Below are 57,671 nucleotides of genomic sequence, written 5' to 3'. Positions count from 1 at the left end.
AGGCCGAGCGCCCAGCCCGCGCCGATGCCGTGGCCCTGCAGGGCGGCGATGACCGGGAGATTGCAGGCGAGCGGCAGCGCGTAGATCCGGCGGTCGGTAAACCGGCTGCCGCCGCTCTGCAGATCGCGCAGCCCCTCCGCCGTGCCGCCGCAGGCGAAGAAGGTCTCGTGCCCGGTCAGGACGACGACCCTCGCCGCCGCCAATTGCGCGATCGTCGCGAAGGCTTCCTCCAGGCCGTCCATCAGGGCCGGGGTGAACATGTTGCGCCCGTCCCGCTCCAGCATGCGCAGGAGAAGCACGCCGTCGTCGAAGAGGTCGAGTTCGACGACTGGCGAGGCAAGCGGAATTTTGCGCGAGGCGAAACCCGGCGCGGCCTCTCGGGCCAGGTCCGCCACCGGCATTTCGGCTGAAAACGGCATGGCGGCCGCGACGGGCGTCAGCGGCAGGCGCGTCCACATGTGGCGCTTCAGCAGAACGAGCGGCAGGCGCGGCGCCCGCGCGATCTGGCGGGCCAGCGTCAGCGCGGTCTGGTCCTGCGTCCCCTCTGGCGCGAGGACGATGCCCCATTCGCGCAGCGCGTCGCCGTCACGGCCGGTGCGGTCAGTCGCCTGGAGACGACCGACCGTTCCCAGCCGAAGCGCGTAGAGCCTGTGAACCAGTTCCGTCTCGGCGGCAGGGATGTCGTCGAGACCGCTGCGCTCGCCAAGGACCAGGAAATCGGCGACGAGCGCCATCTGCGCCGAAGCACCGGAGGGACGGCCCTGAAAGGCCGCGACGACGGGCACGGCGCAGGTGACGAGGCTCTCGGCATTCCAGGTCGGCGCCTTCTGCCCCTGCCCCTCTAGCCTGCCTGCGAGGATCACGGCGCGGACAGCCAGGTCGTCGCCCGCGGCGATAAGTTCCTCGGTCAGCCTTGCCGCCAGCGCCGGCCCCCAGCCGCCGCTCAGAGTAAGGACGCGAACGCCCTCCCTGTCGGCCGAGCGTTCCACAGTGCCGGCGGGCGACTGAGGCACGCGCGGCGTCACGGGCGCGAGGGCCACCCTGGCGGAGCAGACAACGCCGGACGCCGAGACCGAGGCCGCCATGGCTTCCGGCCGCCCGAGCCGGACCCGCGCCGCCGGCGCAGGCGCGGGATCATCACCTCCTGGCCGAGGCAGGGAAGAGGCCGTTGGTGTTGCCTCGGCAAATGGCATCGATGCGAGCCGACGCTCCGGCTCCAAGGCAGCGACAGGGCCGATCGGTCCCACCCAATAGCTCTTTCCCCCAAACGGATAGGTCGGCAGCGGCACGCGGCGGCGGGCCGCGGAAAACAGCGTGTGGACATCCAGCGTCCTGCCTTCGACGAAACGCCGGCCGAGAAGCTCGAGATCGGCGACGCGCGTGCTTTCATCGGGCTCGCTGGTTCGCAGGCTCCCGACGCGGTTTCCGCCGGCGCGTTCGGGCCCGCTTGTTTCTCTAGCCACCGCGGACGACCCATTGTCCAGCCAGGCACTCAGGCCGCCGATCAGGGCGTCAAAACTGTCGGCGACCAGCGCCAGCCGATGCTGAAAATGCCGCCGGCCGGCGAGGAGCGTGAAGGCGACGTCCTCCGGCAGCAGGCCGGGTTGCGCCTGGAGATGCTGCCGGAGACGGGCGGCCTGCGCCCGCAACTGCTCCGTCGTGCGGGCCGACAGGACGAACAGCTGATGCCGCTGCGGCTCGGGCGCCGAGGGCGCCTGCCTCGCCTCCTCGACCACGAGATGGGCATTGGTGCCGCCGAAGCCGAAGGAGCTGATCGCCGCCCGGCGCTGGCCGTCCGCCCGGACGGGCCAGGCGACCGGCGCCTCGTTCACCTGGAAGCGGCTCGCGGCGAAATCGATCGCGGGATTGCCGCCGGCAAAATGCAGCGTCGGCGGAATGCTGGCGTGCTTCAGGCTCCACAACACCTTGGCGAGCCCGGCGAACCCCGCCGCCGTCGTGGCGTGGCCGATGTTCGACTTGACCGAGCCGAGCCATGTCGGCTCGCGGCGGAGACCGGCGTCGGAAAAAGCCCGAGCGAGGGCCGCGTGCTCGATCGGATCGCCGAGCACGGTGCCCGTGCCGTGCGCCTCGACGAGATCGATCGTCGCCGGGTCGATGCCGAATTTGGCGTAGAGCTCGCGGATCAGCCGCTCCTGCGAGGCGGCGCTCGGCGCGGTGATGCCGTTCGTCGTGCCGTCCTGGTTGGTGCCGGAGCCGATGACGACGCCGAGCACCGTGTCGCCATCGGCGAGCGCCTCGGACAGCGGCCGCAGCAGCATGGCGCCGACCGCCTCGCCGGGAACGATGCCGTCGGCCCCGGCGCCGAAGGCGGCGCATCGCCCGGAGGGCGAGAGCATGCGCGCGGCATTGGCGGAGCGGAAGAACCGCGGCGAGCTCTGGATGAAGACCCCACCGGCCAGCGCCATCTCGCTGTCGCCGTTCCAGAGGCTCTGGCACGCCATGTGGAGGGCGACGAGCGAGCTGGAACAGGCCGTGTCGATGGCGACGGCGGGACCCTTGAGGTCGAGCCAATAGGATATCCGCGCGGGAATGAGCGAGGTGGTGTTGCCCCAGAAGGCCTGGCCGGGCGGCTGCTCGGCGAACAGGTCCTGATAGTCGCCATGCGCGCAGCCGACGAAGACGCCGCACCGCCTTCCCACCATGTCCGCGCCGGCATGGCCGGCATTCTCCAGCGTCTTCCAGGCCTCCTCCAGGAACAGCCGCTGCTGCGGGTCCATATAGGTCGCTTCCAGCCCGGAAATGCCGAAGAAGACCGGGTCGAACCGGTCGACGCCCTCGATGAAGCTGCCGTGGCGGCCGAAACTGCCGGGCTCGGCGTCGCGGTAGAGGGGCTCGAGGTCGAACCGCGTCGCCGGCTCCACCAGATCGTCGCCGGCAACGAGGTGCGCCCACAGCGCGTCGATCGTGTCCGAGCCGGCAAAGCGGCCGCTGGCGCCGACGATGGCGATCGGCTCGCGGCCGGCGGCATCGGCCAAGCGGGCCTGCGGCGTGCCATGAATCTGGGTCGGCGCGGACGCCGTCTGCGCGACCGCCGTCTCCGGCACCCTCGGTGACGCACGGTCGGCAAGGGCCGGATACTGCCCCAGCAGGAAGGTCTCCAGCCTCGCGGCGCTGGCGAAATCGAACAAGCTGGCCTGATCCAGCCGGATATCGAGAGCCTTGCGCAGGCGGTGGACGAATTCGGCACCGAGGATCGAATCGAGGCCGTAGTCGGCGAAGCTGCGGTCGCGGTCGATGCTGGAAGGCGCGACGTTCAGCGTCTGCCCGAGGGTCGCGAGCAAGGTCTCGCGCAAGGACGTCGCGGCCTGGCCATGGCGGTCTTCCAGGTCCTCCGCGACGCCGCTGCCCGGCAGCGCGTGCAGGCTGCTCGCCGGTGCGACCGTGGCAGCCGCCGAGTCGACGCCCCCGCGCTGAACGCCGGTCGCCCGCGCGGCGATCACCTGCTGGCCCAGCGCCTGCTCCTCGGGCGAGGATCCGGTGAGCCAGGCAAAGCCGGTTTCCTCCAGCACCTTTCGCCACATGGACGCCGTCAGCGACGGCGTGCCGGCGATCCGCCGCTCCGGATCCGTGAACCGCCACCAGCCGTCCAGCAGCCCGAAGGTCACATGGGTGAAGAGCGTCGGCATCGCGGTTTCGTTCAGGAGCAGGACGCCGCCCGGCGCCAGCGTCTCGTGCACCCGTGCCAGCGTGCGAGCGATATCCGCCGTCGCGTGCAGCACGTTGGCGGCGATGACGAGGTCGCAGGAGCCGGCCGCGATGCTCTGCCCAGCCAGCGGCCGCTCGACGTCGAACAGTGCCGTCGTCAGGCCGGGGATGCGGTCGGCATAATGGCGTTCGGCGTGGATGAGGAAGGCCCGCGACACGTCGGTGTAGGCATATGCGCCGATCCGCTCCCTATGCGGCCGCAGGGCCTCGAAGACCGGCTCGCTCGTGCCGCCGGTGCCCGCGCCGATTTCCAGGATGCGCAGTTTTCGACCGTCGTCCGGGAAGGCGGCGACGACGCCCGCCGCCGCCGCGGCGAGGGTGCGGCTGAAGCGGGCCGCGACGGCATTTTCCTTGTAAACGGCCTCGACGAGCGTCTGGCGGCCTTCGGGGAACAGGATTTCCGTCGCCGGCCGCCGGCCGGTGAGAATATCGGGCAGCGCCTGCAGCGCCGCTTCAGCGAGGTCCGCCTGCGCCCTGCCCGTGCCGGTCTGCCGGAAGGCATCCCAGAGGGCCCAGGCTTCCGCCGCGGGGGCCGTTCCCGTCCGCGCCCGGAGATGCAGGCGCGCCGCCTCGGCCCAGGGCCGGTATGCGGCAAGGATGTCCGTTGGCGGGATGGCCGCGAGGATCGGCCCGAGAACGCCGGTGATCGCGTGTTCCAGAGCCTCGATCTCCGCCGACAGCACGGCATCGCCTCGGCCGGTCGTCACGATCCGTTCGAACGCATCCTCCGCCCTTTCCGGTGACGTGGACGTTTTCGCCTCGGGTCGGGCCGGCAGCCAATAGCGCTGGGCCTCGAAGGGGTAGGTCGGCAGGGAGACGATGCGCGCCCGATCTCCCCGGCGCAGATCCTCCCAGGGGATCGCGACCCCTTCCACCCAGAGCCGCGCCACGGACTCGATGCGTCCGTCTTTCCAGGCTCCGGCGACGATCGCGTCGACCACTGCGTCATCGCCGAGCGCGGCAAGGACATTGCGCGATGCCGGCCCTTCATTGGAGAGGACGGAAGGATCGGCAGCACTCCCCGACAGCCAGGACGCCAGTCGCTCGGCAAGCTGCCGGGTGCTGCCGGCAAGGATCATCAACCGGCTTTCCATCGCCTCGCGGCCAACCTGCAGCGTGTAGGCGATGTCGGCAAGCCGTGGCGCGTCCGATGCGACGGACGGCGCCTCCGCCTTCGCGCCGATGAGCGTCGCCAGCCGTTCGACCGTGCCAGCAAGGTCGAGATCCGACCGGTCGAGCGCCACGCCGAAGCGGGTCTTTGCCCATTGCGTCAGCGCCGACAGATGCGCGGCCTCCAGCCCGAGCGCGGCGAGGTCTTCCGCCGGATCGATGTCCCGCGGCTCGACGTTGAGCCATGACGCGAGCGCCGCCGACAGCGCCGGGAGGATCGCGCCCGTTTCGGGCATGCCCGCGGGAAGCGCGCCGGCCTTGCCGACGAAGGCCAGAAGGCGTTCCGCGGCGGCCCGTAGGCGTTCGGGATTGCGCGCGGAAAGCAAGACCGCCTGAAGTCCCGATGCCGGCGGGGCCGCGATCACCGCCGCCGGCTCCACCCATTCCTGCAGGACGGCATGGGCATTGGCGCCGCCGGCCCCGAAGGACGAGACACCGGCGATCCGCGGCTTCTCGGATGTCCAGGTTGCAGCCTGGCGCTGCAGGACGAAGGGCGACCGCGATAGGTCGATGTTCGGATTGGTCTGATCCGCATGCAGCGTTGGCACCAGGACCCGGTTCTTCAGCTGCAGCACGATCTTGGTCAGCCCCGCGATCCCCGCTGCCGCCTCGAGATGGCCGATCCCGGACTTCACCGATCCCAGCGCACAGGAGCCTGCCGCCGCTCCGTCCGCCGCGAAAGCCTGGACGAGGCCGTCGATCTCGATGGGATCGCCGAGGTCCGTCCCCGTGCCATGCGCCTCGACGGTGCCGACGTCCGCCGCGCTCACGCCGGCACGGTCGAGCGCCGCCCGCACCACGTCGCGCTGAGCCGAAGGGTTCGGAACCGTGTAGCCGTTGGTGCGCCCGCCATGGTTCACGACGCTGCCGAGAATGAGCGCGTGGATCCGGTCGCCATCGGCGATCGCCCGCGACAGGGGCTTCAGGAGGAGGCAGCCGACGCCCTCGCCCGGCACGAAACCGTCGGCACCGGCGCCAAAGCTGCGGCAGCGGCCGGAGGGGCTGAGCATCCGCGCGGCGCTCAGCTCCCCATAGGTCGACGGGTGCAGATAGAGGTTCACGCCGCCGGCGATCGCCATGCCGCAGCTTCCGGCCCTCAGATGCTCGCAGGCCTCGTGGATCGCGGTCAGCGACGACGAGCACATGGTGTCGATCGGCAGGCTCGGGCCGGACAGGTCGAGGAGATGCGACACCCGGTTGGCCATGCCGGCAAAAGAGGTGGACGGCCGGACGGTGGCGCCGCCTTCCGTGCGGAAAGGCCCATGCAGGGCAAAGCCGGTCTTGGTCACCCCGACGAAAACGCCGACGCGCGCCCCGTCCTCCCCGCCGCAGACCGACTTCAGCCGGGCGGGCGTGTAGCCGGCATCCTCGCAGGCCTGCCAGGCGCTCGTCAGGAACAGACGCTCCTGCGGATCCATCGCCGCCGCATCGCGCGGCGAGATTTTGAAGAAGAGCGGATCGAAATCGGCAAAGTTTTCGAGGAAGGCGCCCCAGCGGGAATAGCTCTTGCCCGCGGCGATGGCTTCGTCCGGATCCGGCTCGAAGAAGCCGTCGCGCGGCCAGCGTTCTCCGGAAATGTCGCGGACGGCGTCGTGCCCGGCGACGAGGTTGTCCCAGAAGCGGTCGAGATCGGGCGCATCGGGATAGCTGCCGCTCATGCCGACGATGGCGATCGGCTCCTGCGGAGCGGCGGCGGGCGTCGCGCCCGCCGCGGCAGGGGCGGCGCCGGCGCCTGCCGCGCCCTGTCCAGAAGGCGTCAATTGCCGCGCCTCCCGCCCGGCGGCCGGGAGCAGCGGGTCCGCGCCGAAATCGCCCGCCACGCCGGTCCAGAGACCGCAGGCGACGGGCTGCGCGTCGACGAGATAGTCCGCCACCGCCGCCAGCGTACGGTGCCGGAAGAACAGCGTCTTCGGCAGCTGCGCGAAAATGTCCCCGAGGGCGGTGTTGAGCCGGGTGATCATCAGGGAATCGATGCCGTAGTCTTCCAGCGGCGCATCGGGGCGAATGGCCTCGCGCGAAAGGCCGCTGATCTCGGCAAACAGCACGCCGAGATTCGCGCGCGTTGCCGGCAGCAGTGCCGGGGGCACGGTGGAGGATGACGCAACGAGAGAGAACGGGGTGGGCACCGCCCGTTCGATGGAGAGCGCGACCGCCGCAGCCTCCGCCGGCGCCGGCCCGTCGCCGGCGAAGAAGCCCCTGATGCGCTGTCCGTCGCCGGCGATCACCGCGACCTGCGGCGCATCTCCGCCCAGGCAGAGATGCAGCGCCTCGAGGCCGGCCGCCGTGCCGAGGGGGCGCTGACCCATCCGGCGATGCAGCGCCTCCGCCGTGGCCGGATCGACCGTCATTCCGCCGTCCTGCCACAGCGGCCAGTCGATCGCCCGCATCCTGCTGCTGGAAGCACGGGCGAGGCCATCCAGAAACCCGTTGGCGGCGGCATAGTCGGCCTGGCCCGGATTGCCGAAAACGCCGGCCAGGGACGAGAACAGCACGAAATCGTCGAGATCGAGCCCCTGGCAGGCCGCACGCAACGCCAGCGCGCCCGTCACCTTCGGCGCCAGCACCGCCCGAAGATCCGCGTCGGTCTTGTTGGCGAGGAATCCGTCGCGGAGGGTCCCGGCGCAATGGACGACGCCATGGAGCCCGCCGTGAACCTCGACGATGTGCGCCACGAGTGCCTCGACCGCCTCGGCATCGGCCATGTCGACCTGGCGATAGGCGGTGACGGCGCCCTGCCCGCGCAGCGTCTGCAGGAAGGCGGCCCGGTCGTCGTCGAGTGGCGAAGAGCCGGCGAGCACGATTACCGCCGATTTGGCCGTGCGCGCCATGTCCTCGGCGACCAGCCGGCCGAGCCCGCCCAGGCCGCCGGTGACGAGAAAGACGCCGCCCTCGCGCCAGCGATGAACCGGCGCCGTAGCAACCTGTTCCTGCCAGACGCGGACCTGCCGCCGGCTCCCCGAGCGACGACTGTAGCCGTCGTACGGGCCCCGGGCCTCCTCCGCCAGCCATTCCGCAACCTGTTCGGCAGACGCATCCGGGGCGACTTCGAGGAGCTGCGTCCTCACCCGCGGCTCCTCCTGCGAGGCCGAGCGAAGAAGGGCCCCGAGACCGGCGAAGACGAGGCCGTCGCCCTCCGCGGGGACGGCCAGCTGGATGAGAACCGGGTCGTGCCCGGGGCGTTCGATCTCCCGGCGCAGCAAAGCGAGAAGCTGTGTGGCGGCGGCAGCATAGCGCTGCCCGATATCGGCGTCGCCGGGAGCAAGATTCTGGACGTCCGCGCCCTGCCCCGCCGCCACCGCCACACCACAGCCGACTGCGATCCGCCGGCCTGTGAAGCGTTCCCCCGGAAGGTCACGGTCCACCCAGACCGGGACGAACAACAGCCTGTCCACCTTGGTGCCGGTCGCTCGCGCTCCGGGTATCCAGAAGCGCGTGGCGGCGAAGGGATGCGGCGGCAGCGGCGGGCGGCCGGCCTGCTCCGGTCGGTCATGGCTTTCGAGCACCACATGCGCATTGGCGCCGCCGAAACCGAAGCTGCTGACCCCGGCGCGGCGCGGTCCCGCACTGCCGCCGCCCGGCGCATGGGCCGGCCAGGGCTCGCGCGCCGTGACCAGCCGGAAGGGGCTGCCGTCCAGCGCGATATGCGGGTTGATCGGCGAAGCGTGAAGCGTCGGCGGCAGTTCGTTCCGCCGCATGGCCATGAGGATCTTGATCACGCCGGCAAGGCCCGCCGCCGCTTCCAGATGCCCGATGGCCGATTTCACCGCGCCGAGGCCGATCGACCCGGCGCGGGCGGGCCGGCCGGCGCCGAGCGTCTCGAAGGCCCGGATAAGGGCGTTGATCTCGACGGGATCGCCGAGCGCAGTGCCGGTGCCGTGCGCCTCGATGTAGGAGACGCTGTCCGGATCGATCCCCGCCATGGCCGCGACGATCAAATCCGCCTGCGCTCTGGCATTCGGCGCCGTCAGCGCCCCCGACCGTCCGCCGTGGTTTTCCGCGCCGCCGATGATCGTGCCGAGGATCCGGTCGCCGTCGCGCTCGGCATCCCTGAGCCGCTTTACGAGCAGCGCCGCCACGCCCTCGCCGCGGGCATAGCCGTCCGCGGCCGCGCCGAACGTGCTGCAGCGGCCAGTCTGCGACAGCATGTCGACCAGAGCGGGTCCCTCGAAACCGTCCGCCGACAGGCAGAGATTGACGCCCGCGACGATGGCGGCCGAGCACTGGCGCAGGTTCAAGGCATCGCGGGCGCGCAGCAGCGCGATCAGCGAGCTCGAACAGGCGGTGTCGATGGCCTGGCTCGGGCCCGAGAGATCGAACTGGTGCGACAGCCGGTTCGCCGCCATCGCCAGCGAATTGCCGGTTGCGACATAGCCGTCGACCTCGAGGCCCTCGCCCCGCCAGAGCTTGCCGTAGTCGAGCGCGGTGATGCCGACGAAGACGCCCGTGTCGCGCGGAAGGTCGGCCGGCGCGAGGCCCGCATCCTCCAGCGCCCGCCAGGCCGTCTCCAGCAGCAGTCGCTGCTGCGGATCCATGCGCTCGGCCTCGACCGGCGAAATCCTGAAGAGCGCGGCGTCAAAGCGATCGACATCCCCGAGAAAACCGCCGCGCAGGGGAAAGCCGAGGTCGCGCGTCGCGGCCGCGGCGGCCGGGGTAAGGCGGTCGGCGGGCCAGTCGGACGTCAGGTCGCAGCCGGCCAGCAGGTTGTCGAAGAAAGTCTCGACGTCGGGACTGCCGGGAAAGCGGCCAGCCATACCGATGACGGCGATCGGCTCGCCCTGGGGCCGCCCGGCGTCGAGAGCGGCCCCCTGGGTCTCAGACAGTCGCGGCGAGGCCATTCGGGGCGAAGAGGCGCTTGCCGGCATCGCGGGAGGGACCGGCTCGGGCCGGGCAGTCAGGCCATGCCGGGCGGCGAGATGAGTCGCCAGCGCCTCGATGTGCGCGCACTCGAAGAAGATCGCCGGCGACAGCGCGATGCCGTAGGCATCGCCGATGTCGCCGGCGTAACGGGTGAGCGAGATCGAATCGAAGCCGAGATCGTGAAAACTCTCGCGCAGGCCGAGATCGCCCGCCGCGAATTTGAGGATCGCCGCGGCCATCCCGCGCAATTCCCCGCCGAGCCGCGCGAGCGATCCCTCGACCGGGGCAGTCGCTTGCGGATCGGACCGGCCCGGCGCGCGGTCCGCGACCGCACGGTTGCCGGCGGCGATACCGGAAAGGTCCGCCACGACACGGCCCGATGCGTCGAGCAATTTCACGCCGTATCGTCCGTCCGCCTCGGGCATGCACAGGATGTCGGCCACCGCGCCTTCCCCGACACGCGCGGCGGCGATCGACCAGGGCGCGGCGTCGGCGAAGCCGGAGTCGGCGAGAAGCAGCGCCTGGAAGGCTGCGCCCCATGCGGGCGCTGTGCAAAAGGTGTTCTTCTTGAAAGGGTCCTGCTGCGGCGTATCGGTCCGCAGGCGGCAGAGCGTTCCGCCACCGGGCAGGCGCCACGCCTGATCCAGGATCTCGAGATAGGGCCCGAAGCTCAGGCGGCCCGCCTTCAGCGCCGCGTCGATCTCGGCGGAAGACAGGATCGCGGTGGCGGAAGCCCGCAGGCCGGCGAGATCGAGCGCGGGGCCGAGATCTGCAGCCTGGGCGCCGGTGGCGGTGCATGTCGCCCGCACCCAGGGGCGGGCGGCCCCACCCGCATCCACCGTCTCGATGCGGACGGTGTGCCCCGTCCCGTCCGCGGCGTGGTCGACGCCGATCAGGATCTCGCTTATGCCCGACCAGTCGCCGATCGCCTCGACTTCCAGCGCCAAGACGAAGCGCTCGCCGAGGCCCGCAAGGCGCAGGGCTGCCGCGAGGATCTCCGGCACGACCGTCGGCAGCAGCGTCTGGCGGCCGTGATCGGTGAAAAAATAGTCGCGCAGCTCCTTCAGGTGGGTCGCCGTCTCGTAGCGCAAACCGTGCGCATCGGAGCGATTGATACCGATGAAGGGATGCAGCTTCGAGCGCGCCCCGATCGGGTTGACGACGGAGGGGGCGTCCGGCTCCGACTGATACCAACAGCGGATCTTCTCGAAGGGATAGGCCGGCAGAGACAGCCGGCGCACCACGCGGCCTCCGGCCAAGAGGTCCCAGTCGACCGTGGCGCCGGCACACCAGGCGGCGGCCACCGGGCCGAGATCGCGCGCCCGGCAGCCGGCTTCCAGCGCCGCGCGATCGCGCGGCGGGTCGGCGTCGAGAATGCTCGGCACATAGACCATTCCCGGCCCGGCCGCGCCGCTGGCGAGGAAGGCTTCGATGGCCGCAAGGGCGCCGTCCCGGTAGGGCGCGACGAGGGCCAGGCGGCAGGAAAGCTCGTTCCGGCCGACCTGCAGCGTATAGGCCAGGTCAGCCAGCCGCTCGTCCGGCTTTTGCCGGAGATGCGCGCAAAACCGCTGCAGCACGGCGCGCAGGCGGGCCGGATCCAGCGCCGAGAAGACGAGGAGCTCGGGGCCCTCCTCCGCCGGAAGAGAGGCAGGCGCTGAAAATTCCTCGATGACGATATGCGAGTTCATGCCGCCGGCGCCGATCGACGTCACGCCGGCCCGACGCGGCAATTCCCGGCCGGCCTCGTCCCGGCGGCGCGTCCAGTCTGCCAGTTCGCGCTGCACGTAGAAGGGCGAGGTCTCGAACGGAATGTCGGGGTTGAGCGTCTCGGCATGCAGCGAGGGCGCGATCTGCCCGTGCTTCAGCTGCGCCAGCACTTTCGCGATGCCGGCCAGGCCCGAGGCGGCGAGAAGATGGGCGACATTGCTCTTCACGGTGCCGATCGGGCAGGCCTGGACGGCATCGGTCGCCTTGCGAAACACCTGCGTCAGCGCCCGGATCTCGATGGGGTCGCCGAGCGCCGTCCCGGACCCGTGACCCTCGACATAGCCGATGATCGCCGCACTGACGCCGGCATCGTCCAGCGCCTTTTCGATGGCGACCGCCTGCTGGCCGGGGCTCGGCACGGTAAAGCCGTTGCGCGTCCCGGCATTGCTGATGCCCGAGCCGATGATGACGCCGTAGATGTGGTCGCCGTCGCGCCGCGCATCGGCGAGCCGCTTCAAGACCACAGCGCCGACGCCCTCGCCGAGGATCGTGCCTTCCGCGCCGAGGCCGTAGCCGCGGATGACGTCGGCGGACTTCGACGTGAAATGCTCCTGCGACGTCGCGATCAGTTTCTGCGGGTGCAGCAGCAGGCTGACGCCGCCGGCCAGCGCCATCTGGCAGCGCCCGGCCCTGAGCATGTGCACCGCCTCGTGCACGCAGGTCGACGAGGCCGAGCACATGGTGTCGAGGAAATAGGACGGGCCGGTGAAGCCGTAAAAATAGGACACCATGTTCGGCACGGTGCCGGTATAGCTGCCGCTGGCCAGCGCCCCGCGCATCAGCATGTTTTGAAAACCGTAGAGGTCGTATTCGTTGGTCATCGACCCGGCGATGACCGCGACGTCGCCCCCGTAGCGCCGGGCCATGGTCTGGCGCGAATAGCCGGCATCCTCGAAGGCCTCGACGCTGGCCTGCAGGAACAGCCGCACCTCCGGCGACATCAGCTCGGCCTCGGCCTGCGAGATGCGGAAGTAGCGCGGGTCGAACCTGTCGATATCCGGCAGGAAGGCGCCGGTGCCGACCACCGTCTTGCCCAGCACGTCCCGCTCGCCATGGTACAGCGCGCCGTTGTCCCAGCGCTCGGTGGGGACCGGCTCGAAGCCGTGCCGGCCCTCGGAGAGCATTTTCCAGAAGCTGTCCTGGTCGCTCGCGCCGGACACATGCAGGGACAGGCCGATGATCGCGATGTCGTGGCTGTCGTCGGGGGTTTTGCGACCGACAGCAGGATGGGCGACGTCGGACCGATCGGAAGCCGCGGGTCCCGCAGACTCGTGGTCGGAATCGCTCTCCGGCACCGCGAGCGGCGGTGAAGCAATTTGCTCGAAGGATGCGGCCGCAGCGGCGGTTCTCGGCGGAGATGTTTTCGGCGCGGTCGATCCTGGTGCAGCCGAGACAGACACAACCGGCGATGCCGCTGTCTCGCTGGCGAAGAGGCGGCGAAGCGCCGGGGCGTGCTCGCGCGCCAGATGCTCGGCGATGCTGCCGAGATCGACGTATTCGAACAGAAGCGTCTTCGACAAAGGCCCCAGGTCCTCTTCCAGGCGCTCGGTGGTCTCGATGATCGCGATCGAGTCCAGCCCGTAGTCGGACAGCGCCTGGTTCACGCGGATGCGCGCGGCATCGATCTCCAGCACCTCCGCCAGGATGGCTCGGACATGGTCAGCCGTACGCTCCACCAGCGCCTCGTCGTCGCCAGCCGGCGCAGCGGGCTCGGCAGCCGGCCCTGTTGCGGCCCCCGCGGCCGTTGCCGGCGAGCCGATGGCGCGGGGGGCCCGGAGATCGTCGAGCGCCGCCCTGATCTTTTCGACGTCGCCATGCAGGACCGTCGTCCGCGCGAATGCGTTGCCGACCAGAATGGCGTCGAGCGCCAGAAGCCCTGCGACCGTCGGCATCGGCGTCAGCCCGAGGCGGCGCTTCATCGACGCCAGGGTCCCGGCGTCGACCGCCATGCCGCCCGCGCTCCACAGGGGCCAGGCGATGGCGACCGTCTTTCCGCGGCACAGACCGGCCGCGACCTCGGCGGCACGCGCCTCGGCAAAACCATCCATGAAGGCGTTGGCGGCGGCGTAGACGGCCTGTCCGACATTGCCGAAGACGGAGGCCATGGACGAACACAGGACGAAGAAATCCAGCGGCGCGGCGCGCGTCGCGCGGTCGAGGTTCACGGTTCCCGCCACCTTCGGCGCGAAGACCCGCGCCGCGGTGCCCGCGTCCTGGGTCAGAATATAGCCGTCATCGAGGACGCCGGCGGCGTGGATGATGCCCTTCAGCGGTCCGTAGTCCCGCTGGACCGCCGCGGCAAAGCGCGCGGTCGCCGCCTCCGACGCCATGTCGCATTCGGCATAGTCGACCCTTGCCCCCTGGTCGCGAAGACGCTGGAGCGGCGCTTCGCTTTCCGGTCCCGGCGCCGCGCGTCGACCGCTGAGGATCAGGGTCCGCGCACCGCGGGAGACGAGCCAGTCGGCGAAGATCAGGCCGAGGCCGCCGAGCCCCCCGGTGATCCAGTAGACGCCTTCGGGATCGGCAGCGTAGGCGCCGTCCCCCTCCAGTCCGTCGCCCGCGATTGGCACCCAGGCCTTGCGCCTGCCGTCGGCGTCATAGCGCAGTTCCGTCGGCGAAGGACCGCCGCGCCCCTCGGTCAAAACGACCGCAGCCAGCCGTTCGAGGGACCCATCTCCGGCCAGCGAGACCAGGCGCCCGCCGATTTTGGGATTTTCGATCGCCGCGGTCTTCAGCAGGGCCGCCAGCGGTGCGGTGACGGGTGCCGGGAGCGTGTCGCGGGCGAGGACAAGGATGTCGACGGGCCGCGGCGGGCGCGATCGGATGACTTCGCCGATCAGGCCATGGACGGCGGCAAACAGCGTCTCTGCCGCGGTCGCCATGCTGACATCGGCGACATCGGGAAGCGCCTCCACCGGCCATCCGGTCCGGCGCGACAGGGCATTCGCGAGGCCCGCATCCCAGCCGGCCAGGAGAACGCGCGTCGCAGCGGCCGTGTCCGCCTCGACGATCTCGAGGGGTGCATCCCGCCAGACGCCGCCCGCAAGGACCATGGACGCCGAAAAATCCGGGCGCGGAGCGACGACGGCCGCGCTGCCGACCTCGGCTCCGACCTTGATGATCCGCAGAGTCAGATCGTGGAAAGAGACCCTGCGCGCGCCGGTCTTGTCGAACAGATCGATGTCGAGATGGCGTGTCGCGGCGTCCGGCCCCGGCCGAAGGCGCACATGCGCCCACAGGCTGGCCTCGCAGGGCCCCCACACCTCGATGCGACCGCAGGCGAACGGCACCGCGGCGCCCGGAGGCGACGTATCGCCGATGGCCACCCAGGCCTGGATCGCGGCGTCGAGGAGAACCGGGTGCAGCGGCATGGCGCCGAGCGTGGCCAGCAGTCGGCGCGGCAGCTTCAGGAGCGCCAGCGCCTCGTTCTCGCCGCGGCTGGCGGCGGCCAGGGCGCGAAAGGCGGGACCGTGATCGACGCCGCTGGCGCGCAGCCTTGCATAACAGGTCTCCGGCTCGACGGGATCGGCCATCCGGGCTTTCAGGGCCGCCAGATCGGCACCGGCAGGTGCCGGATCGTCCAGCGTCCGGATCGTGCCTTGCACATCAGGACCGGCGGACGAGCGTCCGGCTGCGGCGGGAGCGGCCTTGTCCGGCACCGCGATCGCAAAAGCCAGCGTGCCGGCCGCCTCGCGCCCCAGGCGGGTCTCGGCCAGAAGGCCCCGGCCATCGGTCGGGCGGACGGGCCGCCGCCAGACGACGTTGTCGATGGCATAGGCGCCCCCGCCGAGTTCGCCGGTCCGCATCGCCGCCGCCCGCGCCATTTCGAGCGACGCCATGCCCGGCAGGACGGCGACGCCGCCGACGCGGTGATCCGCCAGGACGAACTCGTCGCCGGAGAAGCGCGTCTCGAAGCGCGCGCCGTCGAGCCCAGACACATTGCGGTGCAGGAGGGGATGCGGGACGCCCGCCTGGTCCTTTTGGCCGAGCGACAGGTCCATCCAGTGCCGCGTCCGCTCGAACGGGTAGAGGGGGGCGTGGATCCGCCGGCTGGCGGCCGCCCGGCCCGGCGCCCAGTCGACGTCGTCGCCGGCCATCCACCGATGAGCAAGATCGGCAGCAGCCAGCGCATGACCAGACGACGGCGCTTCGTCGGACGAGGTCCCCTCGCCGGCAGTCGCGGCACAGGGGGCGGGGCCCGTGGAGGCACCATCCGCACCGGCGAGGTAGGCGCGCAGCTTGACGGCCAGGTCGCCGCGGCTCTGCGCGACGAAGGCGTGACGCGCCGGCATCGCCAGGCGGGCCGTCTGAAGGGTATGGGCGAGGTCGGCGAGGTCCACGCCCTCGCCACGCTCGACGAAGGCAAGGAGGCGCGCGGCAATGAGCGGCAGGCGATCGGCCGTCGCACCGGAAATCGGCACGACCTGCCACGCTTCCGCCGCCTCAGCCGCTTGCACGGGTTCCGGCGCGGGCGGCTCCTCGAGGAGGACGTGGCCGTTGCTGCCGCCGAAGCCGAAGGAGCTGACGCAGGCCCGGCGCGGCCGCCCCGCCTGCCGCGGCCAGTCTGTCGCCTCGCTCTGGATCCGGAACGGCGTGCCCGAGAGATCGATCAGCCGGTTGAGCCGGGTGAAGCCGACATTGGCCGGCAGGCGGCCATGCTTCATCGCGGCCAGCACCTTGGCGATGCCGGCGACACCGGCCGCGCCTTCGAGATGGCCGATATTCGTCTTCACCGAGCCGACGCCGCAGCTGGCCGCGTCGAGCGTCACGCCGTTTTCCGCGGCAAGCTCAGCGAACGCCTGCTTCAGCCCGGATATTTCGATGGGATCGCCGAGCGGCGTTCCCGGACCGTGCGCCTCGACATAGCCGACGGTGTCGGGGCTGACCCCGGCCTCGCGGTGCACCCGGGCGATCAGCTCGGCCTGCGCAGCCGGACTGGTCACCGTCAACGAATTCGTGCGGCCGCCGTGGTTGATGCCGATGCCGCGCACCACCGCATGGACAGGATCGCCGTCCGCCAGCGCCTTCGCCAGCGGCTTCAGCAGCAGCACGGCGCCGCCCTCGCCGCGGACATAGCCGTCGGCGCCGTCGTCGAAGGCTTTGCCCTGCCCGTCCTTCGACAGCATGCCCGCCTTGGAGAAGGCGACGAAGTGATTGGGCGACCAGATAAGGTTCACCCCGCCGGCCAGCGCCATCTCGCATTCGCCGTCCTGCAAGGCCCGGACGGCCTCGTAGAGCGCGGTCATCGAGGCGGCGCAGGCGGTGTCGTTGGCGATGCTCGGGCCGGTGAAATCGAAGAAGTGCGAGACGCGGTTGGCGATGATCGACAGGGCGATGCCGGTCGGCATATAGGCGTCGACCCGGGCGAGATGCTTCTCCAGGAGCTCGGCATAGTCGAAGTGGCAGACGCCCATGTAGACGCCGGTCCGGCTGCCGGCGAGATCGGCCGGGCGATAGCCGGCATCCTCGATGGCATGCCAGGCCATTTCGAGGGCAAAGCGCTGCTGCGGGTCCATCCACGCCGCCTCGCGCGGCGAGATCCCGAACAGAGCGGCGTCGAAACCGTCGGCGTCCTCGACGAAGCCGCCCCAGATGCTGCTGGTGTGATGCCCCTTGGCCGGGTCGCCCTTCAGCGCCGCGGCGTCCCAGCGATCGGCCGGGACTTCCGAGATCAGCGACCGTCCGGCGGCGAGATGATCCCAGAATCCGTCGAGGCTGTCGGCGCCGGGCAGGCGCAGGCCGAGGCCGATGATGGCAACGGGTTCGCGGGGGGCGCGCTTCGCCATCACGGGGCCCCTAACCCGCCATCGCGGCGAAGCGGCGGTTCAGGAGATCGGCGGTCTCGCCGAGCAGCGCGAGGGCGATGCCATCGACGTGCCGGGCCCGCCAGGAGGCCAGCGCCGTTCCCGCAACCCACTGGTTGAAGGCCCCCTGGGCCGGGCCGCAATGCACCTGGAAATCCACCTTGTGACCGAGATCCCCGGCCAGGGCCCAGGCCGAGCTGTCCTTGAAATAGCGCCGGAAGACGAGGGCCATGCGGTGCTTGGGCAGCCGACCGGCGCGCTCGATCTCCGATGCCGGATAGGTCGCCGCCACATCGGCGAAGACGTCGTCGAGGCTGCGCCCGAAATAGCGCTCCTCGATCTGCCGGCGCACTTTCGGCTCGATCGCGTCCAGACCGTCGTGCTGGCGGTACAGTGCGACGAGCCGTTCGGCGCGGGCGGGGAAAAACAGGCCCTTCTTCAGGACCTGGACCTTCGAGCCGAGTTCGAACATCTCGCCGGATGGGGCATAGGCGGTGTCGTGGACGTCGATCCCCTCCAGCAGGTCCTTGACCGCGTCGCTGGTCCCCGCCTCGATGGTACACTGGTTGATCGATCCGGTGACGAGGAAATCGGCGCCGAGCACCAGCACCGCGGCGGCGGCCTCCGGCGTGCCGATGCCGCCGCCGGCCCCGACGAACAGCGGCCCGAAATCGGCAAAGCGCCGCTCGGCCGCATCGCGCAGTTTTAGGATCGGCGGGATCAGCGCAAAGGGCATGCCCTGGTCGGTGTGCCCGCCGGAATCCGATTCGACCGTGATGGCATCGGCCATCGGCACGCGGCCGAGGAGATCGGCCTCCTCGACGCTGATCGAGCCGGCCTGGAGCAGGCGCTCGACCAGCACCGCCGGGGCCTTGTCCAGGAACTGCGCCGCGACGTCCGGCCGCGACACCTTGGCGATGATCCGGTTGCCGGCCCGGATGGTGCCGCCGTCGCGTCGCAGCCCCCTGGCCCGGTACCAGACGAGCGCGGGAGTGATTTGCATGAAGGCCGAGGCCTCGATGAGCCCGACGCCCTCCTCGATGAGCACGTCGGTCAGCTCGTCCTCGAGATGGGGACGGTTGACGTGGGCAATGAAGTTGACCCCGAAGGTCGCGCCAGACGGGATACTGCCGCGGATGCGGCGGATCGCGGCCTGGATCTTCGCTGTCGGCAGGCCCGCGGCACCGAAGAAGGAGAGAAGGCCGGCGCCGGCCATGCGCACCACCAGATCGGTCGAGGCGATGCCCTGGTACATGGCGCCGCTGGCATAGGGATAGCGCAGCCCGAAAGCGTCGCAGAAGGCGCGGGAGCCGAGGGTTTCGATCGAGATCCGGCCGCTTCCGTTCGCCACGAGGTCAGGACCGGCGGTGCCGTCCCCGGCGCCAGGTGCCGTTCGGGGCGCAACGGACGTAGGTTCCGCGACGTGGTCGGCGCAGCCATACCCTGCCCGCGGCTCCAGGATGGGCGGCACCGTCGGCACGATTTTCGGCAGCACGAGCGCTGCGGGAATGTCGCGCGCCAGTTCGGCCGCGTTGAGAGAGCCGGCCTCGCTCTCGGTGCGCCGGAACATCGGGCGGACCACGGGCGGTCCTTCCGGCCCGATCTCGACGGTATCGGCGAAGGCGACGCCCTTTGCGAGGAGATAGCGCAGGCTCTCGCTCCATCGGACCGGGGCCGTGATCTGTTCCACCATGCGCGCGCGGATGTCGGCATCGACATGCGGACGCGCGGTGACGTTCGAAATCACCGGCACGCGCTGGGGTGCGAAGGTCGCCGCGGCGATGTCGACCATAAACTGCCGCTGGGCCTCGGCCATGAACGGGGTGTGGAACGCGCCGCTGACGGGCAGCACCACATAGTGGCTGGCGCCCGCCGCCAGGAACATCCCCTCGGCCGCGACGATGGCGTCCCTGCGGCCGGAGACGACGACCTGTCGCGGTGTGTTGAAGTTCGCGGGATGGATGTCGGCGAGCCCTTCGCGGCGAATGAGGTCCTCGATCGCCTCCGCCTCGAGGCCGATGACGGCGGCCATGCCGCCGCCGCGCGCCTCCGCCATCAGCGCCCCGCGGCGCGCGACGAGGCTGAGGCCCGTGGCGAAATCGAGGACGCCCGCGGCAAACAGGGCGACATATTCGGAGACGCTGTGCCCCAAAAGGAAATCCGGTCGCTCGCCGGTGTCCTCAACGTGCCGCAGATGGTTCAGCGCATTGACGACATAGAGCGCCGGCTGGGTGAACTGCGTCTGGCCGAGCGTCTCCAGGGGACCGTCGCGGCAGAGAAGCGCGATGTCATAGCCGAGGATCGCGTCGGCCTGCCGGGTCAGATCGGGGAAGGCGGCGAACGACGCCTCGCCCATCCCGAGCCGCTGCGCGCCCTGTCCTGGAAACAGGAAGGCCCTCATGCCTGCTCCCCATCGGACCGGTTCCTGACCCATTCGACACGGCCGAGATCCATTTTGACGACACGATCGGCGACAGGCCAGTATTTTTCGTCGTGCGTCGTCGCGATGACGAGTTTTCCGCGCGCCCTGAGGCTCGGGAGGAAGGAATGGTAGAAATAGTCGCGAAAATGCACGTCCTGCTCGGCCGACCATTCGTCGAAGACGTAGACCGGTCGATCCTCGAGCACCGCCGCGATGAGGGCGAGGCGTTTGCGCTGGCCGGTCGACAGGTGCAGCCGGTCGAAGCGCCCGTTCCTGTAGCTGACCTTGTCGGCCAGGCCCATCTCGGCGATCAGCCGGTTGACGCGCTCGGGATCGACGTCTTCGAGGCCGTAGAGCCGATCGAACAGGTGGAAGTCGACGAAGACGGCAGAAAACAGCTCCCGATATCCGGCGACGGAAGCGCCGGACACCGGCACCCCGTCGACCCCGATCCATCCCGATTGCGCCGGGAACAGGCCGGTCATCATGCGCAAGGCGGTCGACTTGCCGCTGCCATTGCCGCCGACCAGGAAGATCACCTCGCCGCGCGACAGCGTCAAGTTGATCGGCCCGACCGCATAGGCCTTGGGATCGCTGCTGTCGTAGCTGAAGCGGAGGGCATTGAAGGAGATTTCTTCGAAATCCAGGAAGGCCATCGCGGCGTGGCGCGCCTCCTCGGGCGACACGCTGGAGGCGGCGGCGAGTTCCTCGTCGATCGCCAGGATCGACTGCAGCCCGATCTCAGCGCGCAGGAACATCGGCGACTGGACCACCGTCTTCGACAGCGTGCCCATGCAGAACAAGAGCACCGGCACGATCTGGAAGACGACGATGCTGTTGCCGGGGACGAAGCTCGGAAAGGCGAAGGCGACGACTCCGAGCATCAGGAAGGTGATCAGGTTGACCAGCAGCGTCAGCGACACCCAGTGCTCGACCGATCGCACCACCAGCCGCTCGAGAACGGTCGAGCGCCGGCGATAGGCCTTGGCGACGGCGTCGCTGCGCCGCGTGTTGAGACGCAGCTCCTTCGAACCGTCGATAATGTCGACGATCGCATCCAGCATTTCCGCCTGCATGCGCTCTACCAGCCTGAGCACCTCGACGAAGCGGCGGTTGATCAGGCGGTAGCCGACAAATCCGCCAAGCACGGTCAAAAGGAACACGACGAAGGCGGCGGGCGACAGATAGAGGAGATAGAGAAGCGCGACGGCGAGGAGCACCGCCTGCTGAACCGCGTCGACGATCAGCGGAAACGTGATGGAGAGATGGTTGGTCTCCTTGGCGACGAGATTGTAGAGCCGCCCGCGACCCAGGCGGTCGGCCACCAGAAGCTCCGTCCGGCGCAGCCTGTCGGCGATCTCCAGCCGCTTGCGGTTCAGGAGTTCCTCGATGATCGCGATCGAGCGGACCAGCGCGAACTGGTTGGCGCCATAGTAGACGCAGAAGGCGCCGACGAAGCCGCCCCAGGCCCATAGGCCCGGCCGCTGGGCCCCGGCCACGGTCGCGGCGACGTCGGTGATGATGACGATCAGGATCGCGTTGGCGAGGCCGGCCAGCAGCGTCATCAGCAGCATGATCGTGCGCTGGCGACGATCGGCGCCGTCGATGAAGGCGAGGAGCGCCATGCCTACACCGCCCCGCCCGGGATCATCATGCCGAGATCGAGCGCCACCCGGCGGTCGCACCGGTCCCAATAGCGATCGTCGTGGGTGACGGCGACGACCGTCTTGCCGCGCGCTTTGAAGTCGGGAAGCATCTCGGTGTAGAAGATCTCCCGGAAATGGGCGTCCTGGTCCGCCGCCCATTCGTCGAAGAGATAGACCTCCCGGTCCTCGAGCAGGCTGACGATCAAGGCGAGGCGCTTGCGCTGGCCGGTCGAGAGGTCGCGGGTGGTGAACCTCCCTTTGATGAAACCGACCTTGTCGGCGAGTTCCATGCGCGCGATCAGCCGCTCGACATCCTGCGGGGCGGCGTCCTCCACCCCGTAGGGCCGGTCGAAGAGGTGAAAGTCGGTGAAGATGCCGGAAAAGATCTCGCGGTATTCCTGCCGGTTCGCCTCGGTGATCTCCACCCCGTCGCACAGGATGCGCCCGCCGCCGGGCTTGTAGAGGCCGCACAGAAGCTTCAGCGCCGTCGACTTGCCGCTGCCGTTGCCGCCGGTCATGAAGACGATCTCCCCCCGCCGCAGGGACAGGTCGAGCGGACCGGCGACGAAGCTCGTCTCGCCTTCGGCGTTCGCATAGGCGAACGTCGTCTGGGCGAGATCAATGGTGGAGAAGGCCTTGAACGGCGAGCGCTCGCGCGGCAAGGGCTCGACCGCCGCCGGCGCGCCCGCATCGAGCCGGCGCTCCAGCCCGTAGATGTGCCCGAGACCGGCCTCGGCCCGGCCGACCAAGCGGACGACGGAGGTGATCGCCGCCATCGGACCGATCGCGAAGACAGAGGCCGCGACGATCTTGAAGATCGTGTCGGTATAGCCGGTGAAGAACATCGGCAGCACGAACACGACCAGGCCGACGAGCAGGAAGACGAAGGCATTGCTGAACTGCAGCAACGTCACCCAGCGTCCGCCGAGGCCGACCACCACGTCCTTCAGCTGGCCGGTGACCTCGGCGAAGTGCCGGAACAGCGCATCGTTTTTGTCCGCATTAAGGCGAATTTCCTGAAAGCCGAGGGTGAAGTGCGAGAGGTTCTCCAGCATTGCCGTCTCACGGTGATGCACCTCCGCCAGGGCCTCGCTCAGCGAGCGCTGCCAGCGGATGAAGACGAAGATCCCCAAGGCGATGAACCCGCCGACGATGACAAACGAGATGGGCGACAGGGTCGCGATGTAGACCAGGAGAAAGGCCAGCAGGAAGCCGCTCTGGACGGCACCGACCATCAGCGGCAGGGTCTGCGACAGGTGATCGGTCTCCTGCGCGACCGTGACGTAGATCTCGCTCTGGCCGAGGGTTTCGAGCGTCCGGAGATCGGCGCGCCGGATCTTGGCGACCAGGCGTCGGCGCGTGGCTTCCAGCCGCGACTGCACGAAGCGGTTGGTCTGCTGCAGGGAGGCGCGGTTGGCCAGGAGGAAGAAGACCAGCGTCAGGAGATAGACGACGAGAAGTTGCGTCCCCACGACCTGTCCGAGAAGCGCCCGCTCGGCCGCGTGGTTGATCAGCGCCACGAGCCCGGCATTGCCAAGACCCGACAGGCTGGTGACGATGAAGATGAAGCAACGGCTTTCCGGCGACCCGCCCCGGAGCAGGCGCAGGATGTTCATGTCTGACCGGCCATCGTGGCATTTCCCCCCGAGCGGGGCCTTCCGGACTGCCCCGCCGTCTTCAAAAAGGTCCCGGTCGGCAGCCTCGAAGCCGCCCTCGGAGAGGCCGACCCGTTGTCCGCGCGGAGGAAGGATGATGACGCGCGAACCGTTCGACATCCCTGCCTTGCATGCTATGCGGCGCGCCGTCTGCACGCAAGCCAGCGCACCGCCGCTCGGGCCAATAGATCAACGAAAGCTTTCATCGGCCCGGCAATCTGTCGACGACCGCGCCCTTCCCCGCGGCACGGTGGAAACCGCCTGGCGACAGGATGGCCGTCCTGCCACCTTACGGGGCGGAATCTGGCCGTCCGGGCTGTCCCTGGCGCGGGCGATTGTCTAATGTCTGCCTCGTCCGAGCGATCTTTCGACCCAGCGCGAGTTCGCCTCGGTCCAGCGACTCATTCGAGGCGACCGGAGACCATGAGCAAAGTTCGCCAGTTTATCGAAGAGCAATTTCTGATTGAATTCGACGACACGTTTCCCGAGACGTCCGATCTGTTCAAGGAGGGCGTCATGGACTCGTTCGGCTACATCCAACTCATCCGCTTTCTGGAAAAGGAATTCGCCATCAAGTTCACCGAACAGGAAATGACCGGTGGCGTCATGGTGAGCCTGGCCCAGATCGAGGCGGCCGTGGCGCTGAAAGCCGCGAACCGCCCCGCCGATCGATCTTGAACAGGCGAATTCCCGATGTGCGGCATCGCCGGTTTCTTCGACCCTTCGCGCCCCGCCGAGGCGCTCTCGGCTGACATTTTGGGCATGCTGGCACGGATCGGCCATCGCGGGCCGGACGGGTCCGGCACTCTCGTCGACGACGGCTTCGCGATGGGTACCGTCCGACTGGCGATCCTCGACCCAGCCGCCGGCATGCAGCCTTTCGGCGACCGGTCCGGACGCTACTGGCTCTCTTACAACGGCGAGATCTACAATTACCGGGAGCTTCGCGCGACCTTGCGGGGGCTGGGCTGCGTCTTTCTGACCGACTGCGACACCGAGGTCGTGCTGAACGCCTGGATCACCTGGGGACCGGACTGCCTCGCCCGCTTCAACGGCGGCTTCGCCTTTGCCCTCTACGACAGCCAGACGGGCGATCTCTTCCTCGCGCGCGACCGGTTCGGCAAGCGGCCGCTGTTTTACGCGCGGCGCGGCGACAGCTTCGTCTTCGCCTCGGAGATGAAGGCTTTCCTCGCCGTCCCCGGCTTCCATTTCGAGCAGGATCCCGGACAGCTCTCCGCCATTCTCGGCCAGACGACGCCGCTGCCGGACCAGTCCGGCTTTCGCGGGATCGAGAGCCTGCCCTTGGGGCAGTGGCTGCGTTTGCGGGACGGCAGGATGGAAACGCATACCTATGCCGACCTGCGGTTCGACGCGGGACCGGTGGTGGCGAGCGAGGCCGAGGCGCTGGCGCTGATCCGGGAGCGCGTCTCGCGCAGCGTCGAGCTGCGTCTGCGCAGCGATGTCGAGGTCGGCGTCTATCTCAGCGGCGGCGTCGATTCCGCGATCGTCGCCTTGCTAGCATCAGAGCATTCGAGCCAGAAGCTCTCGACCTTCTCCGTCGAGTTCGACGACGCCGAATTCGACGAGTCTGCCGACCAGCGGCTGGTCTCCGCCCATCTCGGCACACGGCACCACGCCCAGCGCATCGGCCATGCCGACATCGCCGGCAGCCTTCCGGACGCCGTCTACCATGCCGAGATCCCGGCCTTCCGCAGCGCCTTCGTCCCGATGTTCATCCTGTCAAAGCGCACAAGGCAGGAAGGCATCAAGGTCATCCTCAGCGGCGAAGGCGCCGACGAGGCGTTTCTCGGCTACGACCTGTTCAAGGAAACGCTTCTGCGCGGCAGCTGGCGCGACATGCCGGAGGCGACGCGGCGCGAGCGCCTGGCCCAGCTCTATCCCCATCTCAGTCACTACGGCCCGGCCGACATCACGGCGATCACCGGTCTCTACGACCAGTTCTCCAGCGAACGCCTGCCCGGCCTCTTCTCGCATGAGCTCCGCTTCCAGAACGGCCTGTTCTCGGCCCGCCTCCTGAAGGACGCCGGCACGCCCTTCGCGTCGATCGCCGCGCTCGTTGCGCAATGCGAGGCCTTTCCGCAGATGTCGCCAGTCGAGCGGGCGCAGTGGCTGGAATACCAGACGCTGCTGCCCGGCTATCTCCTCTCCACCCAAGGCGAGCGCATGAGTCTCGCACACGGTGTCGAGAACCGCTGCCCCTTCCTCGACCCGGACGTGTTCGCCCTGGCGACGTCGATCAACCTCAAATTCGACGACGGTTTTCGCGAAAAGCGCCTGCTGCGCGAGGCGTTCCGCGACCGCCTGCCGGAGGCGATCATCGACAAGCGAAAGTTTCCCTACCGCGCCCCGGATGGGGCCGCCTTCGCGGCCGTCCGGCCGGACTATCTCGATCTGGTGCTGAGCCCGGCGGAGCTCGGCAAGATTCCCTTCCTCGACGCCCGCTTCGCGCAGCGGCTGGCGACGAAGGTGCTGACGAAGCCCGCTGGCGAGATCAGCACCAAGGAGAACCAGACCTTTCTGTTCCTCCTGTCGATCTGCCTTCTTCACCGGGCGTTCGTCAGCCGCGAGGACCGCCGGGACGGTGTGTTGCCGCCGCTCGAAAAGGTGGTGGACCTTCGCGAGGCGGCTCACTCCTCCCAGGGAAATTTCATCTCGGTCACATAGCGGCGGATGCCGGCCACCACGTCCGGATCGGCGAAGACCTGCCGGTTGGCGGCGAGCGCCGCCGCCTTGTCCGCCCCGGGATCGCCGCGGCAGGTCGCCATATAGGTCTTGTAGCGGGCGATGGCCGGCTTGCCGAGATTCGTCAGGCGCGCCAAGTTCCGGACCAGTTCGATCTCGGCGTCGTCGCAGAGGATGTCGACGAGACCGCTGGCCAGCGCATCGGATGCGCCGATCTGGCGGGTCATCAGCGTCATGAAGTGCGCCCGCTGATGGCCGATCCGCCGGATGAGGAAGGGCAGGACGCAGGCCGGGAACAGGCCGAACAGGAGCTCCGACAGGCCGAAGCGCGCGCTCGGCTCGGCGATGACGATGTCGCAGGCCGCGACGAAGCCGACGCCGCCGGCATTGGCGCGTCCCCGCACCAGAGCGATGGTGACGAACGGTCCCTCCGCCAGCGCCTGCCACAGCGCATAGAGCGGCTCGGGGTCGCCGGCATCGCCTTCTGCCGCCACCACCTCGAAATCGCCGCCGGCGCAAAACACGTCGCGGCCGCCTTCGAGCACGATCACCGTCACCGGCACGCCGTCCGGCCCATTCTCCGCCGCCAAGGATCGCAGCACCGCCGTGAACTCGGCGACCAGGACCGCGTTGATCGCGTTGCCGGCGTCGGGGCGATCGAAGGCGATGCGGCAGATGGGACCCGATGTCGCGACCTTCAGCGTCTCGAAGCTCATCGCCCCTCCCCGCCGCCATCGGGAGCGCCGATCACCACAGCGGCGTTCGCGCCGCCGAAGCCGAAAGACAACTTCAGCGCGTGTCCGATCCGGTGATCGACAGCCTCCGGGCCGACCCAGTCGAAGCCGGGATCGATCGGCCTGACGAGGTTTCGGGTGGGATGCAGCCGCCCTTCTTGCATCTGCATGAGCACCGCCGCCACCTCGATCGTGCCGGCCGCGCTCAGCCCGTGGCCGAGGATCGATTTCGTCGCATTGATCCGCGCACGGGTCAGGCCGAGGGTGCGATAGGTTTCGAGCTCGGCCCAGTCGCCCGCGGGCGTTCCCGTGGCATGGCCGTTGACATAATCGATGTCCGCCGCCGTCAGCCCGGCCTCTGCCAGCGCGTTCCGCGCTGCGCGAACCTGGCCCGCGGTACAGGGCTCCGGCCCGCGCGTGCCATCCGCGACCAGCCCGCTTCCGAGCACCCGGCCGTAGATCCGGCCGCCCGGCGAAGCGTTCGCGCGGGTGAGGACGAGCGCGGCTGAGGCCTCGCCATAGATGAAGCCGTCATGGTCGGCGTCCATCGGCCGGCACGCCTCTCCCGGCCGGTCGGCAAAGCGGCTGGATCCCATCGCGCCCATCGCCCGCAAGGCCTGCAGTTCGTGGCCGGAGAGATCCTGGAGGGCGCCGAGCGCGATGCAGACGTCGACGCGGCCGGCGCGCAGGGCGTCCATGGCCTGGATGATCGCCGCCAACCCGCTCGCGGACGCCGCTCCGACGCTATAGGCAAAGCCCCGGATCGGGTAGGCCGCGGCACAGACGCCGACGATGTCGGAATCGAAGAACATGTGGCCATGCCGCGGCGGGACATGATCGAGACCGCCGGCATAGCGGGCGACGGCCAGCGCCTGTTCGCGCGAGGCAAGGTTCGTGCCGCCGACGACGAGCCCGATGCGCGCGGGATCGACGTCCTCCAGCCCGGCATCGCGCCAAGCCTCGCCGAGCACGGCGACCGCCACCCGGGCGCTGAACGTGGCGGTGCGGGCGATGCGCGGCGGCAGGATGGCGGGCGGCTCGGGCATTTCGATGCCGATGTGGACGGCCTCGCCTCCGGGACCCTCGCGCCCTTCGCGTTTCAGGACGGAGAAGATGTCCGGCGCCTCGAACAGGCGCGCGCGAAAAAGGTCCCGGCCCTGGCCGAGCCCCGAGGCCACGCCGAGCCCCGTGACCAGAATGGCGTCAGCCGCCAAGTTTGGCATGCAGAAGGTCGGCCAGCTCGCCGATGGTGCGCGGGCCGTGCAGCTGGACCATCGGGATCTTCAGCCCGAGCCGCTCCATCGAAGCGAGGATGATCTCGCTGCGCTCGATCGAGTCGACGCCGAGCTCGGCCATGGAGTGCGCGCGGGTTATCTCCCGCTGCGAGAGCTCGGGCACGGTGGCGCAGATTTCGGCGATGACGACGTCGGCGACCTGGTTGCTGTCCAACGCATCCCCCTGTCGGAGCCTATCGGCCCGCGATGGCCGGGTCACACCCAGCTATAATGGCGGTGGTAGCCGACAAGCCGATCGAGGACAAGGCGATCGCCCGCGCCCCGCGCCGACAGGGCGCTCGGGATGATGGCGTGATCGATCTCGACGTCCCGTGTTCCGAAGCGGACGGTGTCGGTGCCCGAGAGCAGCGTCTGGTACTCGGCCATCGTCAGGCGATAGCGCCGGTCCAGCGTACCGGAGACGTTCATCGACGCCAGCTGCGCGGCGCCCTCGGGGCTGACGACGCCGCTGAAGAATTCCGAACAGCAGCCGGAGCCATAGGAAAACAGGCCGAGGCGCAGGGGCGCATCGATCGCCAGCGAATCGATGGTCCCGGCGAGGGCCACGAAGACCGAAGCGCCGGCGGTGTTTCCCATCCGTTTCCCGTGCGCGAGGCTGGGGCCGAGACGCTCGGCGAAGTCGGCGGCGATCTCGGCGGGGGGCGCCTTATAGAGCCGGCGCATGAGGTGCCGATGCGCGCCCTTCACCATGCCTCCGAAAGGCGTGTGGAAGCACAGCTGGGCAAAGCTCTCGCGGAAGTCGGCCCCTTCGACGCGGCGGGCATAGTCCTCGAAGGCCCCCGTGCAGCAGTCGAGATAGGCCATCAGCGAGAGATCGGCGTCGCCCGCCTCGGTATCGGGACCGGGTCGGCAGGTGTCCATCACCTCGAAGGCGTGGTTGCCGTAGGCGCCGGGATCGATCTGCAGGAGGTGCGGCGTCTCCGAGACGATCATCGCCACGGCCCCGGCGCCCGAGGTCGGCTCGGAATAGGCCCATTCCTCGACGGCGCCGGCGTCGCCCAGCGCAAAGCGCGAAATGTCCGTCGCCACCACCAGCGCCTTGGCGCCGGGCGAGGTCTGGGACAGGATAAAATTCACCGCCATCTGCAGTCCCGCGGTGCCGGAATAGCAGGCCTGCTTGATCTCGAAGAGCCGGCAGTTGGCGGACAGCTCGAGATACCGGTGCAGATAGGTGCTGATCGACTTGCCGAAATCGATGCCGGATTCGGTGCAGGTGACGACCATCTCGATCCGGCCGCGCTCCGCCGGCGTCATCCGGTCGAGCAAGGGCTTGGCTGCATTCACCGCGAAGGTGACCGGATCCTCGTAGGGCAGCGCGACCGACTTTTCCTCGACCATCAGGTTCTCGAACCGGGGCATGTCGAGGCCGCGATGGTCGCAGAGTTCGCGCACGTCGAGACAGGCCATGCCGCCGAAGACGTTGAGGGCCTCGATGCCGACCGGCCGGCTCATGCCGCGCGCTCCACGCAAACCGGCAGGCTGCCGAGCCCGCGCGCGTTCATCCGGTCGAGACGCCATTCCGGCGTGCCGGCCAGGTCGATGCGGGCATAGCGGTCGAGGATGGCGGTGAACGCAATCTGCGCCTCGAGGCGCGCGAGCGGCGCGCCGATGCAGAAATGCGCCCCGGCGCCAAAGGTGAACTGCGCGTTCGCGGCCCGGCCGATGTCGAGCGTATCCGGGCGCTCGAAGCGGGCGGGGTCGCGGTTGATCGCGCCGACGAGGCCGATCACCGGCGCGCCCTTCGGAATGACGATGCCCTCGACCTCGAAATCCTCGAGCGCGACACGCAGGATCATGTTGCCGCCGGGCTCCATCCGCAGGAACTCCTCGATGGCCGTGCGCATCAGCAGGCGGTCGGCCCGCAGCCGCTCCATCTCGTCCGGGTGGCGCAGGAGCAGGAGCATGCCGTTGCCGATCAGCGTCACCGTCGTCTCGTGCCCGGCGACCAGCATGGAGACGAGGTTGGTCAGCGTCTCCTCCTCGTCGAGCGTCCCCGCGTCATGCGCCCGGATCGCCAGACCCATCAGGTTGTCCTCGCCGGCATGGCGGCGGGCAGCGATCTCCTCGCGCAGGAAGGCCTTGAACGCACCCAGGGCATCCAGCGCTTCCTGCTTCTGCGCCGGCAGCATCAAGACGTCGCCGATGCGGATCAGCGAGGCGCTCCAGCGCGCGATCGTCTCGTCCATGCTGGCCGGGATGTCGAACAGCTTGCACAGCACCCGCAGCGGCAGCGGCGCGGCGAAGGCCTCAATGAAATCGACCGTGCCGCTGTCCGGCATGGCATCGAGAAGGAGTTTTGTCTCGTTCTCGATCAGCGTCGCCATCGACGCCATGGCCTGGTTGCGGAAGGCCGGCTCGTAGACCTTGCGCATGCGCGCATGCTCGTCGCCGTCGCTGTTGATCATCTGCGGCTGGAAGGCGCTGAACAGCTGGAAGCCGACCGGGTCGTTCTCGCGGTATTCCGGCGAGCACCAGCCGCCGACCCAGCGGCGCGTGTCGCGCCCCATCCCTGAGGATTTCGCGACCCGGGAGAACGCCCTGTGGCCGAGGACGAAATAGAGCCCGCTGGCGGCGTCGTGGTGGACGGGGCCGCTCTCCTGCAGCCGGCGAAGCTCGGGATACGGGTTGGCGAGGAAGGCCGGGTCAGACAGGGTCGACCACCAGTCGACCACCGCCGCTCGTTCAACCGGGGCTTCGCTCATCGTCTGATCCTCGTCACGTCGGCCAAAAATCCGGCCGCTCGGCGTCGCTCCCGCGACACTAGCGCATTTTGCGGCGGCGAACGCTGGTAAGGAGAGGCACTGGCTGCATTCGAAAGGCCCGGAATTCTTTTATGACCATCAAAGCCATCAGCGATCTCCATCTGGCAAGCCAGGCCAACCGCGATGCCCTGGCCGCCCTGCCCTCCTTCGGCGACGACTGGCTGATCGTCGCCGGCGACGTCGCCGAGCGCTTCGACCACATGAAACTCGCCTTCGAGACGCTGACCCAGCGCTTCGCGAAGGTCTTCTGGGTGCCGGGGAACCATGACCTCTGGACGGTCGGGGGCGACGGGGACGGCCCGGCCCTGGTCGGCGAGGAGCGCTACCGCGCCCTCGTCGACCTCGCCCGCGCGCATGGCATCGTCACGCCCGAGGATCCCTACGAGACCTGGACCGGGGCCGGCGGCCCCTGCGTGATCGCGCCGCTTTTCCTGCTCTACGACTACAGCTTTCGCCCCGACCATGTCGGGCGCGACGAGGTCGTGGCTTGGGCGCGGGAGGAAGGGGCGGTGTGCGCCGACGAGATGTTCCTCAGCCCCGCGCCCTGGCCGAGCCGAGATGCGTGGTGCGCCGGACGCATCGAGGAGGCCGAGCGGCGCCTGTCGGCGATTCCCGCCGGCATGGAGACCATCCTCGTCAACCATTACCCTTTGCGTAAAGACCTCATCCACATCCCGCGGGCGCCCCGCTTCACGCCCTGGTGCGGCACGAAGCGGACGGAGGACTGGCACCGCCGGTTCAATGCCCGGGTGGTGGTCTCCGGCCATCTCCATGTCCGCCGCACCGACCGGCGCGACGGCACGCGATTCGAGGAGGTCTCGCTCGGCTATCCCCGGCAATGGGACCAGAGCCGGGGCATGGCGCCTTATCTCCGCGACATCCTGCCGGAAGGGCCGCCCAGTCAGATGCTCGCCAGCTGGCGAAGATAGGCGAGCGGCGCGGGGCCCGTCTGGATCTCCAGGCGTGCCGGCTCGCTGTGGCGAACGGCGAGCGCGATCAGATGCTCCGGCCCCGGCTGGTGCCGCTCGAAGCGCCATTGCGCCGGATCGTCGGCGGTGGCGTCGTCGAAATGGATGCCGAGCGTCTCGAGGTCGAAGGAGAAGGCGGCGAGCGGCTGCGACAGGCCCTTGCCGATGGCCTTCACATAGGCCTCCTTCAGCGTCCAGAAGGACAGGAAGATCTCGGCCTTGGCGGCGGCGGGGACCGCGGCGAGGACGAGGCGTTCCTTCGCCGCGAACACCCGCTCGGCCATCAGGTCGGCGTCGACGGTCCGCTCCAGCCACTCCACGTCGACACCGACATCGTTGTCGACCGTGACCGCGGCGACGGCCATGCCGCGCGTGTGCGACAGGTTGAGCCGCAGCCTCGGCAGCCCGGGCGGACAGATGACTTCCGGCTTGCCGTGCTCACCGACCGAAAACCGCCAGTCCTGCGCGGGGCGTCCGGTGTGATGGCAGAGGAGGCCGCGGGCGAGCGCGTGGGCGGCGACGTAGACCTGGCGATCGCGCTCGAAGTGAAAGCGTGCGGCCCTTTCGCGCTCCTCCGGGATCAGCAGCGCGTCGAGCAGCGGCCAGTCGTCAGCGCCGATCGCCGTCAGCGGCAACCACCAGGCCGATACCCGGTCCCGGTCGATCCCCGTCTTCCCGCGGGGGCCCGGCCCGTGCGACAAGTCGGGCGCTCCGGCCTGTCTGCCGACCAAGGTCTCCTCCATGGCATCCCTTCCCTCGTCCCTGCCCCTGGCCTTCTGCTTCGCCGGGCAAGGCGCACAGTATCATCATATGGCGGCGGACTTCATGGAGACCCAGCCGGTCTTCCGCCGCTGGATGGAGATCGGCGACAAGATTCTGCGGCTTTCCCACGGATTCTCGCCGCTTGCGCAGATCTATGCCGCCGGCCGGACCCTCAGCGATCCCTTCGATCGGCTCGAGCATAGCCATCCCGCTTTGTTCATGACGCAGTTCGCCACCGCCAAGATGCTGCAGGACATGGGCGTCCGGCCGGACCTGATCCTCGGCGTCAGCCTCGGCGAATTCGTCGCCATGAGCCTGTCGGGCATGGTCCCGTTCGAGACGGCGCTGCGGGCCGTGGCGCGCCAGCCGGCGATCTTTGCCGACACGTCACCCGCCGGTGCCCTCGTCGCCGTGCTCGGGCCGCCCGACCTGCGCGTCCAGTCCGCGATCCTGACGGACCTCACCGAAGTGGCGAGTTTCAACGCCGAGAGGCACTGCGTGCTCGCCTGCCCGGCCGTCGATACGGCCCGCGTTCTGGCCGAACTGCGGCGGCTGGACGTGGCGTTCCAGCCGCTGCCGGTTCCCTTCGCCTTCCATTCGCGCTGGATCGAACCGGCGCGGGAGCGCTACCTCGCCTCTGTCTCGGATCTGACCTTCGAGCAGCCCTTCTGGCCCGTCTGGTCGGCCTGCTTCGCGCGGCCGCTGGCGGTCGCAGACGCGGAAGCGAACTGGCGCATCGTCCGCGACCCCATCCGCCTCGGGCAGACCATCGCGGCGCTCGAGGCCGCGGGCGGCGCGCATTATCTCGACCTCAGCCCGACCGGCAGCCTCGCCGCGGTGCTGCGTCAGGCGCTCGCCGGTGATTCCCCCTCGCGCATTTCGGCCCTCCTCTCGCCCTTCGGCGGCAATCTGAAGCGCCTGGAGGAGATCCGCCGGACGCGCGGCTGACGGAAGGCCAACCTTCGTTCGCCCGCCGCCCGTCTCCAGCAGGTCGGGCGGCCACCCACCGTCCAACCGTCTTCAGCCAAGCCGGACCGGCAGATGGCGAAGGCCGCGCTGATTGGTTCGATCGTCCCACCAGACGGGATCGCCGGCGAGTTCGATGCGGGGAAAGCGATCGAACAGGGCGTTGAACGCGGTCTGAGCCTCCAGCCGCGCGAGCGCGGCGCCGATGCACACATGCGGGCCACCGCCGAAGATCAACTGGGCGTTGGGCTGCCGCGCCACGTCGAACCCGCCGGGATCCTCGAAGCGCGCGGGATCCCGGTTGATGGCGCCGACCAGACCGATCGCCAGCTCCCCGGCGGGAATGCGCGTTCCGGCGCAATCATAGTCCTGGATCGCCACCCGCAGGATGAAGTTGATGCTGGGCTCGAAGCGCAGCATTTCCTCGATCGCCGTGCGCATCAGCCCGCGGTCGGACCGCAGCGCCTCCATCTGGGCGGGATGGCGCAGGAGCGAGAGCAGGCCGTTGCCGAGGAGGTTGACCGTGGTCTCGTTGCCGGAGACGAGGCCGAGGAGATTGTTCAGCGCCTCCTCCTCGTCCAGCGTGCCGGAAGCCAGAGCCTGCCGTGTCAGGCCGATGAACCCCTCGCCGGCATCGTCCCCGCGGGACTTGAGGTGGCCGCTCAGATAGTCCTTGTAGGCGCGCAGCGCTGCGAGGGCCTCGCGCTTCTGGTCCGGTCCCATCAGGATGTCGCCGATCTTGATCAGGGCGCCGTTCCACAGCGCCAGCTGCGGGTCCATCTCGGGCGGGATCTCGAAGAGGGTGCGCGATACCCGCAGCGGCAGGTGATTGGCGAAGGCGGTCATGAAGTCGACCACCTCCCCCGTCGGCAGGCTGTCGATCAGCGCTCGGGTCTCCGCCTCGATCATCGGCCGCAGCGCCGCCATCCGCGTCGGCTGAAAAGCCTTTTCGTAGACGTCGCGCATCCGGCGATGATCCGGCGGATTGGCGTTGACCATCTGGCGCTGGAATTCGCTGAACAGCGCGTAGCTCAGCGGATCGCGCTCCTCGCTTCCCGGCCGGCTCCAGCCGCTCGTCCACAGCCGCGTGTCGCGTCCCATCGCCGGCGAGCGGGCCATGGCCTGGAACGCCGCGTGGCCGAGCACGAAATAGACGCCCGAGGCGGCATCGTGATGGACCGGGGCGAGGTCGCGGATCCGCTTCAGGTGCGGATGCGGGTCGGCGAGGTAGGCGGGATCGGTGAGAAGGGTCCACCAGTCGATGGCGGGGGGAGCGGCAGGGTTCATCATCCGTGTTCCAACCTGATCGGCAAGCTGTGGAGACCGTGCTGGTCGCTGCGGTGCGTCCACCAGACCGGGTCGCCGGCGAGGTCGATACGCGCGAAGCGGTCTTAATGGTTCTAATCCGAAACCCTAACGATACGTCTGCTTCTCATCAGGCAACTGGAGACCAGCGTGCAGGACCTTGGCGGGTGACGATCCCGGCGCGGGACGTCCGGCGAAGATCTTCGTGCAAGTCTACCACCGGCGCCACCTATTATGGACGATGTCCGAGTTTTACCTCTGACAGCCTGGTACCGGTCATCTGTCCGAGTCCCGTCGCCCTCGGCCGGCGGCGAGACCTTTATCATCTAGCTCCAACTTAAAACTCAGTGTCGCCAGACCCACCAACCGTCGACAGTGCTCCTAGAGCTTCGTGAGCCACAGACTTGCCCCTCGAGCCCCTCCAAGGTTCATCTTTATATCCCAGATGTCCAAACCGGCCAAACGCTCGGCCAGGACCGTTTCGCTCTCGACCGAGGCCAAATAATTCGGGAGCACGACCTTATACCGATCGTTGTTCATCAAAAACGCGAGAATAGCGTACTGCTCGTTCCAGATGATCCCGATATCATCGAACCAATGCTTGGGGTATTCGAACGGCGCAAAAAAATCATGGATATGGATCCATACGCCGCTCGCTAAGCGCGGGAGCACCTCGAAAAGAATGTAATTTACATCAGAGCCAGTCTTAATTGTATGACTTGTATCGATAAACAAAATATCGCCTGATCGAAGGCTCTCGAATATACTAAGCGGCGCATCTTGCACCGTGCTGGAATCAATCGATAAAATATCTCTCTTTAACTCAAGTAAAAATGGCTCAGGAAAAGGCTCGACGCAAGTAACAGTTCCTTGTCCATTCTGCTCCAGCGCTCGGACAGCGAGGTGCGTCGAATAGCCCGATCCAATTTCCAGCACTTTGGATGGCTTGATATCCCGTATAATTCCGTAATACGCGATTGCATCTAGTGGAGGGAACATCGGGTTGTCCCAAAAGAAACCCGTTTCGGCCCGCGATGGAGTCTCCGCAATCTCTGCGACGTAGTTGAGAATTCTGTTCAATAGAGGACGATAGTCGTCCGCTTTAATTTCGCTCCAAGCGCGGCTGTATCCCTGGCCGTCCCAAAGGTTTTGCGGCAGGTGATTGAGATCGGGTATCACGCTGTAATAGTGGTTGTAGCTGAGACTCAACCCTTCCGCTTGGAATGCTTTCAGAACACTGGCATCAACAAATGCGCCCCCGACCAGGCCCGCCGATCGCACAAGTTCCGCGATGCTTTTGGCGCTGTCGATCAGCCTGTCTCTTTCTGATCGAACTTCAGCGTTTTCGCTGATTTCTTCTGATGCCGAGACGATATTAGGTGCAGAGCGTCGATATAGACGTCTTAAAATGTTGCGCACTAGGCTGTTCTCTTTCAATGAGGCTCGTTTATCCAAGCCGATTCGGCGGGCGATCTCTTCAGTAATCCGTGCGCAGATGAAAGACCCGCAGTTCAGTCGACCGTGGCGGCCGGAGGAACGGGATCGGTCGCGGCGGTGGCGGGCACCTCATGCACAGCAGTCTTCTCCCGGCTTCATCCTGGGGGGCGAGGAATGTTCCCGTGTGGCCGGTGATCGTGCGCAGCTCGATCACGCTCTCTTCAGTCGCAGCGGCAGGGACTGCAGCCCGCGCTGGTCGCTCCGGTCGGTCCACCAGACGGCGTCCCCGTCGAGCTCGATGCGGCTGAACTGGTTCAGGAGGGCGGTGAAGGCGACCTGCGCCGTCATCCGGGCCAGCGCCTTGCCGATGCAGACATGCGGACCGCCGCCGAAGGCGGCCTGCGGATTGGGCCGCCGGGTGATGTCGAAGACGTCGGGATTGTCGAAGAGCTGGGGATCGCGGTTGATGGCGCCGACCAGGCCGATGGCGAGCGAGCCGGCGGGAATCGTCACGCCGCCGCACTGAAAATCCTTGATGCCGGCGCGCGGAATGATGCTGCTGCCGGGCTCGAAGCGCAGCATCTCCTCGATCGCCGACCGCATCAGGCCGGGGCTGGCCTTCAGCTTCTCGAGCTGGGCGGGATGCTTCAGCAGCGTCAGCAGCCCGTTGCCGAGAAGGGTCAGGGTAGTCCGGCTTCCCGAGATCAGCATGACGACGTTGTTGAGGGTCTCCTCCTCGTCCATCGTGCCGTCTTCTGCGGCCGCCAGGGCCAGGCCGATGAAGCCGTCTCCCGGCGCGTCCTTCAGCGTCGCGAGGTGCCCGCGGACGAACGCCTTGAACTCGCTCTGGGCCTTCTGCGCTTCGCGCTTCTGCTCCGGCGTCATGACGATGTTGCCGAGCCAGCTCAGTGCGGCGATCCAGCGGGCGATCGGCTCGTCCATCTCCATCGGTATGCCGAACAGCTGCAGCGAGATGCGATGCGGCAAGGCATTGGCGAAGGCCGTCATGAAGTCGACCGGGCTGTCCGAAGGAAGCGCGTCCAGGAGGCGCTGGCACTCGGCCTGGATCATCGGCAGGTAGCGCGCCATGTCGCCCGGCCGAAAGGCTTTTTCGTAGACGCCCCGCATCCGCCGGTGATCGGGCGCATTGGCGTTGATCATCTGCGGCTGGAACTCGGTGAACAGGGCGTAGGTCTGCGGATCGCGCTCCTTGTTCTCCGGGCTGCTCCAGCCATTGGCCCAGAACAGGGTGTCGCGGCCCATCAGCGGCGTCTTCGCCATCAGGCCGAATTCGCGGAACTGCGTGACGAAGTAGATGCCGGAAACCGCGTCGAAATGGATCGGCGCGAGCTCACGGATCCGCTTCAGCTCGGGATAGGGGTCGGTGAGATAGTCCGGATCGGACAGCATGGTCCACCAGTCGATCCCGAAGGAAAGCGCTGCCGAGGCGTCGACAACACCGCGTGACGCCGTGATTTCTGGACTGGCTGACATGACGCATACTCCGGAGCGTGATGGGACGAATAGAACACCGAAATTCGTCTTCTCGCCAGACGCTGTTCGCCCCTGGCGAGCAACCTGACGGCGAATTCGATCGCCGTCATGCCCCCATCGGACGCTGTTTCCGAACCGGGCACCCGTCGCCGAGCGACCGAACCCGCCGGGCGGCGAGGAGATCGTCAGGAGCGATGGGCGTAGATGTGGAAGACCGGCGCGCCGCCCTGCGCCATCGGATGGCTCTCGACGACCGAGCGGTAGCCATGTCCCTCGAGCTCGGCGAGAAAACTCTCGAGCTCCTCCGGTCCGCGATGCACCTCGACCAGCAATTGCCGGATCTTTGGCCAGAGACCGGACCCGATGCCGTCCAGCACGGCCCGCTCCTGCCCCTCCGTGTCGATCTTCAGGAGATCGATTTCTGCGACGGCATGGCGCGCCACGACATTGTCGAGCGTGTCGACCTCCGCCGTCACGGCCTCGGTGCGGAACAGGCGCTCGATGAAGGCGGCGTCGTCGAGCCGGTCATGCGCCCCGGTGCGATCGATGATGGCACGGATCTCGGCGCTGGCCCCCTCGCCGAAGAGGAGGTCGCGCAGGCCGCCGGCCAGCGTCTTGCCGACGGCGGGATCACCGGTCGAAAGGGCGGAGATGGCCGGATAGTGATCGAAGACCAGCCGACCGGGCTCGGCCCCGAGCGCCATCTGGAACACCTCTACCGGCCCGCCCATGGCGGTGGCGTTGGCGCGAAGGGCGGCGAAGGCGGCAGGCATGGGTTCGAAGGCCAGGATGCGCGCGTCGGGACACAGGTCCCGCAGCCGCAGGCAGAACAGGCCGATATTGGCGCCGACGTCGACATAGGTCCCATCGCCCGGCAGGGAGAGCCCATGCTGGGTGAGGTCGTCGGAAACGATTTCGTGCCAGCCGAAGCCGACCTCGTAGGCGTTCACGCAGTGCACATCCCGGCCGTCCGGAAGCGTCGTCGTCGCAAGGCTCATGCTTCTGTCACCCATCCCCAACCAGCGAACCGGAGCCTCGCACCATCCCCTGTCTAGCACGGATGGAAGGGGCGAGCGGAGGGCGTAGCGACCCCGCCTCGATGAAAAATCTCGGCGGCAGCAGATCGAGCGCCCCGGGGCCACCCACGCCCTGAATCCTGACGATCCCGGCTTTTGACCTTCCGTTCGTTCGCGATGTGCCCGCGCCGCGGCAGCCACCATACTCGGCGCCTCTCGGCCGGCCGGCTCTTCCTCGACCGCCCCCTATTCCGGCGCGCCTGCGGCGGCGCTCTTCGGCTTCTTGCGGTTCAGAAGCGCGGAGAGGCCAGCGAGGAGCAGCGTGCCGATGATCAGCAGGAAGGCCGCGGCCGCCACCGCCGGGCTGATGTTCTCGCGGATCGAGGAGAACATCTGCCGCGCCAGCGTGCGCTGGTTCGGGCCGGCGACGAAGAGGGTGAGCACCACCTCGTCGAGCGAGGTGGCGAAGGAGAAGACCGCGCCCGTGACGACGCCCGGCATGGCGAGCGGCAGCGTCACCCGGCGGAACACCGTCGCGGGCGAAGCCCCGAGGCTGGCGGCGGCGCGCCCGATGCGCGGGTCGATCCCCTGCAGCGCCGTGGAGACGCTGACGACGACGAAGGGCACGCAGAGCACGCTGTGGGCGAGGATGACGCCGAGATAGGAGTTGGCGAGACCGAGTTTCACCAGCGAGATCTGCAGGCCGACGCCGAGCACCACCGCCGGGACCACCATCGGCAGGAGGAAGATGGTGCGCAGCAGGTCCGGAAACGGCAGCCGGGCGCCATTGAGGCCGAGTGCCGCCATCGTTCCGATCACCACCGACAGGAGCGTGGCAGACAGGCCGATGACGAGGCTGTTGATGATCGACAGCCGCCAGACGTCGGCCGTCGCCAGTTCCTCGAACCAGCGCATCGACAGAGCCGGGATCGGATAGTTGAGAAAGATGCTGTCGGTGAAGGCCAGCGGCAGGATCGCCACCAGCGGCAGCAGCAGGAAGGCCATGGCGAGGAGGCCGAACACGGTCTGGAAGCTGCGCAGCATCAGGTCACCGTCGGCGCGCCGGAGCGGGAAAGCCGTCCGTAGAGGAGGTAGAGCACGGTGGTGACCACCAGGAGGATCAGGCCGAGCGCCCCGGCCATGCCCCAGTTGGCGGTCTGCAGGGCGTAGAAGGCGATGATCGAGGAGATCATCTGGTCGTTCGGCCCGCCGACCAGCGCCGGGGTGATGTAGTAGCCGAGCGCCACCATGAAGACGAGAAGCGAGCCGGCGAGGATGCCGGGAACGCTGAGCGGCAACAGGATGCGCCAGAAGGCGCGCAAGGGGCTGGCGCCCATCGAGGCGGCGGCCGGCATCAGCGATTTCGGAATGGTCGAGATGACGCTGTAGATCGGCAGCACCATGAAGGGCAGCAGCACATGCGTCATGGCGATGATCACGCCGGCGCGGTTGAAGATCAGCGGCAGCGGTCCGTCGATCAGGCCGAGGTCGATCAGCCAGCGGTTGATGACGCCCTGGTCCTGCAACAGGATGAACCAGGCGGCGGTGCGCACCAGGAGCGAGGTCCACAGCGGCAGCAGGACGGCCAGGAGCAGCGCATTGCGCTTCCAGCCCGTCGTCGCGGCGGCGAGCATCGCATAGGGCAGGCCGATCGCCAGGGTGCAGAGCGTGATCAGGCCGGCGATGCCAAAAGTGCGCCAGATGATCAGCCGATTGGCGGAGCTCCCCTCCGGCAGGGATTCGATCGCGCCTTCGGCATTGCGGGTGAGGTCGAGCGAGGCGAGGATATTGCGGTCGGTATAGGCCGAGGTGCCGTTGGCGATCGCCGCCCAGAAGCGTGGATCCTCCCAGCGCGGGTCGATGGCGCCGAAATCGACGGTCGCCGGGTCGTCGGCATCCCGGGCGGCGCTGGCGGTCTTGCCGAGCAGCGAACGGAAGCCGGCGATCTCGCTGTTCAGGCGGCGGAGCGCGGGGCCGAGAACGCTGGCCTCGGCATCCTTGAGGTCGGTTAGAAGCGCGATCTCGACATCGCGGCCCGGCGCCCCCTCGCCGTCCCATTCATCGATCGCCGTCGCCGTCAGCGGCAGCGCACTGGAAATCGCGTCGTCGCGCACCGAGACGGACACCATGGTCCACAGCGGCCAGAAGAAGAAGATCGCCAGGAAAAGGAACATCGGCGCCACCAGCGCCGCGGCGCGAAGGCGGCCGGCAGACTCCCGGCTCATCCGGCAAACACCGAGCAGTCGGCCGCGGCAAAGCCGACCGCGGTGGTGCTGCCGACCGTTGGCGCAGACGCGGCGCGTTCCGAGCGCGCAACGAGCTTCAGCGGGCCGGCGGAAAGATGCAGGCGCAAATGGTCGCCCTGGTAGACGACGTCGTCGACGGTGGCGGTGAGGCGGTTGGCGTGGCCGGCGGCGGCCTCACCCAGCGCCAGCCGCTCCGGCCGGATCGAGACGACGACGGCCTTGGCCTCCGCGGGCGGCGCGACCGGCGGTACGGCGGTGATCTGCATGCCCTCGCCGAGATCGACCGACAGCTCGCCGCCGCTGCGTCCGGTCACGGTGCCGGCGACGAGGTTCGTCTCGCCGATGAACTGCGAGACGAACTGGCTGGCGGGGCGGTCGTAGACCTCGGAGGCCGTGCCGATCTGCGCGATGCGGCCCTTATCGAAGATCGCGACGCGGTCCGACATGGTCAGCGCCTCGCTCTGGTCGTGCGTGACGAAGACGATGGAGAGTCCGAGCCGGCGGTGCAGCGCCCGGATCTCCAGCTGCATCTGCTCGCGCAGCTGCTTGTCGAGAGCGCCGAGCGGCTCGTCCATCAGCACCACCTTCGGCTCGAAGACGAGCGCGCGGGTCAGCGCGACGCGCTGCTGCTGGCCGCCGGAAAGCTGGTCCGGCTTGCGGCTGCCGAGATGAGCGAGCTGCACGCGGTCGAGCGCCTTGGCGACGCGGTCGGCGATCTCGGCGCGCGGAAGTCCCCGCATCTGCAGGGGAAAGGCGACATTCTCGGCGACCGTCATATGGGGAAAGAGCGCATAGTTCTGGAACACGACGCCCATGCCGCGCTGGTGCGGCGGCAGTTCGTGAATGCGCTGGCCGTCGAGCCAGATGGTGCCGGCGGTCGGGGCCTCAAAGCCGGCAAGCATCATCAGGATGGTGGTCTTGCCGGAGCCGGACGGTCCCAGCAGGGAGAGAAACTCGCCCTTGGACACTTCGAGGTTCAGCTGCTCGATCACCCGGATCGGGCCGTAGTCCTTCGAGACGCCGTGGAAGTGTATGAAGGAATTCGTCAATCTTTGCCCACCCGCGGTCTCTCGCTTGCAATGCCGCCGCCGGCAGGAGCCGGCGGCGGCAGGATTCGTGGTGCCAAGTCAGGCCTGCTTTACTGAGCGACCCAGGCATTGAAGCGCGTGGTCATCGCCTCGATGTTGTCGACCCAGAAATCGCCATCGAGCGGAATGGCGACGTCGAGATTGGCGGGAGCGGTCGGCAGGGTGGCGGCGACTTCCGGCTTCAGCGACGCACCGGCTTCCTTGTTCGGCAGGCCATAGGCGATGAACTCGGGCAGCTTCGACTGGTTTTCCGGCGCGCTGGCGAAGGCGACGAAGTCGAAGGCGGCGTCCTTGTTGGGCGAGCCCTTCAGCACCACCCAGCTGTCGACGGCATAGATGCTGCCGGGCCAGACGATCTGAAAATTCTTGCCCTCGGACTTGTTGATGCCGGTCAGACGGCCGTTATAGGCCGAGGTCATGACCACCTCGCCGGAGGCCAGGAGCTGGATCGGCTGCGCGCCGGATTCCCACCAGGTGATGTCGCCCTTGATGGTGTCGAGCTTGGCGAAGGCGCGGTCGACGCCCTCGGGGGTCGCCAGGACCTCGTAGACCTCGGCCGGCGCGACGCCGTCGGCGATGAGCGCGAATTCCAGCGAGTATTTCGGGCCCTTGCGCAGGCCGCGCTTGCCCGGGAATTTCGTGGTGTCGAAGAAGTCGGCCCAGCTGGTGGGGGCGGTGGTCAGCTTGTCGGCGTCGTAGCTGAGGCCGGTCGACCAGACGATGGCGCCGACGCCGCAATCATTGACGGCGGAATCGATGAACTTGTCCTTGCCGCCGAGCTTCTCCCAGTCGACCGTCTCGTAGATGCCGTCGGCGCAGCCGAGCTCCAGTTCCTCGGTCTCGACCTGGACGACGTCCCAGTTGGGGGTGCCGGCCTGCAGCTTGGCGGCGAGCACGCCGTAGCCGCCGTCCCAGGACTCGTCGAGCACCGGCTTGCCGGACTTTTCCGCGAAGGGCTTGAAGTAGATCTCGCGCTGCGCGTCCTGATAGTTGCCGCCCCAGGAGACCACGGTGAGGTCGCGGGCCGCGGCCGGACTAAGCGCCAGGAGGCTGCCGACCAGAACGCTGCCGAGTGTCCCGATGATGTTGGTCTTGCGCACTGCGTACTCCCCCTTGGAAATTCCCCGATGCGGCAAGTGAAGCACAAAAACCGGCAGAGTCGACAGCCCAATCCGGCTCGGTGAAAATTCTTAACAGATTGCCCGATCATTTCCGAAGCAGACTGAGAAAGAAAGCGGCGCCCGGCGCCCCGATGCGCTGATATTGATGCCGCTTAATACTCACCTTCCCTTACCGAAGCGTCGGGCATGCCGGCTCCTCGACCCACTGCCCGTAATTGCACGACAGCTCGCCTGACAGGGCTTGGCGCTCGTCGGGCAAGACGCGAAGCAGATCCAAGCCGAAACGATGCGGACAATGGATTGCCGAAGCGCTTGCCCCTTGCGCAAAGGGCCACGCTGCCTTCGGCAGCGCGTCGTGGGGGCCATCACGTGTCCGAAACTTCCGAAACCGGGCTTTTGCGTCCACCTGCCGCCAATCGGGCAGCCTCTTTCCCGGCCCTGTCTATTTTATTGAACGGCTGGGCCGGGGCGCTTGTGCAACGGGGTACGGTTTGAGAGCTTCCGGCATCGCCATTCCGAGGGACCCGCCATGCCGCACCAGAACGATCTCACCGCGCGCCTTCGGTCGCTCAAGACGCCGGAATCGGCCAGCGCCGACAACCAGGCGGTGGAGACGACGGTCAAGGCGATCATTGCGGCGGTCCGGGCGGAAGGCGATGCGGCGCTCACGCGATACTCGCTCGAATTCGACAAGATCGACGTCGCCAGCTTCGAGGTGACGGCCGAGGAACGGGCTCAGGCCGTCGCCGACCTCGATCCCCAAACCCGGGCCGACACAGAGTTCGCCATCGCCAATGTCCGCGCGTTTGCCGAGGCGCAGTTGGCGACGATCCTGCCGCTGGAAGTCGAGCTACTGCCGGGCCTCCATCTCGGCCACCGCGTCATTCCGATCCGGCGCGTCGGCTGCTACGTTCCCGGCGGGCGCTATCCGCTCTTGTCCGCCCCGGTGATGACCATAGTTCCGGCCAAGGTCGCGGGCTGCGCCGAGGTGATCGCCTGCCTGCCGCCGGGTGCTCATCCTGCGATGATCGCCGGCTGCCACCTCGCCGGCGCCGACCGCATCTTCCGCATCGGCGGCGCCCAGGCGATCGCCGCCATGGCCTACGGCACCGAGAGCATTCCTGCCGTCGACAAGATCGTCGGCCCCGGCAATGCCTTCGTCAACGAGGCCAAGCGCCAGGTTTTCGGCCCGGTCGGGATCGACCAGCTGGCGGGCCCCAGCGAGATCTACATCGTCGCGGACGCCACGGGCGATGCGGAAATGATCGCGACGGATCTTCTGGCCCAGGCCGAGCACGACGTGCGCACCCGCGTCGGCCTCATCACCACCGATCTGGCCCTCGGCGAGGCCGTCATCGCCGAAGTCGAGCGCCAGCTCGCGGGTCTCTCCACGGCAGCGGTCGCGGGCGAGGCATGGCGGCGCATGGGCGAAGTCGTCGTCTGCGACAGCGAGGCGGGCATGATCGCCTATTCCGACCACATCGCCGCCGAGCACCTGCAGGTCCACACGCTCGACCCGCGCGCCTTCGCGCCGCGCCTCAGCAATTACGGCTCGCTGTTCATCGGCACCAATGCCAGCGTCGTCTATTCCGACAAATGCTGCGGCACCAACCACACGCTGCCGACCATGGGCGCCGGCCGCTATACCGGCGGCCTCTGGGTCGGCTCCTATGTGAAGATCTGCACGCATCAGTGGCTGGAGCCGGCGGGCGTTGCCGCCGTCGCCCCGGCCGCGGTCCGCCAGAGCGCCAGCGAGGGACTCGAAGGCCACCGCCGCGCGGCAGCCCTGCGGCCGGCCCGGCAGCAGTCCGCGACCTGAGCCTGAACGGAGCAGACCTGCGGCCTCCATGTCCGCAGGTCTGAGCCGCTTGTCCGCCCAAGCCAGCAGCGGGGCCGCATGGGGATCGCCGGTCAAGCACGGCCGCCTCGGCAGCCCCCGCCGCGTTTGAGGACATGCGCGGTGGCGAGAATAGTGTCCGGAAAGCTCAGTATGTCGGCGGCGTGATGGCGCTGAGGATCTCGCTCTTCTCGCCGGCCACGTTCCGGAAGCGGTGCGGCAGCCGGCTGTCGAAATAGTAGGCGTCGCCCGGCTCGAGCACCGTCGTCTCGTCCCCCACCGTCAGCTCTACCGCGCCGCGCAGCACCATGCCCGCCTCCTGCGAGGCGTGGGCAAAGGCCTCGCCGGTGTCGGCCCCGACCGCATAGGTTTCGTGCAGCATCAGAAGCTGCCGGTTGGGGTGGTTCATCCCGATCATCTTGTAGGAGATGGCATCGGCCTTGCCGATCTCGACGAGCTCGCTCGCTCTGTAGAAGGGCGTATAGGCCGCGCTTTCCTGCAGGTCGGAGAAGAAGCCGGTCAGCGTGCTGCCGAGCGCGTCGAGGATGGCGTTCAGCGTGTCGACGGAGGGGCTGATCCGGTCGCGCTCGATCAGCGAAATGGCCGAGTGGGAAATGCCCGAGCGCAGCGCCAGCTCGCGGCCGCTGAGGTCCCTTCGGCGCCGCAGCTCCTTCAATTTCGTGCCGACCTTGGCCATGCCGCTTCTCCTGGACTTGCCGTCTCCTGCCGGGCACCTCGGCGCACGGATCGCCTCCCCCGCCGAGATTAAACCAGCACCCCAGCGGCCGGCGGCGAACGCCTTTCCGCAGGCGCAGGCATATCCCTGCGCGATGAGCGGATTCCGACAGCCGGCGCACGGCTGCGCTCGAAGCCGCCGCCGGCTGAGGGCGTAGCGCCCGCGCTCAGAACCCGCTATCGAGGAAAACGCCCGCAGACGCAATGATCCGGCTCTGGCATCATGAGCGGCAGAACGAGTCCGGGCCGCGAAAGAGACGCGACCGGATACGGGTCCCCGATCGATCGCCAGAGGCGACGTGAGACGGGGCCGGGCGGCGCCTTGCGCCGTCCGACATATGCCCGGGTCCGGCAAAAGAGCCATCGACGATCGGTGGAGGGATTCGCGTCCGGGCTGGACGCCGGGGCATGGCGTGGCGCATGACGGGCCATCGCGCGACGTGTCCGATACTCGACGTGCCGACCGTGACGCACACCGAAGAACTCACCGAAAGGAGATCCGATGGCGAGAAAGCCCAATTTCGATTTCGAGCGCCAGGAGCGCGACAAGGCCAAGGCCGCCAAGAAGGCAGCCAAGGCGGAAGCGAAAAACGTGAAGAAGGACGAGGAGAGCGGGACGAGCGAGGCGCCTCAGCCCGAAGAGTGATCGCCCGCGCCGTGCCTCCGGACTCCCGGGGGCCGGCACGGCGACAGACGGGAAGATCTCGGCCGGTCTCTTTAACCCCTGCCGGTTGTCGATCACGCCGGCGCGGCGCGCGCGCCGAGCCCATGCCGGGGCCGCGGCCCGGCGCCCGAGCCTTGTCAGTCGATGGGCATGCCCCATGCGCTGCAACCGCCCTGACTCAGGCGGCTGCCGGGTCTCACCCGGCTCTGGGTGCAGGCTGCGAAGGCGACAAGCCTTCGTCCCCCGTCATCCTGCGCATGCCGGGACGCTTCGGGTCAGCGCCTGTATTGGGCGTCGGTCACCTTCTCCAGCCAGTCCACCGCCCGGCCGTCGAGTGACTCGGCGATCGCGACATGGGTCATCGCGGTGGCCGGCGAGGCGCCATGCCAGTGTTTCTCGCCCGGTTCGAACCAGACGATGTCGCCCGCCCCGATCTCCTCCACCACCCCGCCCTCTCGCTGCGCCCAGCCGAGGCCGGCGGTCACGATCAGCGTCTGGCCGAGCGGATGCGTATGCCAGGCCGTGCGGGCGCCGGGCTCGAAGGTCACGGTGGCACCACTGATCCGTGCAGGAGCGCTGGCCGAGAACGGCGCGTCGAGCCGAACCGTGCCGGTGAAGTAATCCGACGGGCCCGGGGCGGAGGGCTGCGATCCGTTGCGCTTGATATCCATCGACGGTTGTCCTCGCTTTGGTGAAGGGCAGGCTCGCACGGCCTCACTGCCGAACAACGCTCTGGTCTCCCGGCGGTTCACGCCTGGCGCTCGATGGGCGGGATCGTTCGGCGACACGGGGAATCGACGGGACCCGAGGCGCCTCGCCCGGGGGCGATCGACGGCCTCGCTACGACCTGGCCGGTCCGCATGGCCGGCAGCCGATCGGCGGCGGGCGCAAAACCCGCCGGCGTCGTCAGGCCGCGACCCAGGTGACGGCGGGTCCGCCTTCCCGCTGGGCGGACTGGGCGCAGACCATGTCGCGACCCTCCGCCTTGGCCCGGTAGAGCGCGATGTCCGCCGCCCGCAGCATTTCCGCGCCGTCGGCAAAGCCCTTTCCGGCGTGCAGGGTGGCGATGCCGAGGCTGATCGTCACGGTGCCGGAGGCACTGCCGGCATGGACGATCTCCAGGGCGCGCACGCCGCGGCGCATGGCGTCGGCGATCTCCAGGGCGCCCGACAGCGGCGTGCCGGGCAGGAGCGCCACCAGTTCCTCGCCGCCGTACCTCGCCCCGATATCGGCCGGGCGTCGCAGCTTCCCGGCGAAGGCGAGGCTGATCTCGCGCAGACATTCGTCGCCCGCCTGATGCCCGTAGGCGTCGTTGAAGTCCTTGAAATGGTCGACGTCGATGAGGACGAGACTGAGGTCGCTGCCCTCGCGGACGGACCGCCGGAATTCGCGGGCGAAGGCTTCGTCGAAGGCCCGCCGGTTCAACAGGCCGGTCAGTCCGTCGGTGGATGCCAGCAGCTTCAGCCGCTTGTTGGCGTCCTCGAGATTGGCTTCGATGGTCTTGCGCCGCGAGACGTCGCGAATGACCAGCACGGTGCCGCTACCCGAGTCCAACGGCCTGCCGGTCACCTCGACCCAGACCATGTGTCCGGCGCGGTGGCGGACCCGGTACTGCACGCCGGAGACGGTGGCGCCGGACGCCAGGGCCTGCATCATCGCCTTGACCTGCGGCCTGTCTTCCACGCAGGCGATCTCGTCGGGACGGCCGCCCAGGAGCTCGTGCGGCTCCATGCCGAGCAGCTCTCGGCTGGCGGGCGAGGCGAAGACGCGGGTGCCCTCGGCATCCAGACAGGTCACGAGGTCGAAGCTGTTTTCGGCCAGCAACCGGTACTGCGCCTCGCGCGCCGCCAACGCCGCTTCCGCCCGGCGCGCCGCGCCCAGCTTGAGCGCCATGCCGTCGAGAACGGCGCCCAGTTCCCGGAATTCCGGCGCCTGCCAGGGGTCGATGCGGCTTCCCGTCTCCAGGTCGCCGGCGCCAATCCGATCCGCGGCAGCCGTCAATTGGCGCATCGGCAGCAGCTGCATGAAATAGCCGAACCACCAGGTCGCACCGACGATCACCACCATCAGGACGGTGGAGATGCCGATGGCCAGCTGCGCCCGGCGAACCACCGGCGAGATGACGTCGTCGCGCGCCACACCCACGGCCAGGACGATCCCGGCACTCCTGGCGTCGACCACCGGCGCAAAGCCGTAGATCCGCACCTCGCCGTCGGGTCCACGCGCTTCGGCGACGCCGTCTCCGCCGGTCGTCAGCGCCGCCGCCAGCAGCGGATGACCTGGCAGGAGCCGGGTGTAGCCGCCCGGCAAAAGGGTGTCGCGCGCCGCGAAATGGCCGGTGCCGGTATCCAGCATGACCAGCGACTGGCCCTCGGAGGCGACGCGCTCGTTCATCGCCAGCAGCGCGTCGAGATTGATGCCGGTAAACACCAGGCCTTCAAAGGCACCGCTGGTGCTGGGCAGCGGCATGGCCGCGATCAAGGTCGGCAGGCCGCTGAAATGGCCGACCATGAAGTCGCTGACCACGAAGGCTCCGGCCGGCGCGGTCCGCATTTTCTCGAGCAGGGCCTTGTTCCTGTAGGGCTGCCTCGTTTCGATCTGGCTGTGGCAGGTGAGCATGCCGGCCGCATCCACCACGCCGATCGTGTTGATCTGCGGATTGGCCTGCTTCAGCCGCACGACGACGGCGCGGCAGTCGGTGCCGCCTCCGGCCTGGATGCCGGGGGTGTGGCGGAGCGTGTCGAGAAAGACGCGGGAATTGGAAAAAATCTGTGATTGCTGGAGCGACGCCATCTGGGCGCTCGACAACACGGTTCCCCGCGCCTTCGCCAGCGACTCGCTGTAATCGAACCAGATGGCCGTCGCCGCCAGCGCCACCAGCGGCAGGATGGCCACGGCAATCAGCATCACCAGCCTAGCGCGCAGGCCCAGTCGGCCAATCACCGCAAAGATGCGGCCTTCGCCGTCGGGGGTGGCGAGCGCGGCAGGGCGCAAGGAGGCGTCCCCGGCGAGATGGGAGTCATCCACGGATCGGCACTCCCGGGGTCTCGGACGGACGGAGGATGGCCGCCTGCGCCACCGACATCATCGAGAGCGAGCGGTTTCCCGGCAGCACATCCCCGAGCATGTCAAAGGCTGCGACAGTCTGGAACTGGGCGCGTGAGGATGCCGGCGGCCACCGCATGTATTGAACTCCAGACATGTTGGCACGGTCGGCCGCCCGAACGGTCGATGGTTGCCCATACCGTCTGGAATGCGGAGCGATGGGCGATGCCGGATCTGTCCGGCGTCGCCTCGTCCTATCAAGACGCAAAAGTCTGAACAAAATTGTGAGGGCGGCACCCGAATTATGCGCTTCACCCGCAAAACTACCGTCGTGCACAAGTACTAATTCAGGCTGATAATCCGATCGACGCATCAATCTTGCCCATGGCAGCCCCTGGCCCCGGCGTTCCGAAGCGATCTCGCGTCCGCGAAGCGTCGACGCAGCGCCTCTTCCCCAGCGTTTCCATCTCTCTACCGCAGAGAAATGCGCACCTCACCTAGCGATATGGCGCCATTGTGCTGCGACGCACAATAAAGACTGCTCCGGCGCTCATCTCGATCATTGACCGCTGCTCCAATCACGACCTAGACTGAGTCTTTTGCCCTCACGGTCGACAACATCCTGCTGTTCTGGACAGTCAAAAATGCGCTCCACCGATACATAAGTCTAAGGCGATGACCAACGACGGATATCGGACTTGCGCAAGGGAACGTTATGCTGAATGATCCTCCAAAATCTGGTGATCAATATCCGGATGCTGGGGAGGAAACTGCTGTGACTGACAAGGGGTTCTCACGTCGATCGTTTCTGAAGAACACTGCGCTGGCGGGCGGAGTGACCGCAGGGGCGGGTCTTTACGCACCGGCCGTGCTGGCGCAGGCGCCGCTGGTGATGAAGATGCAGACGTCGTGGCCCGCCTCGGATGTCTGGATGGACATGGCGCGGCAGTATACCGAGCGCGTCGAGAAGATGTCGGGCGGGCGCCTCAAGATCGATCTCCTGCCGGCCGGCGCCGTGGTCGGCGCCTTCCAGGTCATGGATGCCGTCAATGACGGCGTTCTCGACGCCGCCCATTCGGTCTCCGCCTACTGGTACGGCAAGAACAAGGCCGCCTCGCTGTTCGGCACGGGCCCGGTCTTCGGCGGCAACCCCACCACCATGCTTTCCTGGTTCTACCAGGGCGGCGGCCGCGAGCTCTACCGCGAGCTGACGCAGGACATGATGGGCCTGAAGGTCGTCGGCCTGCTCGGCTTCCCGATGCCCGCCCAGCCGCTCGGCTGGTTCAAGAACGAGGTGAAGCAGGTCTCCGACATGCAGGGCCTGAAGTACCGGACGGTGGGCCTCGCCGCCGACCTAATGCAGTCGATGGGCATGTCGGTCGCCCAGCTTCCCGGCGGCGAAATCGTCCCGGCGATGGAACGCGGCGTCATCGACGCCTTCGAGTTCAACAATCCCTCCTCCGATCGCCGCTTCGGCGCGCAGGACGTCGCCAAGAACTACTATCTCGGCTCCTACCACCAGGCGAGCGAGGCCTTCGAGTTCCTGTTCAACAGCGATTTCCTGGAGGATCTGGATCCCGATCTGCGCGCCATCGTCGAGACCGCCGTCGAGGCGGCGTCGACGGCCAACACGGCGCTCGGCCTCGACCAGTACTCGGCTGACCTGCAGAAGCTGCAGAACGAGGACGGCGTGAACATCCGCCGCACGCCGCAGGACATCCTGGCGGCCGAACTCGAGGCCTGGAGCACGATGATCGTCGAGCTGGAGAAGGATCCCTTCATCAAGAAGGTCCTCGACAGCCAGCGGACATGGGTCGAGCGCGTCACCTACTACGAGCTGATGAACGCCCCGGACTATGCCCTCGCCTACGAGCACTTCTTCCCGGGCAAGCTGAAGATGTAGCGACCGCGCCGGCGCCCGGCGCAGATCCCGGCGGTGCGAGCCGCCGGGTTTCCTATGTCCATGTTTCTGGAGCCCTGCCGGCAATGCTTGCCATCATCCATTTCGCCGACTCGCTGTCCGCCTGGTTCGGCAAGGCCTTTGCCTGGCTCATCATCCTGATGACCTTCGGCACCGCCTACGAGGTGTTCGTCCGCTACGCCCTGAACAGTCCGACGCCCTGGGCGCTGGACGTCTCCTTCATCATGTACGGCACGCTGTTCATGATGGGCGGCGCCTATACGCTGTCGCGCGGCGGGCATGTGCGCGGCGACTTCATCTACCGGCTGTGGCGGCCGAAGACGCAGGCGACGGTCGATCTTGTCCTCTACCTGATCTTCTTCTTTCCGGGCGTCACCGCGCTGATCTTCTCCGGCTGGAAATACGCAGCGCGGTCCTGGGCCTATCAGGAAGTCAGCATAAACTCGCCGGCCGGCATTCCGATCTTCCAGTTCAAGATGATCGTCGTGGCGGCCGGAATCCTCCTGTTCATCCAGGGCATCGCCGAGATCTGCCGCTGCCTCGTCTGCATCCGGACGGGCGAATGGCCGCGACCGGAGGAGGATGTCCAGGAGACCGAAGACCTCTTGATTCAGAAGGCCAACGAGGCCGAGACCGGAGCCCACGCGTGACCGACCCACAACTCGCGCTGATGATGCTTGGCCTCTTCATCTTCCTGGTCTTTCTCGGCTTCCCCATCGCCTTCACGCTGATGGCCATGGGCATCGGCTTCGGCTACTACGCCTATTTCGACGCCGGCCGGATGTGGCGTTCGCTGTTCCGCCTCGACGAGACGGCCAGCACCTGGGACACGATCTCGCTGTCCGTCGAGGGCTTTTTCAACAACCGCATCTTCGACCTGTTCATCAACCAGACCTTCACGGTGATGTCGAACGAGGTGCTGACGGCGGTGCCGCTGTTCCTGTTCATGGGCTATGTCGTCGAGCGCGCCAACATCGTCGACCGCCTGTTCACGACGCTGAACATCGCCTCGAAGAACGTGCCGGGTTCGATGGGCGTCGCGGCGCTCATCACCTGCGCGCTGTTTGCCACCGCCACCGGCATCGTCGGCGCGGTGGTGACGCTGATGGGCCTTCTCGCCCTGCCCGCCATGCTGAAGGCGCGCTACGACAATTCCTTCGCGGCCGGCATCATCTGCGCCGGCGGCACGCTCGGCATTCTCATCCCGCCCTCGATCATGCTGATCGTCTATGCCGCCTCCTCGGGCGTCTCGATCGTCAGGCTCTATGCCGGCGCGCTGCTGCCGGGCTTTCTCCTGGTCGGCCTCTATCTCGTCTACATCGTCACCCGCTCGATCCTGCAGCCCTCGGTCGCGCCGAAGCCGACGCGCGAAGAAGTGCCCGACGTGCCGATCGGCCCGCTCCTGGTGATGATCTTCACCTCCTTCTTCCCGCTCGCCGTCCTCATCCTCTCGGTGCTGGGCTCGATCCTGTTCGGCCTGGCGACGCCGACGGAGGCAGCCGCCATCGGCGCGCTGGGCGGCCTGATCCTTGCCGTCGCCTACAGGGCCCTGAGCTTCCAGCGGCTGCGAGAGTCGGTCTATCTGACCATGCGCACGACCGCGATGGTGTGCTGGCTGTTCGTCGGCTCCTACACCTTCTCCTCCGTCTTCTCCTATCTCGGCGGCGAGCAGGTGATCGGCGAGTTCGTGATGAGCCTCGACCTGACGCCGCTGCAGTTCCTGATCCTCGCCCAGGTGATCATCTTCCTCCTGGGATGGCCGCTCGAATGGTCGGAGATCATCATCATCTTCGTGCCGATCTTCCTGCCGCTGCTCGCCATCTTCGACATCGATCCGCTGTTCTTCGGCATCCTGGTAGCGCTCAACCTGCAGACCTCGTTCCTGACGCCGCCGATGGCGATGTCGGCCTACTACCTGAAGGGCATCGCCCCGCCGGAGGTGCAGCTGACGCAGATCTTCAAGGGGGTTATGCCCTTCCTCGGCATGGTCTTCGTCGCCATGGCCATCGTCTATGTCTTCCCGGCCATCGTCTACTTCCTGCCGAATGCCTTCTATGGCCAGTGACAGGCTGGCCGGCCTCGGGGCCGGCCTCCTCGGCGAGCGCATCGCCGACGGCGCGCTGCGCAGCGCCGAGCTGGCGGCCAGCGTCGTCAAGCGGGTGGCCGCGTGCGGGGATGCGGCGGGGTGGTTCGCCTGGCACGACGCCGCCTATGTCCTGCGGCAAGGCGAGGTGCTCGACCGCTACCGCAGCACCGGCCGCGCGATCGGCCCCCTGCACGGCCTGCCCGTCGCCGTCGGCGATCTCGTCGACACGCGCGGCATTCCGACCGGCCTCGGCACGACGCTCGAGACCGGCCGAGTTCCAGAGCGCGATGCCTTCGTCGTCGAGCGCCTGCGCGCGGCCGGCGCGGTGCTCGTGGGCAAGACGGTCGTGGCCGAACTCGGCACCGCGCCTGCGGTTCACACAGGCCGCGGCACCGGCCCGGAGGGTCGCCCGATCCGCTCCGGCGCGGCAGCCGCCGTCGCCGCCGGCCTCGTTCCGCTCGCGATCGAGGCGGACACGGGCGGCCTCATGATCCAGGCTGCGGAAGCGGCCGGGGTGGTCGGCTACATCCCCAGTTGCGGCACCCTGTCGCGGCGGGGTTGCTTCGCCCCCTCTCCCACCCTTTCCGGCATCGCGCTAATGGGCCACAGCGTCGCCGACGTCGCCTTGCTGGGCGATGCGCTGCATGGCCATGACGACCCCGAGCGGGAACCGGCGCCGCCGCCGCGCCTTCGCGCCACTGCCCTGTCCGCACCGCCGGCGCCGCCGATCTTTGCCCTTGTCCTCCCGCCGGTCTGGAACGAGGCCGCCGGCGATCGGCAGGGCGCTTTCGAGGAACTGGCGGCGCTGCTGGGCGATCGCGGATTTGCCGCGGAACTGCCGCCGCCCTTCGCCGATGCCGCCGCGATCGCCGAGACGATCCGGCTGGCCGAACTGTCCAAGACGCTCGCCCCCTACGCCCGCCGCGGCGGTCTTTCCGATGGGCTGAGGGCGACAGTTGTCGCGGTCGATGCGATCCTCGCCCGCGACTACCTCGCCGCGCTCGACTGGCCGGCGGTGCTCCGCGCGGGGCTGGAAGCCCTCCTCGCGCGCTGCGACGCCATCATCGCGCCGGTGGCGCCCGGTCGCCGAGACGACGGCCCGTCACCCGATGGCGGCGGTTTCGACAGCCTGTGGTCGCTGTGCGCCATGCCGTCGATCACCCTGCCCGCCTTCGAGGATCGGGACGGCAACCCCATCGGCCTGCAACTGGTCGCCCGGCGCGGCGACGACGCGCGGCTTCTGCGCAACGCGCACTGGATCGAGCATTTTCTCGCCCATCCGCAACGGGAGGAATAAGCATGTCCGACAAGATTCTCGCCGCCCTCGCCTTCGCCATGCTCGTCGGCTTTCTCGCCATCCTGCTGATCTGGGTCCCGCGCCTCGATCTCGGCCTCGTCATCGGCGCGACGGTGCTTCTCGCCTTCATCGACATGTTCATCCTGAGCCCACAGCTCAAGTCGGCCGATCCGCGCAAGTAGCAGACGGCGATGCGAGGACCCTGGTTCACGAAGGGCGCTTCCTTCTGCACAGCAGGCGGCGGCCGCGTCGAGCACGGCGGCCTGAGCGGGTTTGCACCCGGGACCCCCGTCGCAGCTACCTGAAGCCCGGCCGGACCTTTCCCTGCGGACATAGTCTGGACCTTCTAGACATGGAAACGCCGCCGGAGGTGCTGAACCTCCGGCGGCGTTTTTCGTCAGATCGAGCGCTGAGCCGGTCGAACCGGCCCGCCGGGCTCAGCCGTGCGGCTTGAAGACCACCTTGGTGCACGCGTCCGCCTTGTCGCGGAACGTCTCGTACAGCGCCGGACCATCTTCCAGCGACACCGAGCGATGGCTGATGATGAAGGACGGGTCGATCTCGCCCTTTTCGATGCGGTCCAAGAGCGGCTTCATGTAGCGCAGCATGTGCGTCTGCCCGGTCTTCAGCGTCAGGCCCTTGTTCATCAGAATGCCGAGGGCGAAGGGACCGACCGGACCGGCATAGACGCCGGGCATCGAGACCGTGCCGCCCGGGCGACAGGCGAGGATGGCCTGGTTGATGGCGAAGGGCCGCTCCATCGACACGGTCGCCGACATCACCGCCGAGGACACTTTTTGTGCGATCGTGTCGGCGCCGTGCGACTCCATGCCGACGGCCTCGATGACGCTGTCCGGACCCTTGCCGCCCGTCATCTCCATGATCCGCTCCTGGATCTCCTCGTCGCCGAAGTCGATAGTCTCGGCCCCGGCCTGACGCGCGAGCGCCAGGCGCTCCGGCACGGTGTCGATGGCGATGACGCGCTCGGCGCCGAGCAGGAAGCAGGACTTGATCGCCAGCACGCCGACCGGACCGCAGCCCCAGATCGCGACGGTATCGCCCGGCTGGATGTTGCAGTTCTCGGCCGCCTGGTAGGCCGTCGGAAAAATGTCGGAGAGGAAGAGCACCTGCTCGTCCTCAAGCCCATTCGGGATGACTAGCGGGCCGACATCGGCGAAGGGAACACGCAGATATTCCGCCTGACCGCCGGCATAGCCGCCGGTGATGTGCGAGAAGCCGAACAGGCCCGACAGCGGATAGCCAAAGGTTTCAGCCTGCAGCTTGCCATTCGGATTGGTGCGCTCGCAGACGCTCCAGTTACCCCACTTGCACTGCCGGCATTCGCCGCAGGACATGGTGAAGGGCACGACCACACGGTCGCCGACCTTGAGCTTCGAGGCAGCCCCGCGACCGACTTCCATCACTTCGCCCATGGTCTCGTGGCCGAGGATGTCGCCGTGCTCCATGGTCGGCATGAAGCCGCCCATCAGGTGGAGGTCCGAGCCGCAGATGGCGCAGGCCGTGACCTTGATGACGACGTCGCGGTCATCCTCGATGCGGGGATCGGGAACCGTGTCGCAACGGATGTCGCCCTTGCCGTGCCAGGTCAGTGCTTTCATGGTCGTGCCTTTCCGTTAATCGATTGGAAACCAAGCTAGCGCCGCATGCCCCTGCGGCGACGATGCTTGCCCGGCTAAAATCATGGAAAGACAGGCTTTTCAGCTGATGGCGCGAGCCACGCCCCCGGTGGTCAGGGGCTTCACCTCTCCGCGCCCGGCTAACGTTTCGCCTCGGCGCCATATGTCACACGGCGGTCCCGCACGGGAGACGGAACCAATGGTAGGATCGTTTCAAGCGTTGCGGAAAGGGGCATCCGGCCTTCGCCAGACCCGGCGCGGCGAGCCGTGATGCGGTGACGGATGCAGCCCGGGTCGCCCATCGACAGCCTGACGGCGATGATGGAGATTTGTTCAGAGGCCGACGGCAAGCCGGTCGACCAGCCTGTCCATCATCGCATCGCAGTGACCGAGCTGCGCCTCGCTGACGAACTCGTCCGGCCTGTGTCCCTGCGCCATCGAGCCCGGGCCGCAGACGACCGTCGGGATGCCGGCGGCGGCCGAGAACAGGCCGCCTTCGGTGCCGAAGGCGACCTTGATCGTGGCATTGCCGCCGGTCAGCGATTTCACGAAGGCGACGACGTCGGAGTCGCGCGCCGTGTCGAGGCCGGGATAGCCGCCGGTGGTCAGGATCTCGATGCGGGCGTCCCGGTCGCCGGTCTCCCGCACGATGCGCTCGGCCTCGCTCTGCAGCCGCGCGATCAGCGTCTTCGGATCGTCGGACGCCAGATGCCGGATCTCGAAATCCACCTCGGCATAGTTCGGCACGATGTTCGGGCTGGTGCCGCCGCTGATGCGCGCGACGTGTAGCGTCGTATAGGGAATGTCGTAATCGGGATCCTGCGTGCCGGTGGCAACGACCTCGGCCTGCAGCCGCCGCACGGCGCCGACGAGGTCGGTGGCCAGATGCAGCGCGTTCAGCGCGTGCGGCGCCAGCGCCGAGTGGCCTTCCCGCCCGTGGCAGCAGGCGCGGTAGAAACCCTTGCCCTTGTGGCCGGTGGCAACCGTCATCTCGGTCGGCTCGCCGACGATGCACATCCGCGGCTTGACCGGCGCCGCCGCCAGGATCTCGACGAGGTCGGCGACGCCGATGCAGCCGATCTCCTCGTCATAGGACAGCGCCAGATGCAGCGGCGTCGCCAGATCGCGCGTCGCGGCCTTCAGCGCGGCGGCGACGGCGCAGGCGACGAACCCCTTCATGTCGGCGGTTCCTCGCCCGTACAGCCGCCCGTCGCGGCGGGTCAGGCGGAAGGGATCGACCGTCCAGTCCTGTCCCTCCACCGGCACCACGTCTGTATGGCCGGACAGCATGACGCCGGAGACGCCTTTAGGCCCGAGGCTGGCATAGAGATTGGCGCGGCTGCCGCTGGAATGGGGGATGATCTGGATCTCGGCGCCCGTCGGCGCCAGCAGCTCGGCGACATAGTCGAGCAGCGGCATGTTGGGCTGCCGCGAGAGGGTCGGAAAGGCAATGAGCCGGTCGAGAATGTCGATCGAAGTCTGCACGGTCGCTCCACTTTTTTCCA

General features: G+C 68.1%; 34 protein-coding genes (1 of these 34 cut by a window edge). 11 read left to right on the top strand and 23 right to left on the bottom strand.

The window, feature by feature from the left end:
* The 4 genes in view from IEX88_RS11325 to IEX88_RS11310 are tightly spaced (at most 10 nt apart) and all read right to left on the bottom strand, a layout consistent with a single transcriptional unit that may run on beyond the window.
* Positions 1-17,306 carry the 5' portion of an SDR family NAD(P)-dependent oxidoreductase gene (locus IEX88_RS11325; RefSeq protein WP_188850706.1) on the bottom strand. 3,838 nt of this gene lie to the left of the window's left edge, so only the first 17,306 of its 21,144 coding nucleotides appear in the window; the start codon lies at positions 17,304-17,306; the stop codon falls past the left edge of the window.
* A gap of 10 nt (positions 17,307-17,316) precedes the next feature.
* Entirely contained in the window at positions 17,317-19,725 is a 2,409-nt protein-coding gene (fabD, locus tag IEX88_RS11320; protein ID WP_188850705.1) for an ACP S-malonyltransferase, read from the bottom strand.
* Entirely contained in the window at positions 19,722-21,371 is a 1,650-nt protein-coding gene (locus IEX88_RS11315) for a cyclic peptide export ABC transporter (RefSeq protein ID WP_188850704.1), read from the bottom strand. Before IEX88_RS11315 ends, fabD begins: the two co-directional genes overlap by 4 nt.
* A gap of 2 nt (positions 21,372-21,373) precedes the next feature.
* A complete protein-coding gene (locus tag IEX88_RS11310) occupies positions 21,374-23,008 on the bottom strand; it encodes a cyclic peptide export ABC transporter (protein WP_188850703.1) in 1,635 nt (544 codons plus the stop codon).
* Positions 23,009-23,470: 462 nt separating this feature from the next.
* Here IEX88_RS11310 and IEX88_RS11305 point away from each other — a divergent pair, with 462 nt between their 5' ends.
* A complete protein-coding gene (locus tag IEX88_RS11305) occupies positions 23,471-23,725 on the top strand; it encodes an acyl carrier protein (RefSeq protein WP_188850702.1) in 255 nt (84 codons plus the stop codon).
* A gap of 15 nt (positions 23,726-23,740) precedes the next feature.
* Positions 23,741-25,732, top strand: a complete 1,992-nt coding sequence (gene asnB / locus IEX88_RS11300) for an asparagine synthase (glutamine-hydrolyzing) (RefSeq protein WP_188850701.1) — start codon at positions 23,741-23,743, stop codon at positions 25,730-25,732.
* Here the strand turns inward: asnB and IEX88_RS11295 are convergent.
* Genes IEX88_RS11295 through IEX88_RS11275 form a run of 5 tightly spaced genes read right to left on the bottom strand, consistent with a single transcriptional unit; the run spans position 25,696 to position 30,481 of the window.
* On the bottom strand, positions 25,696-26,466 hold the full coding sequence (locus IEX88_RS11295) for an enoyl-CoA hydratase/isomerase (RefSeq protein ID WP_188850700.1): 771 nt from the start codon (positions 26,464-26,466) through the stop codon (positions 25,696-25,698). The two genes, asnB and IEX88_RS11295, sit on opposite strands and share 37 nt — an antisense overlap.
* On the bottom strand, positions 26,463-27,707 hold the full coding sequence (locus tag IEX88_RS11290) for a beta-ketoacyl synthase N-terminal-like domain-containing protein (protein WP_188850699.1): 1,245 nt from the start codon (positions 27,705-27,707) through the stop codon (positions 26,463-26,465). Before IEX88_RS11290 ends, IEX88_RS11295 begins: the two co-directional genes overlap by 4 nt.
* Positions 27,688-27,933 (bottom strand): acyl carrier protein, encoded by a 246-nt coding sequence (locus IEX88_RS11285; protein WP_188850698.1) that lies wholly within the window; start codon positions 27,931-27,933, stop codon positions 27,688-27,690. The genes IEX88_RS11290 and IEX88_RS11285 overlap by 20 nt, the downstream gene beginning before the upstream one ends.
* A 41-nt stretch (positions 27,934-27,974) precedes the next feature.
* Positions 27,975-29,231, bottom strand: a complete 1,257-nt coding sequence (locus IEX88_RS11280) for a hydroxymethylglutaryl-CoA synthase family protein (RefSeq protein ID WP_188850697.1) — start codon at positions 29,229-29,231, stop codon at positions 27,975-27,977.
* Positions 29,228-30,481, bottom strand: a complete 1,254-nt coding sequence (locus tag IEX88_RS11275) for a cytochrome P450 (protein ID WP_188850696.1) — start codon at positions 30,479-30,481, stop codon at positions 29,228-29,230. Before IEX88_RS11275 ends, IEX88_RS11280 begins: the two co-directional genes overlap by 4 nt.
* Positions 30,482-30,612: 131 nt before the next feature.
* Between IEX88_RS11275 and IEX88_RS11270 the strand changes: the two genes are divergently transcribed.
* Positions 30,613-31,470, top strand: coding sequence for a metallophosphoesterase family protein (locus IEX88_RS11270; protein WP_188850695.1), 858 nt, complete (start codon positions 30,613-30,615; stop codon positions 31,468-31,470).
* Here the strand turns inward: IEX88_RS11270 and IEX88_RS11265 are convergent.
* Positions 31,443-32,252 (bottom strand): 4'-phosphopantetheinyl transferase family protein, encoded by an 810-nt coding sequence (locus tag IEX88_RS11265; protein WP_188850694.1) that lies wholly within the window; start codon positions 32,250-32,252, stop codon positions 31,443-31,445. The genes IEX88_RS11270 and IEX88_RS11265 overlap by 28 nt on opposite strands.
* Here IEX88_RS11265 and IEX88_RS11260 point away from each other — a divergent pair.
* Positions 32,251-33,219 (top strand): acyltransferase domain-containing protein, encoded by a 969-nt coding sequence (locus IEX88_RS11260; protein ID WP_188850693.1) that lies wholly within the window; start codon positions 32,251-32,253, stop codon positions 33,217-33,219. The two genes, IEX88_RS11265 and IEX88_RS11260, sit on opposite strands and share 2 nt — an antisense overlap.
* A 72-nt stretch (positions 33,220-33,291) precedes the next feature.
* Here the strand turns inward: IEX88_RS11260 and IEX88_RS11255 are convergent, their stop codons facing one another.
* From IEX88_RS11255 to IEX88_RS11220, 8 genes are all read right to left on the bottom strand, one after another.
* The gene (locus tag IEX88_RS11255; protein WP_188850692.1) at positions 33,292-34,524 is read right to left on the bottom strand and encodes a cytochrome P450; all 1,233 of its coding nucleotides are present in this window, start codon (positions 34,522-34,524) and stop codon (positions 33,292-33,294) included.
* A gap of 399 nt (positions 34,525-34,923) precedes the next feature.
* Positions 34,924-35,979 carry a class I SAM-dependent methyltransferase gene (locus IEX88_RS11250; RefSeq protein WP_188850691.1) on the bottom strand — a complete coding sequence of 352 codons (1,056 nt, stop codon included), beginning with the start codon at positions 35,977-35,979 and terminating at the stop codon, positions 34,924-34,926.
* 210 nt (positions 35,980-36,189) lie between these two features.
* On the bottom strand, positions 36,190-37,473 hold the full coding sequence (locus tag IEX88_RS11245) for a cytochrome P450 (RefSeq protein WP_188850690.1): 1,284 nt from the start codon (positions 37,471-37,473) through the stop codon (positions 36,190-36,192).
* A gap of 185 nt (positions 37,474-37,658) precedes the next feature.
* Positions 37,659-38,471, bottom strand: coding sequence for an FkbM family methyltransferase (locus tag IEX88_RS11240; RefSeq protein ID WP_188850689.1), 813 nt, complete (start codon positions 38,469-38,471; stop codon positions 37,659-37,661).
* Positions 38,472-38,735: 264 nt separating this feature from the next.
* Positions 38,736-39,533 carry an ABC transporter permease gene (locus IEX88_RS11235; RefSeq protein ID WP_188850688.1) on the bottom strand — a complete coding sequence of 266 codons (798 nt, stop codon included), beginning with the start codon at positions 39,531-39,533 and terminating at the stop codon, positions 38,736-38,738.
* Positions 39,533-40,714, bottom strand: a complete 1,182-nt coding sequence (locus IEX88_RS11230; protein WP_188850687.1) for an ABC transporter permease — start codon at positions 40,712-40,714, stop codon at positions 39,533-39,535. The genes IEX88_RS11235 and IEX88_RS11230 overlap by 1 nt, the downstream gene beginning before the upstream one ends.
* Positions 40,711-41,784 carry an ABC transporter ATP-binding protein gene (locus IEX88_RS11225; protein ID WP_188850686.1) on the bottom strand — a complete coding sequence of 358 codons (1,074 nt, stop codon included), beginning with the start codon at positions 41,782-41,784 and terminating at the stop codon, positions 40,711-40,713. The genes IEX88_RS11230 and IEX88_RS11225 overlap by 4 nt, the downstream gene beginning before the upstream one ends.
* 89 nt (positions 41,785-41,873) lie before the next feature.
* A complete protein-coding gene (locus tag IEX88_RS11220) occupies positions 41,874-42,908 on the bottom strand; it encodes an ABC transporter substrate-binding protein (protein ID WP_244640084.1) in 1,035 nt (344 codons plus the stop codon).
* A gap of 565 nt (positions 42,909-43,473) precedes the next feature.
* On the opposite strand from IEX88_RS11220, the gene hisD reads away from it, so the two are divergent.
* Positions 43,474-44,763 carry a histidinol dehydrogenase gene (hisD, locus tag IEX88_RS11215; protein ID WP_188850684.1) on the top strand — a complete coding sequence of 430 codons (1,290 nt, stop codon included), beginning with the start codon at positions 43,474-43,476 and terminating at the stop codon, positions 44,761-44,763.
* A gap of 166 nt (positions 44,764-44,929) precedes the next feature.
* Here the strand turns inward: hisD and IEX88_RS11210 are convergent, their stop codons facing one another.
* On the bottom strand, positions 44,930-45,478 hold the full coding sequence (locus IEX88_RS11210; protein ID WP_188850683.1) for a cupin domain-containing protein: 549 nt from the start codon (positions 45,476-45,478) through the stop codon (positions 44,930-44,932).
* A gap of 540 nt (positions 45,479-46,018) precedes the next feature.
* Between IEX88_RS11210 and IEX88_RS11205 the strand changes: the two genes are divergently transcribed.
* Entirely contained in the window at positions 46,019-46,162 is a 144-nt protein-coding gene (locus IEX88_RS11205) for a hypothetical protein (protein ID WP_188850682.1), read from the top strand.
* A 293-nt stretch (positions 46,163-46,455) separates the two neighbouring features.
* Here the strand turns inward: IEX88_RS11205 and IEX88_RS11200 are convergent, their stop codons facing one another.
* A complete protein-coding gene (locus tag IEX88_RS11200; protein WP_188850681.1) occupies positions 46,456-46,851 on the bottom strand; it encodes a (R)-mandelonitrile lyase in 396 nt (131 codons plus the stop codon).
* 235 nt (positions 46,852-47,086) lie between these two features.
* Positions 47,087-49,207, bottom strand: a complete 2,121-nt coding sequence (locus tag IEX88_RS11195; RefSeq protein WP_188850680.1) for a sensor domain-containing diguanylate cyclase — start codon at positions 49,205-49,207, stop codon at positions 47,087-47,089.
* Between the two features lie 793 nt (positions 49,208-50,000).
* Between IEX88_RS11195 and IEX88_RS11190 the strand changes: the two genes are divergently transcribed.
* The 5 genes from IEX88_RS11190 (at position 50,001) to IEX88_RS11170 (ending at position 54,711) form a co-directional block, all read left to right on the top strand.
* Complete coding sequence (locus IEX88_RS11190; protein WP_244640053.1) at positions 50,001-51,128, top strand: TRAP transporter substrate-binding protein; 1,128 nt, start codon at positions 50,001-50,003, stop codon at positions 51,126-51,128.
* An 83-nt stretch (positions 51,129-51,211) separates the two neighbouring features.
* Positions 51,212-51,796: a TRAP transporter small permease subunit gene (locus tag IEX88_RS11185; RefSeq protein WP_188850678.1), complete on the top strand. Its 585-nt coding sequence runs from the start codon at positions 51,212-51,214 to the stop codon at positions 51,794-51,796.
* Positions 51,793-53,211, top strand: a complete 1,419-nt coding sequence (locus IEX88_RS11180) for a TRAP transporter large permease (protein WP_188850677.1) — start codon at positions 51,793-51,795, stop codon at positions 53,209-53,211. The genes IEX88_RS11185 and IEX88_RS11180 overlap by 4 nt, the downstream gene beginning before the upstream one ends.
* Entirely contained in the window at positions 53,201-54,529 is a 1,329-nt protein-coding gene (locus tag IEX88_RS11175; RefSeq protein WP_188850676.1) for an amidase, read from the top strand. The genes IEX88_RS11180 and IEX88_RS11175 overlap by 11 nt, the downstream gene beginning before the upstream one ends.
* A 2-nt stretch (positions 54,530-54,531) precedes the next feature.
* The gene (locus IEX88_RS11170) at positions 54,532-54,711 is read left to right on the top strand and encodes a hypothetical protein (RefSeq protein ID WP_188850675.1); all 180 of its coding nucleotides are present in this window, start codon (positions 54,532-54,534) and stop codon (positions 54,709-54,711) included.
* 255 nt (positions 54,712-54,966) lie between these two features.
* Here IEX88_RS11170 and IEX88_RS11165 read toward each other — a convergent pair whose 3' ends face one another.
* Positions 54,967-56,148, bottom strand: coding sequence for a zinc-dependent alcohol dehydrogenase (locus tag IEX88_RS11165; RefSeq protein ID WP_188850674.1), 1,182 nt, complete (start codon positions 56,146-56,148; stop codon positions 54,967-54,969).
* A gap of 351 nt (positions 56,149-56,499) precedes the next feature.
* Complete coding sequence (gene argE / locus IEX88_RS11160) at positions 56,500-57,651, bottom strand: acetylornithine deacetylase (RefSeq protein ID WP_188850673.1); 1,152 nt, start codon at positions 57,649-57,651, stop codon at positions 56,500-56,502.
* Between the last annotated feature and the right edge of the window lie 20 nt (positions 57,652-57,671).

The organism is Aureimonas glaciei, from assembly GCF_014643375.1.
In the GTDB taxonomy this organism is placed as follows: Bacteria; Pseudomonadota; Alphaproteobacteria; order Rhizobiales; family Rhizobiaceae; genus Plantimonas; species Plantimonas glaciei.
The sequence above is the reverse complement of the archived record's forward strand: the minus strand, read 5'-3'. Positions and strand labels throughout refer to the sequence as shown.

Excerpts from the sequence above, each read along its gene's own strand:
- fabD (WP_188850705.1), bottom strand. The coding sequence starts at position 19,725 with ATGAGGGCCTTCCTGTTTCCAGGACAGGGCGCGCAGCGGCTCGGGATG.
- IEX88_RS11315 (WP_188850704.1), bottom strand. The coding sequence starts at position 21,371 with ATGGCGCTCCTCGCCTTCATCGACGGCGCCGATCGTCGCCAGCGCACG.
- IEX88_RS11310 (WP_188850703.1), bottom strand. The coding sequence starts at position 23,008 with ATGAACATCCTGCGCCTGCTCCGGGGCGGGTCGCCGGAAAGCCGTTGC.
- IEX88_RS11305 (WP_188850702.1), top strand. The coding sequence starts at position 23,471 with ATGAGCAAAGTTCGCCAGTTTATCGAAGAGCAATTTCTGATTGAATTC.
- asnB (WP_188850701.1), top strand. The coding sequence starts at position 23,741 with ATGTGCGGCATCGCCGGTTTCTTCGACCCTTCGCGCCCCGCCGAGGCG.
- IEX88_RS11295 (WP_188850700.1), bottom strand. The coding sequence starts at position 26,466 with ATGAGCTTCGAGACGCTGAAGGTCGCGACATCGGGTCCCATCTGCCGC.
- IEX88_RS11290 (WP_188850699.1), bottom strand. The coding sequence starts at position 27,707 with ATGCCAAACTTGGCGGCTGACGCCATTCTGGTCACGGGGCTCGGCGTG.
- IEX88_RS11280 (WP_188850697.1), bottom strand. The coding sequence starts at position 29,231 with ATGAGCCGGCCGGTCGGCATCGAGGCCCTCAACGTCTTCGGCGGCATG.
- IEX88_RS11275 (WP_188850696.1), bottom strand. The coding sequence starts at position 30,481 with ATGAGCGAAGCCCCGGTTGAACGAGCGGCGGTGGTCGACTGGTGGTCG.
- IEX88_RS11270 (WP_188850695.1), top strand. The coding sequence starts at position 30,613 with ATGACCATCAAAGCCATCAGCGATCTCCATCTGGCAAGCCAGGCCAAC.
- IEX88_RS11260 (WP_188850693.1), top strand. The coding sequence starts at position 32,251 with ATGGCATCCCTTCCCTCGTCCCTGCCCCTGGCCTTCTGCTTCGCCGGG.
- IEX88_RS11265 (WP_188850694.1), bottom strand. The coding sequence starts at position 32,252 with ATGGAGGAGACCTTGGTCGGCAGACAGGCCGGAGCGCCCGACTTGTCG.
- IEX88_RS11255 (WP_188850692.1), bottom strand. The coding sequence starts at position 34,524 with ATGAACCCTGCCGCTCCCCCCGCCATCGACTGGTGGACCCTTCTCACC.
- IEX88_RS11245 (WP_188850690.1), bottom strand. The coding sequence starts at position 37,473 with ATGTCAGCCAGTCCAGAAATCACGGCGTCACGCGGTGTTGTCGACGCC.
- IEX88_RS11240 (WP_188850689.1), bottom strand. The coding sequence starts at position 38,471 with ATGAGCCTTGCGACGACGACGCTTCCGGACGGCCGGGATGTGCACTGC.
- IEX88_RS11235 (WP_188850688.1), bottom strand. The coding sequence starts at position 39,533 with ATGCTGCGCAGCTTCCAGACCGTGTTCGGCCTCCTCGCCATGGCCTTC.
- IEX88_RS11230 (WP_188850687.1), bottom strand. The coding sequence starts at position 40,714 with ATGAGCCGGGAGTCTGCCGGCCGCCTTCGCGCCGCGGCGCTGGTGGCG.
- hisD (WP_188850684.1), top strand. The coding sequence starts at position 43,474 with ATGCCGCACCAGAACGATCTCACCGCGCGCCTTCGGTCGCTCAAGACG.
- IEX88_RS11210 (WP_188850683.1), bottom strand. The coding sequence starts at position 45,478 with ATGGCCAAGGTCGGCACGAAATTGAAGGAGCTGCGGCGCCGAAGGGAC.
- IEX88_RS11205 (WP_188850682.1), top strand. The coding sequence starts at position 46,019 with ATGGCGAGAAAGCCCAATTTCGATTTCGAGCGCCAGGAGCGCGACAAG.
- IEX88_RS11200 (WP_188850681.1), bottom strand. The coding sequence starts at position 46,851 with ATGGATATCAAGCGCAACGGATCGCAGCCCTCCGCCCCGGGCCCGTCG.
- IEX88_RS11185 (WP_188850678.1), top strand. The coding sequence starts at position 51,212 with ATGCTTGCCATCATCCATTTCGCCGACTCGCTGTCCGCCTGGTTCGGC.
- IEX88_RS11175 (WP_188850676.1), top strand. The coding sequence starts at position 53,201 with ATGGCCAGTGACAGGCTGGCCGGCCTCGGGGCCGGCCTCCTCGGCGAG.
- IEX88_RS11170 (WP_188850675.1), top strand. The coding sequence starts at position 54,532 with ATGTCCGACAAGATTCTCGCCGCCCTCGCCTTCGCCATGCTCGTCGGC.
- IEX88_RS11165 (WP_188850674.1), bottom strand. The coding sequence starts at position 56,148 with ATGAAAGCACTGACCTGGCACGGCAAGGGCGACATCCGTTGCGACACG.